Here is a 56,477-nt window from a genome sequence, read left to right on the forward strand (position 1 = left end):
TCGAGGCGGTCAGAATGGCCGGCTGGGTTTTATCGGTTTGATTGAGTTGCTCTTCCGGCCCTTGCTGGGTCAGTGCCCACAGGTCGTAACCCAGAGCATCGGAAGCTTCTTTGAATGTTTCGAGGACCACTGGATGTTGCGCGCCCAACTCGGCCAGCATGCCGAGGGACTGCGAACCCTGTCCTGGAAAGACGAATGCGAGGGAAGCAGACATGTAACAAGCCCCTAATGATCTTGTCGTCGGAGAATTGACGTCCCGTTATAGGGACACAAGAAACTGACAGTTGGATGGCCAATTGAACTGAGCGGTCACATTTAAGCATTGTCCGACGAAAACGCCTAAGGCAACAAATCCTCCAGACGACCGTGCAACCGTTGCGGAAGGTTTTCCTGGATCTCGATCAGCGCACGCTGGATAGCGCTTTGGAAGCCCTGCACACCAGCGGAGCCGTGGCTTTTCACGACAATGCCCTGCAAGCCAAGGAAACTCGCGCCATTGTGGCGCGCCGGGGCCAGATCGGCCTGCAAGCGCTTCATCAGCGGCAGCGCCAGGGCACCGACCATGCGCGAGGCGAGGTTTTTCTTGAACAAGGCTTCGATACGCCCGGCAATCATGGTCGCTAGGCCTTCGCTGGACTTGAGCAGGATATTGCCGACAAAACCATCGCACACCACCACATCCGCCTCGCCCCGGTACAAGCCATCACCTTCGACAAAACCGATGTAGTTGATGCCTCGGGCGCTCTGCAACAAGGTCGCGGCGAGCTTGACCTGCTGATTGCCCTTGATGTCTTCAGTGCCAATGTTCAGCAGCGCCACTCGCGGGCGAACTACGCCGAGGGTTTCCGCCGCCACCGAGCCCATGATCGCGAACTGCAACAAATGCTCGGCACTGCAATCGACATTGGCACCGAGGTCGAGCAACTGGCAATAGCCCTTCTGGGTCGGAATGGCCGCCACCATCGCAGGCCGATCGATGCCGGGCAAGGTTTTGAGCACAAACCGCGACAAAGCCATCAGCGCCCCGGTATTGCCGGCACTGACACAGGCCTGGACCTTGCCATCACGCAACAGCTCAAGGGCCACGCGCATCGACGAATCAGGCTTGCCGCGCAAGGCCTGGGCAGGCTTTTCGTCCATGGTGATGACTTCGGACGCCGGCGTAATCGACAGGCGCGCGCGATCCACAGCCGATTGGCCACAGAGCAGTTCTTCTAAAAGGGTAGGTTGACCGACGAGGGTCAGGTGCAGCGAGGGTGTAGCAGACAGGCAAGCAAGGCTGGCCTGAACAATGCTGCGGGGACCGAAGTCCCCGCCCATTGCGTCAATCGCGATGACTTGAGCAGACAAGTGATTACTCGTCAGCGCCCTTGTCGATCACTTTACGGCCACGGTATACGCCTTCTGGCGATACGTGGTGACGCAGGTGAATTTCACCGGTGGTTTTTTCTACAGACAGAGTGCTCGCCGTCAGGGCGTCGTGCGAACGACGCATGTCACGGGCAGAGCGGGATTTTTTGTTCTGCTGAACAGCCATAATTGATTAACTCCTAAACGTTTGGGTCACGCTTTAACTGCGCCAATACACTGAACGGGTTGGACCGCGTTACCTCGTCCTCGCTCGGTTCGGGCTCATCGAGACCCGCCGGCTGCTGGCATTCTTCCGGATGATGAGCAGGCACAATGGGCAAGGCGAGCAAAAGCTCCTCCTCGATCAGTGACTGCAGATCCAATGGATCTTCGCCCAGTTCCAGCACGTCATAACCTTTCGGCAACGACTGGGTATTCGCACCCTCCTTCACCACAGCATAACTGCATTCGCTATGGATCGGCAGGGTGACCAGCTCAAGACATCGCTGGCAAACCATTTTGACTTCGGTGTCGATAAAACTGTGGATTACCACAGACTTACGTTCATCTCGTTCAAAAACGAATTTAGCCTGCACCGTACCGACAGTGTCGGAAAGCGGGTCGCAGAGTCTCTCCAAATCGGCCAGCAGCAGTTCACCTTGAAGGGTGGTGCCACGATCAGCCAATTTGCGCGGGTCAACGTGAGGTGGAATCGGGTCATTCAACATAGGCGCAGCATTATAGGGATGCACCCGGCCATGTCAAAGGAAATTCAGCCCTGTCCGTCACTTGGAAGCCTCGCTAGAATTCGCCCCTGCCTTTTGGAGATGCCCATGCTGCCTTTATTACTCGCTTCAAGCTCGGTTTATCGCCGGGAATTGCTGGGCCGCCTGCAACTTGAATTTACCTGCAGCTCGCCGGATATCGACGAAAGCCATCGTCTCGACGAGTCCGCAATTAATCTGGTCAAGCGCCTCGCCGAAGAGAAAGCCAGGGCACTGGCCGCCAGCCACCCCGCCCACCTGATCATCGGCTCCGATCAGGTCGCGGTGCTCGGCGAGCGGATTATCGGCAAACCCCACACCTTCGAAAAGGCCCGGGAACAGCTTCTGGCCTCCAGCGGCGCCAGCGTGACGTTCCTGACCGGCCTGGCCCTGCTCAACAGCCAGACCGGCCACTGCCAGGTCGACTGCGTGCCGTTCACCGTACACATGCGCACACTCGATCAGGCGCGCATCGAACGCTACCTGCACGCAGAACAGCCCTACGACTGCGCCGGCAGCTTCAAGGCCGAAGGTTTGGGGGTGAGCCTGTTTCAAAGCACCGAAGGCCCTGACGCCACCAGCCTGATCGGCCTGCCGCTGATTCGCCTGATCGACATGCTATTGGCTGAAGGCGTGCAAATCCCCTGAACACAAAAAACCGGCCACGAAGGCCGGTTTCTTTATGCGCTCAATGGATCAGCGCAACGATGGACCGTGAAAACCCATCCACATCGCAATCTGCTCAGCCACGCTGGCGCCGAGCTTCTTCGAGAAGCGATCAAGCGGCGATTCCTGGACAGTGAAATCGACGATTTCTTTCTCGCCAACCACATCACGCGCCACCGAACTGGTATTGCCCAGGCCATCGATCAAGCCCAGTGGCAGTGCCTGCTCACCCGACCAGACCAGACCGGAGAACAGCTCCGGATGCTCCTTATCCTTGAGGCGATCGCCACGCCCCTTCTTCACACTCGCGATGAACTGCTGGTGAGTGGTGTCGAGAACGCCCTGCCAGAACTGGGTTTCTTCAGGCTTTTGCGGCTGGAACGGGTCCAGGAACGATTTGTGCTCGCCAGAGGTATAGGTGCGGCGCTCAACACCCAGCTTCTCCATGGTGCCGACGAAACCGTAACCGGCGGCGGTCACACCGATGGAACCCACCAGGCTCGCCTTGTCGGCGTAAATCTGATCCGCCGCGCTGGCAATGTAATAAGCACCCGAGGCGCCCAGGTCCGAGATCACGGCATACACCTTGATATTCGGATGCAAGGCACGCAAGCGACCAATCTCGTCATAGACATAACCCGACTGCACCGGACTGCCACCAGGACTGTTGATCCGCAAGATGATGCCCTTGACCTTCTCATCTTCGAAGGCGGCACGCAGGCTGGTGACAATGTTGTCGGCACTTGCGGTTTCTTTGTCAGCTATTACGCCCGTGACATCGATCACTGCCGTGTAATTCGAACCGCGGGTAGCGCTTTTTTCCATGCTGATCAGCGGCGACAGCAACAGCATCGCAACAAACAGATACGTAAAAGCCAGGAATTTGAAGAAGATCCCCCAGCGACGGGAGCGGCGCTGTTCCTGCACGCCGGCCAGCAAGGTCTTTTCCAACAGCTTCCAGCTCTTCTCGTCACCACCTTCAGCGCTCGACTTATCGGGTGCTTTCCATTCGTCGGTCATTCCATCTACCCCAGCAAAAATGTATTAGGTGCGCTGATTCAACCACGCGTGCAATTCAGAAAAATGATCAATGGCCAGTCGCGGCTCAAAAAGTTTCAGCGCCTCGATGGACTGAGCGCCGTAACTGACCGCAACCGAATCCATTCCGGCGTTGCGTGCCATCTGCAAGTCGAAGGACGAATCCCCGACCATCAACGCCTGCTGCGGCGCAACGCCGCAATGCGCCAGAATCTCTTCCAGCATCAACGGATGCGGCTTGCTGGCGGTCTCATCGGCGGCACGGGTGATATCGAAATAGTCTTCCCAACCATGGGCCTTGAGCACCCGATCCAGCCCGCGCCGCGCCTTGCCGGTGGCGACCGCCAAGTGATAACCGGCATCGCGAAACGCCGCCATCGACTCGACAACACCCTCGAACAACGGCGAAGGCACTGCTTCCGCAGCGATGTAGTGATCCGCGTAGTGCTGACGGAACGCTATCAGCTCGTCGTCGCCAATCTGCGGATACAACGTGCGAATCGCCTCGGGCAAGCCCAAGCCGATAATGCCTTTGACGGCAAAGTCATCCCGCAATTGAAAACCGGAGCGCTCGGACGCGACATGCATCGCCTCGACAATCCGACCAATGGAATCGGCCAAGGTGCCGTCCCAATCGAAAATCAGCAGTTTGTAATCAGAGGGGTGCACTCAGGCGCTCCACGGTCTTGGCCCACATCTCATCCACCGGCGCCTGCAACTTCAACTCGCCGCCATCAGGCAACGGCACGGTCAGCAGGTAGGCGTGGAGGAACAGGCGTTTGCCGCCCAGGTCACGAATCTCTTTACTGAAATCGTCATCGCCGTACTTGGTGTCACCGGCAATGCAATGCCCGGCGTGCAGGGTGTGGACGCGGATCTGGTGAGTCCGCCCGGTAATCGGCTTGGCTTCGATCAGGGTGGCAAAATCGCCGAAACGGCGCAGGACCTTGAACACGGTCACAGACTCTTTGCCCTCCTCCTCGTCGACCTCAACCATGCGTTCGCCTGAACGCAAGTTGCTCTTGCCCAGCGATGCACGGACTTGCTTGATCGAGGCCGCCCAGTTGCCGCGGACCAGCGCCATATAGCGCTTGTCGACGCCATCGCCGCGCAATGCCGTGTGCAAGTGGCGCAGCATGCTGCGCTTCTTGGCGATCATCAGCAGGCCGGAGGTGTCACGGTCGAGGCGGTGAACCAGTTCGAGCTCTTTGCAATCGGGACGCAACTGACGAAAGGCTTCGATCACGCCGTAGGTCAAGCCGCTGCCGCCGTGAACCGCAATGCCGCAAGGCTTGTTGATCACGATCAGCGCCTTGTCCTCGAAGATAATCGAGGCTTCGAGGCGCTGGAGCAGGCCTTGTGCCAGCGGCACCGGTTCGTCGCGCTCGGGCACGCGAACCGGCGGCACGCGCACGATATCGCCCGCCTGCAGCTTGTATTCGGGCTTGATCCGGCCTTTGTTCACTCGCACTTCGCCTTTGCGCAAAATGCGGTAAATCAAGGTCTTGGGCACGCCTTTGAGCCGAGCGAGAAGGAAGTTATCAATACGTTGGCCGGCATATTCCGGCGAGACCTCCAGCAGTTGTACGGCTGGGGTCGAGGGGGCGGTAGTCGTCATGGCGCGGATGATAACAATTTTTTATGGAATTGAAGCACTTAATCATTGCTGCTATAGTCGCGAACGCCGCCAAAAACGGCCTGGACAGCGGACTAACGGTCAAAAACCGGCCCTGACCAACGCAATTCACCAGGACGCGAGGCCGTCCTACGGGGCTTTCGCTACGTAACGGTGGAGTTTGCAGGTGTAACGAGCGCAGGTGACATGAGGCCTGAATCAAGCGGCAAAGCAGAGTTTTAACTCGCCTTGCAAGCCATATTCACGGCCAGTTCACAAAGTGCAGTCAGCTGCGAATGACCCCGAGCGAACGCTTCGGAAACAACGCCTAAATTAGCCATGATGCGTGACCTCCCCTTTCGGAGCTCACGGTAAATGCCAACCCGCTGCGGATTCTGCGCGCGGCAGCACCCGAATTATCAGGGATACGTGTAGGGTGGAGATGCACAACCGCTGGACTGTGTAGCAATAGGCTTTATCAAGACGCTTCATCTCGTCCACAGCCGCTGGTTGATTCCTCCTCCTGACTGAGTGCTTAAGTAGCCACAGCAAGCAGGACGCGTACGTCGCGACGCCGGCCCACATTGGCCGCCATCGCTAGACACTGGAGTGTCCAACCACTCCTGACGCACCTGACACCGACCGTGAGAAGTCGTGTGTGCCGAACGCCGTTTCCGGCAGCCCGGAAACCGACGGTACTACATGAAAAGAATGCTGATTAACGCAACTCAACCCGAAGAGTTGCGTGTTGCACTGGTAGATGGCCAACGCCTCTACGACCTGGACATCGAATCCGGTGCACGCGAGCAGAAGAAGGCCAACATCTATAAAGGCCGGATTACTCGCATCGAACCAAGCCTTGAGGCTGCCTTTGTCGATTTCGGCTCCGAGCGCCACGGCTTCCTGCCCCTCAAAGAAATCTCCCGCGAATACTTCAAGAAAGCCCCCGAAGGCCGCGTCAACATCAAGGACGTCCTGACCGAAGGCCAGGAAGTCATCGTTCAGGTCGAAAAAGAAGAACGTGGCAACAAGGGCGCAGCCCTGACCACCTTCATCAGCCTGGCCGGTCGTTACCTCGTTCTGATGCCGAACAACCCGCGTGCCGGCGGTATTTCCCGTCGCATCGAAGGTGAAGAGCGCAACGAACTGCGTGAAGCCCTGAATGGCCTGGTTGCCCCGGCTGACATGGGTCTGATCGTGCGCACTGCCGGCCTGGGCCGCAGCAGCGAAGAAATGCAGTGGGACCTCGACTACCTGCTGCAACTGTGGACCGCTATCAAAGAAGCCTCGCTGGATCGCTCCGCGCCATTCCTGATCTACCAGGAAAGCAACGTGATCATCCGCGCCATCCGCGATTACCTGCGCCAGGACATCGGCGAAGTGCTGATCGACAGCGTTGAAGCCCAGGACGAAGCCCTGACCTTCATCCGCCAGGTGATGCCGCAGTACGCCAGCAAGATCAAGCTGTACGAAGACAGCGTTCCGCTGTTCAACCGTTTCCAGATCGAAAGCCAGATCGAGACCGCTTTCCAGCGCGTCGTCGAACTGCCTTCCGGCGGCTCCATCGTGATCGATCCGACCGAAGCCCTGGTGTCCATCGACATCAACTCGGCCCGCGCCACCAAAGGCAGCGACATCGAAGAAACCGCCCTGCAGACCAACCTTGAAGCCGCCGAAGAAATCGCCCGTCAGTTGCGCTTGCGCGACATCGGCGGCCTGATCGTCATCGACTTCATCGACATGACCCCTGCCAAGAACCAGCGCGCCGTGGAAGAGAAAGTCCGCGAATGCCTGGAAGCCGACCGCGCTCGCGTGCAAGTCGGTCGCATCTCGCGCTTCGGCCTGCTGGAAATGTCCCGTCAGCGCCTGCGTCCGTCCCTGGGCGAGAGCAGCGGCATCGTCTGCCCGCGTTGCAACGGCACCGGCATCATCCGTGACGTTGAATCGCTGTCCCTGGCAATCCTGCGCCTGATCGAAGAAGAAGCCCTGAAAGACCGCACCGCCGAAGTTCGCGCCCAAGTGCCGATCCCGGTGGCCGCGTTCCTGCTCAACGAAAAACGCAACTCGATCACCAAGATCGAACTGCGCACCCGTGCCCGCATCGTCATTCTGCCGAACGATCACCTCGAAACGCCGCACTTCGAAGTTCAGCGTCTGCGCGATGACAGCCCGGAAGCCCACATTAACCAGTCCAGCTACGAAATCGCTGCTGCCGCTGCCGAAGTGGAAGAAGTCCAGCCTGCCGCCGCGACCCGCACCCTGGTTCGCCAGGAAGCCGCGGTCAAGACTGCCCCGGCCCGCGCCAACGCTCCGGTGCCGACCGAAGTCGTCGCTGCCGCACCTGTTGCCGCACCAGCCGCCGCGCCAGAGCCAAGCCTGTTCAAAGGCCTGGTGAAGTCGCTGGTCAGCCTGTTCGCAACCAAGGAAGAGCCAGCCGCTCCAGTCGTGGTTGAAAAACCGGCGACCTCCGAGCGTCCGGCCCGTAACGAAGAGCGTCGCAACGGTCGTCAACAGAGCCGCAACCGTAACGGTCGCCGCGATGAAGAACGCAAGCCTCGTGAGGAACGTGCACCGCGTGAAGAGCGCGCACCACGTGAGCCACGCGAAGAGCGTCAACCACGCGAAGCCCGCGAAGAGACCACCACTCCGGTAGTCGCTCGCGAAGAACGCGCACCACGCGCCCCTCGTGAAGAACGTGCACCGCGCGCTCCACGTGAAGACCGCAAGCCACGTGGCGATCGCGAAGAGCGTCCGGTACGTGAACTGCGTGAACCACTGGACGCCGCGCCTGCTGCTGCTGCGCCAGCCGCTGCCGCTGCGGTAACCGCTGAAGAGCGTCCAGCTCGTCAGCCACGTGAAGAACGCGCCCCACGCCCACCGCGTGAAGAGCGTCAACCGCGTGCCGAGCAAGCCGCCGCTGCCTCCGAAGAAAAAGTGCTGACTGGCGAAGAGCAACTGCAGGAAGACGGTCAGGAAGGCGCCGAAGGCGATCGTCCACGCCGCCGCTCCCGTGGCCAGCGTCGTCGCAGCAACCGTCGCGAGCGTCAACGCGATGCCAACGGCAATGTGATCGAAGGTTCGGAAGAATCCGAGTCCGAAGGTAACGAAGGCGCCGAAGGCCGCGAAGCCCCAAGCGCTGCCGATCTGGCCGCCGGCCTGGCTGTAACCGCAGCCGTTGCCAGCACCGTGATCAGCGCTCCGGCTGAAGCCCAGGCCCACGAGCAAGCCGAACGCGCCACTGCTGCCGTGCAGGAAACTGCGCCAGTAGAAGCGCCGGTCGTTGAAGCGACTACTCCGGTAGAAGCCACCGCCGCTCCGGAAATTGAAGTGGCACCGGTTCGCGAAGCACAGCCTGAAGTTCAAGCTGCCGCCGAGCCTGCTTTCGTCGCCGAGCCAGTGGTTGTCGCTGAATCGGTTGTCGAGACGTCGACCGAAACCGTGACCGAAGCTGTCCGCGAAGTGCGTGAAGAGCAAACCGCGTTCAACTGGGTTGCGGAGCCGGTAGCTGCTGAGCCAGTCGTCGAAGCACCCGCGCCAGTCGTTGAAGCTCCGGTTGAAGCGCCAGTCGCTGAAGCGAAGGTTTCCGAGCCAGTGGTTGTGGCTGCCGAGCCTGCTCCAGTCGTTGAAGCCCCGGTTGTTGCCGAAGCGGCTGCACCGGTGGTCGAAGCTGCTCCAGTCAGCGCCCTGACCGAAAATGGCCGTGCGCCGAACGACCCGCGTGAAGTGCGTCGCCGCAAGCGTGAAGCCGAGCGTCTGCAGAAAGAAGCCGAACTGGCTGCCGCTGCTGCACCGGCTGTTGCCGAGCCAGCACCGGTTGTGGCTGAAGTGGTCGAGGCAGCACCTGCCCCGGTTGCTGAAGTGAATGCTGAACCGGTTGAATCCGTGATCAACGAAGCTCCACGCTCCGTTCAGGACGCGGTACAGCAACACGAGCAAGCCCTGGAAAAAGAGCACGAGCCTAAACCCCTCGTCTGATTCCATCGGCCATTAAAAAGCCCCGCCTGGTGATCCAGGCGGGGCTTTTTTTTGCCTGTTGAAACCGACACTCCGATGAAACCTGGCAGCACTTTGTTGCCCAAGCGCTCACGCACCGCGCTAAATCTCGCCGGAATATCTGTAAGAAAGTATTACGAAATAGCCGTGCAACGTGCAGAATAGAGCGGTTGGAGGGCTCAAGGCAGGCCCGGCCACGGTCCGAAATCTTTCGGCTCGTTATGGAGTAAGAGTGCATGACTATGGAAATTGCTGAGCTGGACGCTTTTAAAGCGATTGTTGACTATGGCAGCGTCACGCAAGCAGCGATCAGGTTGAACCGCGCTCAATCCAGTATTTCCTTTCGGATCAAGACACTTGAATCACGACTCGATACCAAGTTGTTCGAGCGCTCCGGTCGTGGCATCACGATGACAGCGCAAGGCAAGGAGCTCTATGCCTACGCCTCACAAATCCTCGAGTTGGTGGCTCGCGCCCAAGCCAGCCTGAGCCAGGCAAAAACCGAAACACGGGTTCGCCTGGGCGTCATCGAAAACCTCACCATTACTCGCCAGAACCTGCTGCAAAGCATCGTGGCCAATCCGGAAGGCCTGGCGGTGGACGTCAGCATTGGTAACACACAGTCACTACTCAAGGACCTTGAGGCCGGCAAACTCGACGCGGTAATTGTCGGCGCTGGCTTTGCGCCTGCGCATTATCGTCGGGTGACGCTTTTCAACGATCCTTTGGCGCTGATCTACAGTGCAACTCAACCCGCCATTGAGGACCTGAAAGCATTCAGCGGCCAAGTGTTCCTGGTCAACAGTCGGCGCAGCGCCTCGCAACGTAATCTCGACGAACTGTTTCTGATGGGCAACATCACCCCGGAAAAGATCATCGAGTGCGGCTCCTATCCGCTGTTGTTTTCAAATGTGATCAACGGCGTGGGCGTTGCCCTGGTGCCCTTGTCACTGGTCGATTCGTGCTGCCGCAGCGAGCAGGTGCAAACGTATTTCCTGAAGGGTTCCTATGCTTCGTTAACGACCGAATTCGTGTTTTTCGATCACCCTGGCAAACCTGCCCCCAGGGCGTTGGCGCAATGGGTACTGGACTTCGAAAAACCGGCCCGCTCACCGCTGATGGCAACAGCGGGGTAACGGGCCGGGTCCCGTCAGCAGTTACACGATTGTCGCACCACCTCATCCTCGAACAGGTTGGACAATTGCAGTCCATCCTCCTGGCTGCTCACCCGAATGACATCACCGTGCTGCAACTCGAAGGCATCCTTGTCGGTGCTTAATGAAGCGCCGAGCAACACATAGTGAACCGTCCCGGGCTCGCAAAGTTCTTCATGCTGGAACAGAAGGGCTTCAAGTTCGCGTTTGGTAAACATCAATTGATCCAGCCCCAAGAGCGACTGTTTGTCCCGCACGATTTCCCCGCGCCGGACAATCGAACTCCTCACCGCCGTATGGCGCGGTGGTTCCGCGATCACCAGTTCGTGGCACAACGCCGTGTTGCGCAGTTTGGAAAGCCCCGCCAGCCCGGGTTGGGTGTGACGCAACACCGGATCCGAGAAATCCACCGCCAGGGTGTAGCCGATATAACGCGGATTTCGGCAGTCGTCGATGAGGTATACACAGGCATACTCGATCTCGATTGCCGCGCCGCTGGCATGACACGGCGATTTGATCGCCCGGGAGGCACCAACCAGTCCTTTGCCATTACCTTTGTAGTACCAGTCCGGCGACGACCGCTCGGGCATGGGCAGACCATTGACCGAACGGTGCGTATAACCGAAACCGCTGACCATGCACACCGCATCCAGCGCGGGCCGCAGCGGCACATTGAAGGTCATTGATGCCAGCGCTTCAACCGGTACCGCTGTCAGGGACAGGCCGCTTTTGAAGTGTTCCCAGGATTGCTTGCTGCGCATGAACCGCACGGCCAACGCCTGAGAACTCTCGGCACCTTCAACCTGCCAGGCAGTAGCCGACGCTCCCACGCCCTGCACAAGGCCCACCCATCGCACACCGTGGCGGTCGACCGCATCGATGATTCTGTCCATCAAGCGGCCTCCGTGCGCAGCGCCACCGGTGCCCGGCGTTTAATCGAGCATAGGATCACCCCAAACACGATCAACACCAGACTGACCAAGTGATAGGCATGCAGTTGCACGTTCAGGAACACGATACTGAACAACCCGCCGGACAGAGGCACCAGGTGAGTGAAGATCTCGCCACGGGTGGCACCGATTTCGCCGATGCCTTTACTCCAGAACAAGTACGACAGCCAGGATGGGAAGATCACCAGATACGCCAGCCCCAACCACGGTGCCGCCCCCTGCCCCAGGTTGAATGTCAGGTCCGGGTGCAACGCCCAAACCCCGAGGCTGAACGGAATCAGGCACAGCGCTCCCACGACCGCGCAATAGGTCACAAACGCATTGCCGGCGATGGTTTTGGGCTTGGTGCGCAAGAAGGAGCAATAGACAGCCCAACTGGCGGCCGAGGCCATGGTCCAGAAATCGCCTTTGTTGAAGCCCTCCAGGAAGCTCAAATCGGACAGATGCCCCATGGTCACCAGCCAGAACACACCCACCGTGCTGATGACCACCCCAAGCATGTTCGAGCGGGAGATGAAATCACCGAAAACGAAACGATTGAGGGCCAGTACCAGACACGGCGTGGCCGACAGATAAATCGCCGCATTCAACGAACTGGTGTATTGCAAACCGATATACAACGTCAGCGGAAAGATAACTTGCCCACAAACCGCCAGCATCACCAGGGTTAACCATGACTTGCGCGCAGCCGGCAAACTGGCGATCACGGCTTTATAGTTGATCAGTAGCAGTAATGCACTGGTAATCAACCATCGAAGTTGTGACAGCAGTACAGGATCAACATCCACCACCATTAACTTTCCGACAACATAGTTACCGCCCCAGAACACAGCGGCGAGTGAAAGTAATAAGTACGGCATTGGTGCCTCCGTCAGAGCTTCTTCATTAACATGAAAGAGGCGCCGTCAAACTCGACTTCCCCTTGCAGATGGAACAGATCCTGATACACGGACAACTGCGCCTGTAACACATCAGTGACGGGCACCAACAATAGGGCCTGCGTCGCCAGCACCCGGGCCAGTTCGTTGACGTAGACTCGGCAAGGCTCGGCTTCGACGGGCGAACTGTTGGCGACAATCAGGGAATAGCCCAATCGGCGGCGATAATGAAAGTCGCCCGCCGAGGCGAATGGCAGCCTCGAAAAGTCCAGGTCGGCGCGCAGCCTGAGCTGTTTGTGACCGAAGTCCTGAGCCCACTGCAAATGGTGCGCAAAGGGCAGACGGGAAGACGAGATGACATCCAGACTGTGCCGGGCGAATGCTTGAAGCTGCGCGTTATCGCTCGGCGCGATCAGCAACACGGATTTCTTGCCCGGCGTGTCGAGATACTCCGCCAGTGGCGCCGGCAATGGCGGTGTCTCGCGCTTCGGCGTGTCACGGTAGATCATCAACCAGTCCGAATTGATCGCAGCCCAGTCGCTGACTTGCAGCGTCTGCTCGATCGACGGCTGATAGGTTTCCATGAGGTGAGCCTTGAACGGCAGGTATTGCAGGACCTTTCCCTGATCACCCACGATGGAATAGTCGCCGACCCAGGTATTGAGGAAAGAGCGGATCCCGACGATGCTGGCCTTGCCCAGGTAATCGGCGTTCCAGCCCACAATCGCTTCACGCCCGACCCACGCGTAATCACACAGTCGCACCGGCGGCAGGCGCGTCATCGCGACGGTCCGCGAGCCGATGGAGAGTCGGCCATAAGGGTCATGGTCCTGACGCAGCAATTGACTGCCTGGCGACAGCCAGACACCGTCGCCAATATCAACATCGCCACCAGCGTTGACCGCGGCGTTACGACCAAAACGCACATACTGGCCAATCTTGATCGAAGGCAGTTCGTCCGCCGAGTGATCGAGTTGATGATCGGCGTGGGGGTGGCTGAAATACGCGCCGTTTTCAAAATGAGTGGGTGAAATCAAGTGCTCCCCGACCTGCTCCTTGACGAGCAGCGGCGAACCACTGGTGTTGACCGAAAAGTGCTGCGCAGACAAACCAAAGTCATCGCCCAGTTCTTTCAAGCGCTCACCAAACGTGACGCCGAACTTGATCTCGTCGCGATGACAGCTGATGGTTTGCGATGCTTTTCTAAGTTGCCGAAGTGTTTTGACATACCGAGGAACAGGTTGAGAAACATCTGCAGAACTTAATGCCCGCTCCAATGCTCCCAACTCCTGAATATCACTGTCCAGTTCCAAAGGACTGACACTGACCGACGCATCCATATAGTGCTTTATCATGTAGGCTCTTTTTTTCTAATAAGTGCTGACCGGATATTCACCCCAACTGTGAACACCGCACGCCACATGATCGTATGTCGGATAAAACCCGCTGAATAACGAGTTTTATATCTGGCACCCATCGATAAATACGAATGGGCGAAAAGAAGAGTCGATTATTGCGTTATTGAAAAACCAGCGCCTCAGGCACATCCACATCCCACAACACACCGGGATCATCTACCACGACTTCAACCACCCTCGCCTGCGCAAACAACGGCTTGGCCCCGCGATCACCGGACAACCCCATCAGCCCCGGGCCAAAGCGCCGACCAAAACCCACTGGATGACCGAATTCGCCCTCGTGCACCGACACGCTGATGCAATCGTCTGCAATACCTGCGACCACTTGCTCAATACTCGACGGCAGGATAAACGGCATGTCCCCCAGCACAATCAGCCAACCACCGAGTTGCGCACAGGCCGCCACTCCGGCGGCGATGCTATCGCCCATGCCGGTGGACTCAATCAACACTATTTCGTAACCGTAAGCCTGAGCCATGCGAATCACCTGGGGGCGATCCTCGGTGGTGACCAGTACGCGCTTCTCAATCGATGCCGGCAGATTTACCAACACCTGCTCGATCACCGAGCGCACCGCACCATCTCGACCGTTGCAGTCCGCCAGCAACTTGTCCTTTTCAGTCCCGGCGACCTGGCGAAACCGACTGCCCTGCCCCGCCGCCAATACGATGATGCCGATGGGTTCGCTCATACGTCCTCCAGCAACGGCTTCTTCTGCTTGAGTTCGATGCCGTTCTTGATCGCCACGATTTCGGCCAACAGCGACAAGGCGATTTCCGCGGGGGTGTGGCTGCCGATGTGCAAGCCAATCGGGCCGTGCAGTCGTTCGATGGCCGTTTGAGACAAGCCTAGCTGAGCCAGGTTGTCCCGGCGTTTCAGGCTGTTGACTCGCGACCCCAGCGCACCGACGTAAAACGCCCGGGAATCCAGAGCGGTGAGCAGCGCCATGTCATCCAGCCGTGGATCGTGGGTCAGGGCAACAATGGCGGTGCGTTCGTCGGTCTGAATCGTCAGCACGGCGTCGTCGGGCATGCCCGGCACGAAACGACCGTGTTGCTCTTCCCAGCCGTAGACGAATTCGGTGCGTGGATCGCAAATCAGCACCTCGAAGTCGAGCAACCGCGCCATTTCCGCCACATAGCGCGACAGTTGCCCGGCGCCGATCAACAACAGACGCCAGCGCGGGCCGTAGATGGCGCGCAAGGTGCTGCCGTCAAAACTCAGCACATCGGTTTTATTGGCCGGTTGCAGAACCACCTCACCGGTTGCCAGATCCAGGGACCGAGCGACGATTTCATGAGCCTCGCAACGGCTCAGCAACTCAGCGACCCACGCCGGATCACCGACCCGCTCCTCGGTCAGGCGCAAGGTGCCACCGCAGGGCAAACCAAACCGCGCCGCCTCCTCACGGGTGACGCCGTAGGTGATCAATTGCACCGGTGGCCCATCGGCCGGAATTCGGCCGTCGTGCAGCCGCGCAATCAGATCGTCCTCGACACAACCGCCCGACACCGAGCCGATCACCACGCCGTCCTCACGCAAGGCCAGCATCGCCCCAGGGGCCCGGGGCGCGGTGCCCCAGGTCTGGACCACGCTGTACAACACCACGCGCTGACCGGCGCGCCGCCATTCGAGCACGCTGCGCAGGACGTTCAGATCGACGCTGTCCATCAGGCGTCTGCCTTCTGCCAGCCTTGCAGTTGGTAACGAACCGGCAGGCTGCGGATGCGTTTGCCGGTGGCGGCGAAGATTGCGTTGCACAGCGCCGGTGCAATCGGCGGCACGCCCGGCTCACCGACTCCGCCCAACGGCACTTCGCCCGGTGGCGTAACCAGATGCACCGCGACTTCCTTCGGCGCCAGGGACATGCGCGCCACTTCGTACATGTGGAAGTTGTCCTGCTGGACCTTGCCGTCCTTGAAGCTGATTTCGCCAAGTACCGCGTTGCCCAGGCCCATGACGCAGGCGCCTTCGAACTGCGAGCGAATGCGCTCAGGGTTGATCTGCGGGCCGCAATCCACGGCGATGTCAGCCTTGTGCACGATCAGAGTGCCGTCGTCTTTGACTTCGACCTCAATCACCGCCGCCACATAGGTGACGAAGCTGTAATGCACCGCCAATCCCAAACCTCGGCCCTTGGGCAGGGTGCGCCCCCAACCGGCAGCCTTGGCGGCGGTTTCCAGCACCGTGCGCATCCGCGCGGTATCGATCGGATAGCGCTCGGGGGATTCGCCGTAGTTCCACTCTTCACTCAAGGTGCGCGGATCGATCTGACGGTCCGGGCCGAGCAATTTGATCTGATATTTGAGCGGATCCTGCTTGGCCTTGTGGGCCAATTCATCAACGAACGTCTGAATCGCGAAGCCATGGGGAATGTTCGACACCGAGCGATACCAGCCGACCCGGGTGTGAACCGCCGCTTCCGGGTTTTCCAGGCGCACATTCGGAATCGCATAAGCCATGTTGGTGAAACCCATGCCCAACTCGAACGCCGCCTCGTGGTTCATGCCCGGCGCGAACAGTGCGGTGATGCTCGGCGCCACGGTGCGGTGCAACCAACCGGAGGGCATGCCGTCCTTATCGAGGCTGGCCTTCAGGTACTCGGCGGACACGGTGTGGAAGTACGAACAATGGATGTCGTCTTCGCGGGTCCACTGCACGCGCACTGCCTGGCCGGGGAATTCCTTGGCAAGGATGGCCGCTTCAACGACGAAATCCGGTTTGGACTTACGCCCAAAACCACCACCCAGCAACGTGACGTTGAAGGTGACGTTATCGAACGGCAGGCCAAGGCGTTCGCCGATCCGTTCGCGAGTGACTTGTGGCGCCTGACTCGGCGCCCAGGCTTCGCACACGCCATCCTTGAAACGGGCGATGGCGACCATCGGTTCCATCGGCGCTTGTGCCAGGTGCGGCAGATAGTAGGACGCTTCGAGGGTGCTGCTGCCTGCATTGGCCAAGGCCTTGTCGATATCGCCGGTATTGCGCACCACTTTGCCCGGTTTGAGCGACGCTGCCTCCAGTTCCTTGCGATAGGCGACCGAGTCGTAACTGGCGTTGGGGCCATCGTCCCACTCGATGCTCAGCGCTTCGCGGCCCTTGATCGCCGCCCACGTATTTTTCGCTACCACCGCCACGCCGCCCAGTGGCTGGAATTCGGACGGCAGCGGACGGCTTTCGATCTGCAAGACCTTGATCACGCCGGGGACTTTCATCGCCGCACTGGCATCGAAGGATTTGACCTTGCCGCCGTACACCGCCGGCCGCGCAATGGTGGCGTAGAGCATCCCATCGAAATGCACATCGGCGCCGTAGACCGCACGACCATTGACGATGTCGGCACCGTCGATGGCGCGTACTCCTTCCTTGCCGATGTAGCGAAATTCCGACGGCTGCTTGAGCCGCAGGCTGTCACGGGCCGGCGCCGCCAGCGCACTCGCCGCGGCGGCCAGTTCGCCATATCCAAGTTCGCGTTTAGTGGGTTGGTGGATGACCTTGTGCAGTTGCGCACGGCATTCGCCGACCGGGACTTTCCACTGTTCAGCGGCGGCCTGCTCCAGCATGGTCCGGGCGGCGGCACCGCAACGGCGCATCGGTTCGTACCAATGGCGCATGCTGCGCGAACCATCGGTGTCCTGGTTGCCGAAGCGCACTTCATCACCCGGCGCCTGTTGCACCTTGACCAGCGCCCAATCGGCGTCCAGTTCATCGGCCACCACCATACTCAGGCTGGTGCGCACGCCCTGGCCCATTTCCGAACGGTTGCAGACCACGGTGACCGTGCCATCGGCGGCGATGCTGACGTAGACCTTCGGATCATCGATCCAGCCGTTGGGCATGCCGTCGGCGCCGAATTTCTTCGGTTTGTCTTCGGCGAAATCGTCTTGCCAGCCCCAACTGGCGGCAAGCACCAAAGCGCTGGTGGCGCCGACGCCTTTGAGGAAGCCACGACGACTGAGGTTGCTCAGGGCGAAATCATTCGGGAGCTGGCTCATGCCTTGGCCTCCTTCAGATGAGTAGAGGCTTGGCGGATGGCGGTCTTGATGCGGTTGTAGGTGCCGCAACGGCAGATGTTGCCGACCATCGCCTCTTCTATTTGCTCGTCGCTCGGATTGGGGTTGGTCTTGAGCAACGCGGTGGCGGACATGATCTGCCCGCCCTGGCAGAAACCGCACTGGGCCACGGCGGTGTCGAGCCAGGCTTGCTGGACGACTTGCCCGACCGGGTCGGCGTGCAGGTTGTCGATGGTGCGCACATCCTGGCCAACCACCGAGCCAATCGGCGTGATGCAACTTCGCGCCGGCAAACCGTCGATATGAATGGTGCAGGCACCGCACAGGCCCATGCCGCAGCCGAATTTGGTGCCGTTGTAACCGGCCACGTCACGGATCGCCCAGAGCAGCGGCATATCCTCGGTTACATCAAGCTGATGGTCTTGGCCATTGAGTTTCAGGGTAATCATGGGCACGCCCGCATAGTGGTTCGGTTATGGGGTCGAGCAATCTGCCGCCAGGGAGGTTGGCGGTGGGTTCACGCAGATCGGCTCAGGCTAGTGGGGCTCTCTTACGCAAACGGCAACGTCTGCGTCGGGCCTTTGGTGGAGCAAATGCTTGCATCGTTAGGGGGCTAAGTTAACCCAGCATTAACAAAAAAGCCCTGCTGAGACAGGGCTTTTTTAGCTGCAAGTTTTAAGCTGCAAGCTTCAAGTAGAAGCAGAGCAGCGCACTCTATAAGGATTGTAGCTTGCGGCTTGCGGCTTGAAGCTTGCCGCTACCGCTAATAACGGTTCGGCTCCATTTCCAGCTCGACGCTGAATCGTTGCGAAATGTCTTTCTGGATCCGTTGCGCCAGCGCCAGCAGTTGCAGGCCGGTGGCGCCGCCATAGTTGACCAACACCAGCGCCTGCAACTTGTGCACACCGGCATCGGCGTCACGGAAACCTTTCCAGCCAGCCTTCTCGATCAGCCAGCCCGCCGCCAGTTTCATCTGCCCGTCCGGTTGCGCGTAGGCCACCAGATCCGGGTATTCCACTTTGAGCCGGGTCACCAGCGCCGCTGGCACCAACGGGTTCTTGAAGAAGCTGCCGGCGTTGCCGAGCACCGCCGGGTCCGGGAGTTTTTCGCTGCGGATGCTGCAAATCGCCTGGCTGACGTCGGTCGGTGTCGGGTGGTCGATGCCCTGCTCGGTCAGGCGCTGGCGTACCGGGCCGTATTCCAGATGTAGATGCGCGATGCGGTTCAGGGTGAAGCGAACCCGCAGGATCAACCAGCGCCCCGGCTGCTGTTTGAACAGGCTGTCGCGGTAGGCGAAGTTGCATTCTTCCAGGCTGAAATCCCGCACCTCGCCGGTCTGGCGATCCAGCGCGGTGAGGCCGGCGAACACGTCTTTGATCTCGACGCCGTAAGCCCCGATGTTCTGCATCGGTGCCGCGCCCACGGTGCCGGGGATCAGGCTGAGGTTTTCCAGCCCCGCCAAACCCTGGGCCAAGGTGTGCTGCACGAACGGGTGCCACGGCTCACCGGCCTCGGCTTCAACCACCACCTGGCTGCCGTCATCGCTCAATACGCGAATGCCGCGAGTGGCCATGCGCAGCACCAACGCCTGGATATCGGCGGTCAGCAGCAAATTGCTGCCGCCGCCGATCACCAGCAGCGGCACCGCGTTCGAAGCGGCATAGGCCAGCGCTTCACGCACCTCGGCGTCGTTATGGGCTTCGGCAAAAAGCTGAGCCCGGACATCCACGCCAAAACTGTTGAACGGCTTGAGGGAAACCCCGGATTGGACCTGCAAACTCATAACCGTCCCTTCAGCTCGACCACCAGCAAATCACTGGCGCGTTCGATCAAATCCAATACGTGCTCGAAACCTTGATCGCCGTCGTAGTACGGGTCCGGCACTTCATCGATTTCCGATTCGTAACGACGCAGGAACAGATCCAGCTCAGCCTTGCCCTTGGCCGGTTGCAAGGCCTTGAGGTTGCGCAGGTTGCTGTTGTCCATCGCCAGGATCAGGTCATAAGTGGCGAAATCCGCGCGGCTGACTTGCTGGGCACGCTGGGCCGACAGGTCGTAACCGCGCAGTTTGGCCGCCGCCTGGCTGCGCTTATCCGGGGCCTTGCCGACGTGCCAGTCACCGGTGCCGGCGGAAGCCACTTCGACCTGATCGGCCAGCCCCGCCTCACGCAGTTTGTGCCGCAACACACCTTCAGCCGTGGGCGAACGGCAGATGTTGCCCAGGCAGACGAACAGAACCCGCATCAGGCCTCCAGCAGGCGACGAACGCGCTCAAGGTCTTCGACGGTATCGACGCCGTGGGGCGGTGCGATCAGGGCGTCGGCAACGTGAATCCGCACGCCGTGCCACAGGGCTCGCAGTTGTTCCAGGGATTCGGTGTTTTCCAGCCAGCACGGGCCCCAACTCACGAAGTCATGCAGGAAACCGGCGCGGTAGGCATAAATGCCGATGTGGCGGCGATACGGCACGCCTTGCGGCATGTGCTCGCGGGTCTTGGCGAATGCGTCACGGGCCCACGGCAAGGTGGCGCGGCTGAAGGTCAGTGCCAGGCCATTGAGGTCGCTGACCACTTTGACCACATTGGGGTTGAACAGGCTTTCCACGTCTTCAATCGGCTCGGCCAACGTGGCCATGCGCGCTTCGGTGTGGGCGGCGAGGTTGGCGGCGACCTGATCGATCACACTCGGCGGGATCAGCGGTTCGTCACCCTGGACGTTGACCACGATGGCATCAGGCGCCAGACCCAGTTTCGTCGCCACTTCAGCCAAACGATCGGTGCCGGAGTTGTGATCTTCACGGGTCAGCACCACGTCGGCGCCAAAATTCTTGCAGGCCTCGACGATGCGCGCATCGTCAGTGGCGACCACCACGCGTTCGGCACTGCTTTTTTTCGCCTGTTCCCAGACGTGCTGGATCATTGGCTTGCCGGCAATCAGCAGCAGCGGTTTGCCCGGCAGGCGGGTGGAGGCGTAACGCGAGGGAATGACAACGGTAAAGGCTGTGGTCATTTATCCAGGCGCTCGTCAGTGGTCAGGGTGCGGGCTTCGGTTTCGAGCATCACCGGGATGCCGTCGCGAATCGGGTAGGCCAGGCCGGCGCCCTTGCTGATCAGCTCGGTCTTGTCGGCGCTGAGCTTGAGTGGGCCTTTGCAGACCGGGCAAGCGAGGATGTCGAGCAATTTGGTGTCCATGAGCATTCCCTGGATAAAAACGGTTTAAGGCAAAAGACGAGCCGGCAACAGGCGCATCAGCTGCGTATCGAACCAGGCCACGAAGGCCGGCGATGGCGCAGCATCGACCGCCAGATACCACCAATCGGCGGCGGCAAAGGCACGGCACTTCACCGCATCCTTTTCGGTCATCACCAACGGCAATGACGGTGTGAAATTCAAGGCCTGCACGCTGTATTCGGCGTGGTCGGCAAACCCGTGGGGGATTGGCTGCCAGTGTAGCGTTTCGAGGGTATTGAAGAAACGCCGGGGATTGCCGATCCCGGCCACGGCGTGCAGTGCCTGACCCGGCGGAAAATGGTCGAGTGGGCGACGTTCGCCGGTTTTCAGATTGATCAGCGCAGTGGGTTGCAGTTGAAAGGCAAAACCGTCGTCGCGATCATGGGCGGCGCCGTTGAACAGCACGGCATCGACGCTTTGCAGACGCTCGATCGGTTCGCGCAACGGCCCGGCGGGCAGGCAACGTTTGTTGCCCAGGCCACGGGCGGCGTCGATCAGCACCAGTTCAAGGTCCCGGGCCAAGCGGTAATGCTGCATGCCGTCGTCGGACAGGATCAGGTCCAGGGGTTCACTGGCCAGCAAGGCTTTGACCGCACTGCTGCGATCCGGGTCGATCATCAATGGCACACCCGTGCGCTGGACGATCAGCAACGGTTCATCGCCCGCGATATCGGCGCCTTGATCGGCCTCGACCCGCCACGGAAATTGCGCTGGCTTGGCGCCGTAACCCCGGCTGACCACGCCGACCCGCAAACCGCTGCGCTGACAATGCTCGATCATCCACAAAATCATTGGCGTCTTGCCGGTGCCGCCCACGGTGATATTGCCGACGACGATCAACGGCACCGGCGGCTGGTAGATCTCGCCCTCACCCGCCAGGAAGCGCTTGCGCTTGCGCGTGACCACCCGCCGATACAGCCATTCCAGCGGCTGCAACAGTTTCAGGGCCGGATGACCGGCATACCACGCAGCGAGCAAACGATCGGACATGGCCATCAGTGCGCTGGCGCCGCCTCGACAGTGGTCATGCGCAGGTGGCTGAAACCGAGCTTGCCCGCCGCATCCATGGCGGTGATGACGGACTGATGTTGGGTCTTGCCGTCGGCGGTGATGGACAGCGGCAGATTGGTGTCGCCGCTGGATTCTTTCTGCAACGCGTCCATCAGGCTGCTCAGGTCATTCTTCGGCAACAACTGGTTGTTGACCGAAAACACGCCCTCGGCGCTGATGGCGATGTCCAATTGCTTGACCTGCTGGTCTTCGGCCGGCGAGCCGCTGACCGCTTCCGGCAGTTCGACGCGCAACTGGGTCTCGCGGGTAAAGGTGGTGGTCACCACGAAAAACAGCAGCAGGACAAACACCACGTCGATCAGCGACACGAGATTGATGTCTATGTTCTCCCGTTGCTTGCGACGAAATTTCACGCTTTTTTGCCCTCGGACAGGTCCACGTCACGGTCGCCCTGCACCACTTCAACCAGCTTGATGGCTTCCTGCTCCATCCCCACCACCAGCTCATCGATGCGCCGTTGCAGGAACCGGTGGAAGAAGACCGCGGGGATACCGACGATCAGGCCTGATGCCGTGGTGATCAAGGCTTTGGAAATACCGCCGGCCAGCACTGCGGCGTTGGTGGTCATGCCCGTGCCCATGAACGAACTGAAGATATCGATCATGCCCAGCACCGTCCCCAGCAACCCGAGCAACGGGGCCATGGCGGCGATGGTGCCCAGGGTGCTGATGTAACGCTCCAGTTCGTGGATGACCCGGGAAGCCGCCTCTTCAATGCACTCCTTCATGATCTCGCGACCATGTTTGGAATTGGCCAGGCCCGCGGCGAGGATTTCCCCCAGCGGCGAGTTGGCGCGCAGTTCCTTGAGCTTTTCTTTATTCAGTTGTTTGTCTTTGATCCAGACCCAGACCTGCCCGAGCAAATGCTCCGGGGTCACACGGCTGGCACGCAGGGTCCACAGACGTTCGGCAACGATCGCCATGGCCGCGATGGAACTCAGAATGATCGGCAGCATCATCCAGCCGCCGGATTTGACCAATTCCCACACAGTGACAGTCCCCTCGAAAAAGTGCGCCACTCTAACATAGGGGGTCGGCGCACCGAAGACCGGGATGTCGCATCCCGTCTGGCGGGTCATTTGTTCACCACCGGCGCATCGCGCCAGAAGCGCCGTTGTTGACGCATCGTCCGGGGCGGCTCAAAGCTACCCAACAGTAGACGGACGGCACCGTGCTCGGCGCTGTCGTAGATGTGCAGGCCCCGTCTGCGGTAGCGCGCCATGACCGTGGGATGGGGATGGCCGAAGGAATTGCCGTGGCCACGGGAGATCAGCACGGACTTGGGTTGCAGCGCGGTGAGCAGCGCCATTGACGAAGAACTGCGGCTGCCGTGGTGGGGCGCCGTCAGCCAATCGGTGGGCACCGCCAAGGGACTGTCCAGCAGTGCGCGTTCGGCGTGGGTGTCGATATCGCCGGTCAGCAGCAGGCGCTCGCCATTGGCTTCAATCTGCAGGACGCAGGATTTTTGATTGCTTTCACGGGCCGACGGCCATTGCCAGAGCTGGAAGGTCACGCCGTCCCATGTCCATTGCTGGCCGCTTTCGCAATCTTCGGCATTTAACTCGACGGGCAGCGCCAGTGGATCGCCACTGATGACTTGCGTGACCGGCAGCCCTTCCTTGATTGCGCGAGCCCCGCCAGCATGGTCGGCGTCGGCATGGCTGAGCAGCATCAGGTCGAGGCCGTTCACGCCGAGTTTGCGCAGTGACGGCAGCACCACCCGCTCGCCGAGATCGAAATCACCGAAGCGCGGACCGGCGTCATACAACAACGTGTGATCGCGAGTGCGCACCAGAATGGCCAAGCCCTGGCCCACATCCAGTTGCCAGACCTCGGCCCGGCCTTCAGGCACCTCGTCGCGTGGCGGGAAAACCAGCAGCAGCAACATCGGCCAACCCAGCGGACGCATTGGCACGCCTCGCGGCATTAATAGTAGAAAGGCGCCCAACGCGCCGATGGCCCCGATCCATAACGGCACCGCCACCGGCACCCAGGCGGGTAGTTGATTCGCCATCACGGTCAGGCCCTTGAACAGCAGATCGATCAGACCGCCCGCCAACCACAGCAGCCCTTCCCCCACGTACGGCACTGGCAACAGCAAGGTCCCAAGCAACGCCGGCGGCAGCACCACCAGACTGATCCACGGCACCGCCAGCAGATTGACCAACGGCCCGCTGACACTGATCGGTAATCCCAGCATCAGCAGCAGCGGGCACAGGCCGATTGCGATCAGCCATTGGGCGCGGGTCCAGGTTTGCCACCAGCGCCAGGGGCCAAGGCGACCGCCGAAGGTGAAAATCAGCACCGCCACCGCGGCGAAGGACAACCAGAAACCCGGTTGCAGACTCGCCAGCGGATCCAGCACCAAGACCCCATTGAGCGCCAGCAATAGCGGCCACCAGGCACCGAGATGGCGAAAACGCAGGCGCCACAACAGCACCAGGCCGATCATCACGCAGGCCCGACGCACCGGCACCTCAAAACCGGCCAATAGCCCATAACCGAGAGCCGCCGCGAACGCCAGACCGCAGGCCCACGGCAACCACGGCCAACGCCCCGGCCACAGGCCATAACGGGCCAACCCGGCGATCAGCAAATACACTGATCCCGCGAGCAAACCGATGTGCTGCCCGGAAATCACCAACAGATGCACGGTGCCGGTGTCTTGCAGCACCTGCCAGTCCTCGCGGCTCAACCCGGCGCCATCCCCCAGCACCAACGCCGCCAGCGCGCCTGTTCGCCCCTGGGCATCGACACTGAGCAAACGCTGGCGGATACCGTCACGCCAGGCCCAACGGGCCGGTGCCAAACGCTGACCATCCTTGACCGTACCGGTGGCCCCGATGCCCTGGGCCAGCAGCCAGGCGTCGTAATCGAAGGCATGGGGGTTGAGCAACCCGGTCGGCCGCTTCAACTTCACCGCCAGGCGCCAGCGCTCGCCGCTGTTGAGCGCTGGCCCGTCGTACCAGGCCAGGCGCATCAGCGAGGGCATTGTGCCGTGTCGCGAGCGCGCATCCGCCAGTTCGAAACGCACCACCGCTTCATTGTTCTGCGGCAGGCCGACGACTCGACCTTCCACCCAGCGGGTTTCGCCGTCGAGATGTGCCGACAACCGATCATCCAGCGCCAACTGCGCCTGCCCGCACGCCCAACTGAAGCCGAACAGGAAAAACGCCAGCGGGTAGGTGCGAAACGGCAACTGCATCAAACCCAAGACCGGTAGCAACAGCCATAACCCGACCGGCGGTAAACCCGGCAAAAAACGCAGCGCCAACAATCCGAGCGCCAGCGCCACCATCCCTGTGCGCATAAGCCCGTCCTTGAGAGTTCCCTCATTAGGCATAGCCGACCTGACGCACGGGCACGGTTATCAATTGTCACAAAGTCTGAATGGGCGGCTAATAGAATCCAGACATACTTGCCGCCTGAACCGACCGAGAAGCCTTATGCCCCGGCGCTTATTCAAACGCTACATGCCAGACCCGACCAGCATCAGGGAACACAAATCCTTACGCTTTCTCGGCACCCTGCTGCATGACCCCAACCTCTGGCACCTCAACCGCCATTCGGTGGCCCGGGCGATGGCCGTCGGTTTGTTCGCAGCGTTTCTGCCGATTCCGCTGCAAATGCTGGTGGCAGCCGTCCTCGCGATCATGGTTCGCGGCAACATGCCGATTGCGGTGAGCCTGGTCTGGCTGACCAATCCGATCACCATGCCCGCCGTGTTCTTCTGTACGTATCAAACTGGCGCCTGGCTGATGGACGTGCCTGCTCGGCATCTGCCCGATGAGCTGACCTGGGAATGGATCAGCGGACAACTCTCGACGTTGTGGCAGCCATTTTTGCTTGGGTCGGTAGTGGTTGGGTTGGTGCTGGGTGCTCTCGCCTATTGCCTGACGATGATGTATTGGCGTTGGTGGGTGGGGCGGCAGTGGGCGCGGCGCAAGAAAAACCGGATGTAGAAATGCAAAACGGCCTCCATTTTTGGAGGCCGTTCTTTTTTGTGGTGTCTGGACGGGCGCCTTCGCGGGCAAGCCTCGCTCCTACAGGTTTTGTGTCGTTTGCCAAAACGCGAAGGCAGCGACCCTGTAGGAGCGAGGCTTGCCCGCGAAGGCCGCGACGCGGTCCCGAATCAGGTGCGCATCCCGCGCCCACTCACCAGCAACCGTGCGCAACCGATGTACAAGGCCACGGTCGCCACCAGCATGAAGGTAATCGCCACGCTGATCTTGATGTCCGAAACGCCAAGGATGCCGTAGCGGAAGGCGTTGACCATGTGCAGCACCGGGTTGGCCAGGGACACGGTCTGCCAGAACGGCGGCAGCAACGAGATCGAGTAGAACACCCCGCCCAGGTACGTCAGCGGTGTCAGGACGAAGGTCGGGATGATCGAGATGTCATCGAAGTTGCGCGCAAACACTGCGTTGATAAAGCCCAGCAACGAGAAGATCGTTGCCGTCAGCACCACCACGAGGATGGTCACGCCCAGGTGATGCACCTGCAAATCGGTGAAGAACAGTGACAGGATCGTCACGATGATCCCGACCATCAACCCGCGCAGCACGCCGCCCAGGGTGTAGCCGATCAGGATCGTGTGCGGCGATACCGGCGACACCATCAACTCTTCGATGGAACGCTGGAACTTGCTGCCGAAGAAACTCGACACCACGTTGCCGTAGGAGTTGGTGATCACCGACATCATGATCAGCCCCGGCACGATGTACTCCATATAAGTGAAGCCACCCATGCCGCCAATTTGCTTGCCGATCAGGTTGCCGAAGATCACGAAGTACAGAACCATGGTGATCGCAGGCGGCAGCAGGGTTTGCGGCCAGATGCGGGTAAAGCGCTTTACCTCGCGGTAAACGATGGTGTTGAGGGCAACGAGGTTGGGTTGCAGCTCGGAACTCATACCGCCACCTTCGACAGATTTTTCTCCACCAGGGACACGAACAACTCCTCGAGGCGATTGGTTTTGTTACGCAGGCTCAGCACTTCGATGTTCTGCTGCGCCAACTGGGTGAACAGCGCGGTGATGCCCATGGCCTTGTCCACCTGGACTTCCAGGGTGTGGCCGTCGAGCAGTTTGGTCGGGTAACCGAGCAATTGCGGCACCACGTTCAGGGTGTTCTTGGTATCGAGCAGAAAGGTTTCAACATGCAGTTGGCTGAGCAACTGCTTCATGCTGGTGTTCTCGACGATGGTGCCGTGGTCGATGATCCCGATGTTGCGGCACAACTGCTCAGCCTCTTCCAGGTAATGGGTGGTGAGGATGATGGTGATGCCTTTCTGGTTCAGTTCGGTGAGGAAAGTCCACATCGAGCGGCGCAATTCGATGTCCACCCCCGCCGTCGGTTCGTCGAGGATCAACAGGCGCGGTTCGTGAACCAGGGCGCGGGCGATCATCAGGCGCCGCTTCATTCCGCCGGACAGCGAGCGGGACGGCACATCGCGTTTGTCCCACAGGCCCAGTTGCGTCAGGTACTGCTCGGCGCGCTCCTTGGCGATTTTCGGCGGAATGCCGTAGTAACCGGCCTGGGTCACGACGATGTCGAACGTCTTTTCGAACTGGTTGAAGTTGAATTCCTGGGGCACCACGCCGATGGAGCGCTTGAGCTGCGCAGGATTCTTGTCCAGGTCGTGGCCAAAGATATTCACCGTGCCTGTGGTCTTGTTCACCAGGGTCGAGAGAATGCCGATGGTCGTGGATTTGCCGGCGCCGTTAGGGCCGAGCAAGGCGAAAAAGTCACCTTCGGCGACATCCAGATCGATACCACTCAAGGCCTGGAAACCGTTGCCGTAGGTTTTGGTTAGCTGCCGGATGGACAGAGCGGAACTCATATCGGATTACGCACCAAGAAGGGAGGAAAGGAATAAATAAGGGCGGGCGGCGATCAATACAACCACGGCACACGAGCGCAATGGTGCTTGTCGCCGCCACACAAGTACAGTCAAGTGTGTCGATAGTGAGTATTAAGTCAACGCGGTCATGACGGCTTTCTGATACGCCGGGCGCTGTTTCAAGCGCGCATACCAGGCTTCCAGATGCGGCTGCGGCGCGCGCTCGATCGGCATCTCGAACCAGGCATAAATGAAACTGCCCAGGGGAATATCGCCCATGCCGATTTCATCGCCGGACAGGTACGGCTGGGCGGCCAACGTTTGATCGGCCATCGTCAGCAAATCGTTGCATTCCTTGATCGCGGCATTGATGGCAGACCAGTCCTGCTGCTCTTTCGGGGTGCGCAACACGCCCCAGAACACGGTACGGAACGGGCCGGCGAAGCTGGAAGTGGTCCAGTCCATCCATTTATCGGCGGATGCCCGGGCCTGCAGATCTTGCGGATACCAGTTTGTTTCGTTGGCATGTCGCGCCAACAGGTAGCGCACGATGGCATTGGATTCCCACAGTACGAAGCCGTCGTCCTGAATCACCGGCACCCGGCCATTGGGATTCATCGCCCGGTACTCCGGCGTGTCCACCACACCGAAGGCGCCACCGGCATCGATGGCTTCATAGGCCAGGCCAAGTTCCTCGGCGGCCCACAGTGGTTTCCTGACATTCGACGAGTTTTTCCGACCCCAGATCTTCAGCATGACCGCCTCTTTATGGATGAATGCGCAGGCAGCATACGCCGGATCAAGCGCGACTCAAATCACTCTGCATGTCCCCCAGCAGCACCGGCAGTTGTTCGCCGAACAGGTGCGGATAGCACTTTTCCAAATGCTCGAAAAAGAACGCTTCGGGCACATCGGGGAACTGGCCATGGTCCACCAGGTATTCCATCAACGGCGCGCCGTCGCGGTTGAAGGGATGGAAAATGCTGTCGTTGATGCCGTCGAACTCCAGCGCCGCGACATTGAACAACTCGCACAAGCCTTGATTGAACGCGGGTGTGGCTTTGACCCAACGCCCATCCAGATACAACTCGGTGTAGCCGTGCATGGCGAACACGTCGCTCTTGAGCAGTTCAAGCAGGCGCGGGGTCGACAGGTGATTGCGCACGTCCGCCAGGCCAATGCGCGCCGGGATCCCGCAATGCCGGGCGCACCCGGCCAGCAAGGTGGCTTTGGGCACGCAATAACTTTCGCCGGTGGCCAGGGCGTAGCTGCCGCGCAAGGTGTCTGGGTCGCGGCTGAAGGTGTAGGGGTTGTAGCGCACCGCCTCGCGCACGGCGTAATACAGACTGATTGCCTGCTCCCGCGGATCGCGACCGGCACCGCGATGTTTTTCAGCGAACTCCACCACCGCCGGGTGGTCACTATCGATGAAGCGGCCGGGACTCAGATACTCGTGCATGAGGGCGATCTCCTGGGGGAGCTTCGAGTCTAACGACACCTTCAGCACAGAGATAACGACGATTCGGCCAAACATGGGCGCTTTGCCGCTCACCTTGCGAACGATTTCCCAGGCCTGATGCCCACAGGTCTTACAAAACCCATCCAAGGTTTCCCACGATTTCTGTCCATGGCTCTGACCACCCGATTTTGCGGATGCCGTCTAAGCTCTGAAAGTTGGTTTTGCCCTGGCTTCACGGAGGATTAAATATGCTGTTGTTGTGGATACTGGTTCTGATCGTCGGAATTGCTTATCTGGCCCACCGTCGCATCGCCCCGCTGCCTGCCCTGAGCATCGTGGCTGTCTATGTGGTGGCGATGGGCGCCTTCAGCCATGCACCGGGCTGGCTGCTGCTGATTCTCTGGGTGCTGATCGCAGCCGTTGCGGCACCGCTATTGCTGCCTGACCTGCGTCGTAAATATTTCAGCGCGCCGCTGTTCAACTGGTTCCAGAAAACCCTGCCGCCGATGTCGCAAACCGAACGCGACGCCATCGATGCCGGCACAGTCTGGTGGGACGGCGAGCTGTTCAGCGGCCGTCCGGACTGGGACAAATTGCTGTCCTATCCCAAAGTGCAACTGAGCGAAGAGGAACAGGCCTTTATCGACGGCCCGACCGAAGAACTCTGCGCCATGGTCAGCGATTGGCAGATCGGCCAGGACATGGACCTGCCGCCCGAAGCCTGGGCCCATATCAAGGAAAACGGCTTCTTCGCCCTGATCATTACCAAGGAATTCGGTGGCAAGGGCTTCTCCGCCTACGCCCACTCCCAGGTGGCGATGAAACTGGCGACTCGCAGCGGTGACCTCGCCTCCACGGTGATGGTGCCCAACTCCCTCGGCCCCGCCGAGCTGTTGCTGCATTACGGCACCGACGAACAACGCAACCATTACCTGCCACGGCTGGCTCGCGGCGATGACATTCCGTGCTTTGCCTTGACCGGGCCACTGGCCGGTTCCGATGCCGGCGCCATGCCGGACACCGGCGTCATCTGCAAAGGTGAATGGGAAGGCCAGGAAACCCTCGGCCTGCGCCTGAACTGGGAAAAGCGCTACATCACCCTCGGTCCGGTGGCGACCCTGCTCGGCCTGGCCTTCAAGGCCTATGACCCGGATCACTTGCTGGGCGACAAGGAAGACCTGGGCATCAGCCTGGCGCTGATCCCCACCGACACCGCTGGCGTTGAAATCGGCCGTCGTCACCTGCCCCTCGGCGCCGCGTTCATGAACGGCCCGAACTCCGGCAAAGACGTGTTTATTCCCCTGGACTTCCTGATCGGCGGCCAGGAAATGCTCGGCAAGGGCTGGATGATGCTGATGAACTGCCTGTCGGTAGGCCGTTCAATTTCCCTGCCGGCGGTGGGCACGGGCGCGGCGAAGTTCACCAGCCTGGTGACCGGCCAGTACGCTCAAGTGCGTGAGCAGTTCAACGTGCCGCTGTCGGCATTCGAAGGGATTCAGGAAGCCATGGCCCGCATCGGCGGTAACGCCTGGATGATGGACGCCGCGCGCATGTTGACCGCCAACGCGGTGGACCTCGGCGAGAAACCGTCGGTACTGTCGGCGATTCTCAAGTATCACCTGACCGAACGCGGCCGCGAATGCATCAGCCACGCGATGGACGTGCATGGCGGCAAAGCGATCATCATGGGCCCGAACAACTACTTGGGCCGCAGTTGGAATGGCGCGCCGATCTTCATCACCGTGGAAGGCGCGAACATTCTTTCGCGCAACCTGATGATCTTCGGCCAGGGTGCGATTCGATGCCATCCGTTCGTGCTCAAGGAAATGGCCCTCGCCGGCCGCGAAGACAAGGACCAGGCCCTCACCGAGTTCGATGGTTTGCTGCTCAAGCACATCGGGTTTGCCGTGAGCAACGCCGCCAGCACGCTGGTGCTGAACCTCGGTTTCGGTCATTTCGAACGGGCACCGGGCAATTCACTGAGCCAGGGTTACTTCCGCGCCCTCAACCGTCAGGCCGCGGCCTTCGCCATGCTCGCCGACCTGAGCATGATGCTGCTCGGTGGTGAACTGAAACGTCGCGAACGCCTGTCGGCACGCCTGGGGGATGTGCTCAGCAACATGTACCTCGCCTCCGCTGCACTCAAGCGTTACCACGACCTCGATTCGCCAGACCATATGGCGCCGCTGTTTATCTGGGCAATGGAAGAAAGCCTGGGCCAGTCGGAACGGGCACTGGATGAATTGTTGAGCAACTTCCCGAACAAGGTGCTGGGTTGCCTGCTGCGGGTGATCGTGTTCCCGTTCGGTCGTCGACACAAAGGGCCGTCGGACAAACTCGGTGCCGAAGTGGCGGCGGTGATTGGCCGGGCCAAGGGCGATCCGACTCTCGAAGAGTTGCTTGGCGGTTGCTACCGTCCGCAATCGGCCGATGATGCCGTAGGCGCTCTGCAACATGCCTGCAACCTGCTGAATGCGGCGCAACCTTTGCAGAAAAAGCTGCACGTGGCGCTCAAAAGCGGCCAGGTCAAACCGGCCGCCGGCGAACACGCCATCGATGCCGCATTGGAAGCCGGGGTGTTGCAACCGGTCGAGGCGCAGACCCTGCGCGACGCCGAAGTGGCGCGGCGCAAGGTGATTGATGTCGATGATTTCGACAAGGAAGAGCTGGCGCTGGCCGACGGAAAGGTCCGCTGATCCTGTAAAAATGGGCGTGGGAGCTTTATACTCCCGCGCCCGTTTTGCTCTTGAGGACTTATCTCGTGTCCAATGTCGTTGCCGATCATCTCGTCTTGCTGGACCACTTGCGCAGCATCCTGGTCGCCGTAGGTGAGGCCGAACAGGTTCCCGAAGAAAGCCATGCCTTGTTCCTGGAGCGCTTCGACGAATTGCGTGCGTTGCTGCCGGTCGATCCGATCGAAAGCCAGTATCTGGGCCAGGATATTCTCTGCCAGGTCATCACCCGCTACCCGCAAATTGCCCACTTGGTGCCGCGCGACCTGCTGTGGTACTTCGCCGGGGACTGCCTGCACTACATGCCCGATAATGAAATCGACTTGTACCAGGCGCTGGAAGAACGTCGTTTCGAAGCTGAACAGAACGACGAACCGTTCGACTGGAACCAGGAGAAGCAACTGCTGGCGATGTCCCAGGACGACAGCAAGCACTGATCCCGGAACAGGAATGCAAAAGGCCCGCATGGTGATTCATGCGGGCCTTTTTTTGTGGCGTTAATGAGGGCCTCTTCGCGGGCAAGCCTCGCTCCTACGGGGTTCGGTCATGCGGAAATGGTGCGATCGACACAACCTGTAGGAGCGAGGCTTGCCCGCGAAGAGGCCCGTCAAAGCAACCCATCACTCTCCGGCAACTCATACTCAGCCGCGACCTTGCCCAATGCACTCGGCTTCCCCGGCTTGCTCAGCGTCGGCTCCTTCTCCAGGCACTCCACCAGATAATCAATAAACACCCGAAGCTTGGGCGGCAAATAACGCGTCGGCGAATGCAGCAACCACGCCCCGCCATGGTACGAGGCCAGAAAGGTCCAGTCCGGCAACACCTGCACAATCAGCCCCTGCTCCAGCGCATACCGGGCGGTGAAATACGGCAGGCTGCCAATACCGATGTGCTGCAACACCGCGCCCAACCGCACGCCGGTGTGATTGGCTGCATAACGTCCGCGCACGCCGACGGTTACGGCTTTGGTGCCTTTCTTGAATTTCCAGCGAGCATCGCTCGGGGTTTCGCCCAGGTAGATGCAACTGTGATTGAGCAAGTCGTGGGGATGGGTCGGAGTGCCGTGTTCGGCGAGGTATTGCGGTGTCGCGCAGAGTAAATGGTCGATGGTCAGCAACTGCCGTCCGACCAGGCCTGCGGGTGGCCGATCCGTAATGCGGATCGCCAGATCAACATTGTCATCGATCAAATCCACCTGCCGATCTTCCAGCAACAACTCCACATCCACTTTGGGATAACGCCGCAGAAATTCCGGCATATGCGGGTGAATCACAAATCGCCCCACTGCTTTGGGCACGCTGACCCGCACCAGGCCTTCGGCCTCATGGGTGAACTGGCCGCTGATTTCCATCACTGACTTGGCTGCGCTGACCATCTCCTGGCAACGTTTGAACACTTCTTCACCGCCATCGCTCAAACGCAACTTGCGCGTGGTGCGCTGCAACAAACGGGTAGCCAGGGCCTTTTCCAGACGCGAGATGCTGCGGCTGACCGCCGAAGGCGATGAGCCCAACTGACGGGCCGCTTCGGAGAAGCTGCCGGTTTCGACGACCTTGACGAAAATCGCCATTTCACCCAACAACGGCAGCGGTAGATTTATGCTCACAGCGCAACAGTCCTTTGAGGTTTGAACGGATTATCACGCAATTCCACCCTTCATATAATAAAAATAGAATCTTTATAAGGGCATGGAATATGACGCTTCGCCTCTTTTTCCATAGTGATGACCTCAAGGCCAATGTGGAAGTCCTGGATTGCACGCCCCACGAGAATGAATTCGCGGTCGTTTTGCGCGCCACACTGTTCCACCCTCAGGGCGGCGGCCAGCCCTTCGATACCGGCTGGATCGGTGAAAGCCAGGTACTGCGAGTGGTGCAGGATCCAGACCGGATCATCCATTACGTCGATCGACCGGTAAAACTGGGCATGACCCAGATCCGCGTCGATGAACCACGCCGACAACTCAATGCCCGCTTGCATTCGGCCGGCCATCTGATCGGCCACTTTGTCCAGGCCATGGGCTGGATGCCGATCAAGGCCCACCACTGGCCGGGAGAAGCCCGGGTGCAATTCAAACCGGCGGAATCGGCGCAAGAGGTGGATATCCAGACCGTCCAGAACGGTATCGAGCAGTGGATCGCCCAAGACCTGCCGCGCCTGACCTCTTTGCGCGAAGGCGCCCGGGAAATCGGTTTCGGCGAACTGCCCGCTTACGGCTGTGGCGGCACCCATGTACGTAGCCTGAAGGATCTGGGCACGGTCACGATCGACTCCCTTTCAATGAAAAAGGGCACGTTGTCCGTCCACTACCACGTGGATTGAGTTTTTCGGCGATGCCGACACCGTCATCGCCTGACGCCGGGGGAGCCTGCATTCGCGGGCTCCGTTGACTACTCGATAGATGGACCTAAACCATGATGCTTGACGTCGAGCGTCTCGATGAGACGTGCATAAAAAAACTGGCCAACGAAGAAGTCCTCGCCATCCGCGTCAAAGGCTTTTTGCCTCAGCCGCTGGCGGTGCAGATCGGCGACAAGATCCTTGCGCCCGGTTTCGAGGGCTACATCAACGCGCCGAGTATCGGTCGCATCGGCATGGCGTTCTACGAGGCGGAAAACCAGCCGCTGCTGATCGAGGACTATTTCGAGCGCGCTACCAGCAACATTGAGGAACTGCGCAACCGTTGTGCGCCCTACTCGTCTCCGGTCGACACCCTGCGCTGCATGCTCGACGAGTCCTGGCCGGCGGGTGCGCACCTGGAGAATCTCTACGGTCGCAAGATGTATGTCGGGCTGTCCCGCGTGGTGAAACCGGGGGTGTGCTTCCTCGCCCACCACGACATTTTCGCCAAGGACGCCCCGGACAGTTTCCAGGCCCGCAGCCTGGAGGCGCAGTTCGCCTGCAACGTTTACCTGAACATGCCCACCGAGGGCGGCGCGTTGCAGATGTGGGACGCCGACATTTCTCCCGATCAGTTCGACGAAATGCGTGGCGACAGTTACGGCATCGACCCGGTCCTGCTTGGCCCTCCGACCCTGGAGGTGCGCCCTGATCCAGGGGATTTCATCATGTTCAATTCGCGCTGCATGCACTCGGTGACCCCGGGCGTGGCGGATCCGCGACTGAGCCTTTCGTTCTTTGTCGGCTATCGCGGCAATGCTTCACCCCTTACTTTCTGGAGTTGAGATGCTTTCGAATTACCTGGGCGAGTTTCTGGCGCTGGCAACCATTCACTTTCTGGCGGTGGTCGCACCCGGACCGGACTTTGCCGTCACCATCCGCCAAAGTGTGCGCTTCGGTCGACTCGTGGGCATCTGCACCGCGCTGGGCATCGGTGCGGGGATTTCCGTGCACGTGCTTTACACCTTGCTCGGCGTTGGCGCCTTGATGCACACCCTGCCGTGGTTGCTGACGGTGGCCAAGGTCGTGGGCGGCGCCTACATTCTGTACCTCGGCGTCAGCCTGTTGCGCAGCAAGCCCAAGACCGCGCTGGAAGGCGACAAGCCTGCTGACGAGCCGGTGGTGGAGCAAACGTTGTTGAAAGCCTTCACCACCGGTTTCCTGACCAACGCGACCAACCCGAAAGCCACACTGTTTTTCCTGGCGATCTTCACCACCATCATCAGCGCCACGACGCCACTGCAGATCCAGGCGCTGTATGGCCTGTGGATGTGCTTCGTCAACGCACTATGGTTTGTGATCGTCGCGCTGTTCTTTTCCAGCGCCCGGGTGCGCTTGCTGTTTATGCGCATGGGGCATTGGTTCGAACGGACCATGGGGGTGATTCTGATCCTGTTTGCCGGGCGCCTGATTCTGTCGATGTAAAACTGCGCCCACACAAAAGGCCCGCTCAGTCAGACTGGCGGGCCTTTTTTCTGTCACCGATACAAATCGCGCACAAACAAAAACGCCGCTCAATGAGCGGCGTTTTCGTTAAATATGGAGCGGGAAACGAGACTCGAACTCGCGACCCCGACCTTGGCAAGGTCGTGCTCTACCAACTGAGCTATTCCCGCAAATGGCGTCCCCTAGGGGACTCGAACCCCTGTTACCGCCGTGAAAGGGCGGTGTCCTAGGCCACTAGACGAAGGGGACACGCTAACTGAAACACATGGTGTGTATTTCAGTGCCCAAATCCGCATCCGAAGATGTCGGTTCTGGTTTCACTCAGCCCTGCCCGAAAGCAACGCTGTTTAAAATTGGAGCGGGAAACGAGACTCGAACTCGCGACCCCGACCTTGGCAAGGTCGTGCTCTACCAACTGAGCTATTCCCGCATATGGCGTCCCCTAGGGGACTCGAACCCCTGTTACCGCCGTGAAAGGGCGGTGTCCTAGGCCACTAGACGAAGGGGACACACGTACAACATTCACTCCCTACCGCGTTTCGCTGTGTGCTTTACGCTGTAAGTGGCGCGCATTCTATGGATGGATTGAGGGGTCGTCAACCCCCTGATATAAATTTATTTAAATCAATGACTTCGCCCTGCTTTTGCCAGCGAATCGGGGTTTTCCGTCGCCCAGTGTTTGGCGCCTATATTCTGGCACCCGCCAAGGCGCTATAGTCCACCCACGCCACAAGTGATGGCAATGTGCACAGCACACGCTGTTACTTATATAAGCAGCGTCGCGGCCGATATAAGTAGAGTCGTGGCCGATTCAACTCGTCGAGCGGCCCTATGCGCCCCCAGGCCAAGCCACTACACTCGCACGCGAACCCTATAAAGAGGTCTTACCGGTGACACCACTCATGATCACCCTGCTAGTCGTAGCCGGGATCGCACTATTGATCGCCATTGGCTACATGAACCATGTGGTGGAAAACAACAAGCTGGAAAAGGCCCGTACCAAGGTTGAACTCAACGACCGCCTGCGTCGCTGCGGCGAAATCACCGAGACCTTCCCCGGTCAACTGATGACACCGGCCCTCAAGCTGCTGTTGACCCGTCTGGAACTGAACGTTTGCCAGCGCCTGCTGAACCTTGAAAAAACCAGCTCCTCGGTCAAGGCCCGCATCGCAGAACTGAGCGCACTCGTCGCCCAGGGCGAATCGATCCCGGTGAACAACCCGCCGGCACCGATCCAGACCGAAGCCAAGGCCAAGGACGTGCGCTTCCTGCTCGAAGCCTTGCATGGCCAGATCACCCGCGCCGCCCAGGACGGCTTCTTGCCGACCAACGAAGCCAAGCGCTGGATCCGCGAAGTTCGCCACATTCTGGTGTTGCTGCACATCGAATTCTTCAACAACCTCGGTCAACACTCCCTGCAACAGAACCAACCTGGCCAGGCGCGCCTGGCGTTCGAACGTGGCGTGCAATACCTGCGCAAGCAGCAGGAACCGCAGGTTTACGCTGAACAACTGGAATACCTGGAAAAACTCCTGGCCCGGGCCAATGCCCAAGTGATGGACAAAATTGCGCCGACTGAAGGCGAGGTCAACCAACTGACCGAAGGGCTGAAAGACGTCGAGGCTGATGCCGACTGGAAAAAGAAAGCGATTTACGACTGATCAGAGCACGCAAAGAAGCCACCGGGGGGTGGCTTTTTTTTGCTTTGGAATTGTTGGGGCTAGATCGACAGTACATTCGGGAGAGGTTGGTTGGCTGTCAGGCCGCCTTCGCGAGCAAGCCCGCTCCCACAGTTTTGATTGAGTACATTCGGGAGAGGTTGGTCGGCTGTCAGGCCGCCTTCGCGGGCAAGCCTCGCTCCTACGAAAAGCAGAAGCGGAGCGGCATACACCTACCGGCTCTTCACCACTCATTAGGCCGAGCGTTAGCTCGCCTGCTCTTAATCTTGATCTTGATCTTGCTCTGCCCGCCCCTTCGGGAGGCTGAGTGGAGGTGTTCATCTGGGGGTGGGCGCGCAGCGCCGTGCGGCGAAGCCGCACACATCGAGAGGAGGTCGAAGCGAAGCCGACCGGAGGCGATGCCCCCAGATGGACACCGGAGCGAAGGAACGCCGAGCCTAAGCGAGGGGCCGGACGCCGGGGCGAGCCTTTTTGGGTACTTTTTTGGCGTTTGAAAAAAGTGCCTCGCCGTAAGGGCGAAACCGCCAGCCGCCATTACCGCAGGAATGGATATGTACACAGACCACCAAGAACCTGGTCGACCCTAAGGTCGCCAAGGTCAAAGCCGAAAATGCCCAACCATCCCCTTAAGCTCAACCCCCAACTGCGCCAACTCAATACTGGAAGCCGCATTCCCCTGCATGGCCAACGAAGACTGATCCGCACTCGCCCGAATACTCGTCACACTGCGATTAATCTCCTCAGCCACCGAACTCTGCTCCTCAGCCGCCGCCGCAATCTGCTGATTCATCTGCTGAATCAACGACACCGCCGCCGCAATACTCCCCAACGCACTCTCAGTCTGCAACGCATCACTCACCGCCAGCTTCACCAGCTCACCACTGTTCTGGATCTGCTGCACCGACGACTGCGCCGCCGAACGCAAGGCACTGACCAGCCGCTCAATCTCTTCAGTCGATTGCTGGGTACGCTTGGCCAGAGCCCGCACCTCATCAGCCACCACCGCAAAGCCCCTGCCCTGCTCCCCCGCCCGCGCCGCCTCGATGGCTGCGTTGAGCGCCAACAAGTTAGTCTGTTCGGCCACGCTTTTAATCACGCTGAGCACCGTGCCGATGTTCTGGATCTCCGCGCTCAGGCTCTCGATGCTGGAACTGGCCGAAGTCGCCGAATCCGCCAGTTGCTCGATCCGCGCCATGCTCTGGCGCACCACTTGCTGGCCACTCTCGACCTTATCGTCGGCAGTCTGCGCCGCCGTAGCAGCCTCTTCGGCATTGCGGGCAACGTCATGCACAGTGGCAGTCATCTGGTTCATCGCCGTAGCGACTTGCTCGGTTTCTTCCTTCTGGCTGCTGACTTCGAGGTTGGTCTGCTCAGTCACCGCCGACAGCGATTGCGCGGAGTTGGCCAGTTGCTCAATACCCGCCTGCAAACCACTGACAATGCTGCTGAGCCCGGCGCCCATCTGTTGCATCGCCAGCATCAACTGGCCGATTTCGTCGCGGCGGGTCACTTCAACCGTCGCGCTCAAATCCCCGGCGGCAATTTGCTGGGCGACACGGATCACACTGCGCAGCGGCGCCACGATCAACCGGGTAATCACCCACGCCGCGATCAGCCCCACCAGCAGCGCCAGGGCCGATGAGCCGATGATCAACAGCGAATTCTTTTTCAGTTCGGCCTGCATCGCCCCGTCTTCGGCGACGTAGGCCTGGTCCACCCGCTCCACCACCTGGCCGGCGCGCTGGTGCAGTTGCTCGTAGACGGTTTTTTCCTGGGCCAGCAGGCCGGTGTATTCGGTGAGCTTGTCGCTGAAACTGGCGATATGGCCGGTCACTTCGTTGAGGACAGTCTGATAGCCCTCATCCTTGACCGTGGTTTTGAGTTGTTCAGCCTGGGTCAGCGCCTGGTCAGCCTGCTCGATCTTGCCCTTGCCGGCGCTGTCATCGTCACCCTTGCGGCTCTGGTCGAGGCGCACCCGCGCTTCGTTCATCGCCTGCAACATCAGCCGCGAGACCTGGCTGACCTGATTGGCCTGTTCGATGAATTGCGCGCCGTCCTTGCCTTCGGATTGCTTCAAGCCATAGGCGCCGTCGTCGGCGAGACCGGCCTGCAATACATCCAGGTTGTTGGCCACGCTGGAAACCGACCAACTGGCCATTTCCAGGGCCAGGTCCTTGGCCTGGGTGATCGAGACAAATTCGTCGAACGCCTTGCGGTAGGCCCCCAGCGACTGCTCGACATCGTTCATCACCGGCACATTGGCCGCCGACTGCGCTTTCAACTGGGTGGACAGGGCAATCAGCTCATCAACCCCTTGATGCAAGGCATCGACCGTCTTCGGATTGCTGTGCAGCGCGTATTCCTGTTCCAGCAAGCGAACTTTGAGCAAGCCGCTGTTGAGCGTCGACATCTGCTTCAGCCCGTCGAAGCGGTGACTGATGGTTTGCAGGGACCATACGCCAATGGCCGCCACCAAGGCTGTCAACAACAGCACCAGGACAAACCCGATACCCAGTTTCTTTGCCATACCGAGGTTGGCAAAACGTCCTTGCACGGCCGAAATCATTGCTCGTAGTCCCCTGCCATAGTCTGTAGATGGAGATTCGCAACGGGCCTGTGCAAGCACAAGTCTCTGGCGTCGGAATAATGGCAAAAAGCTACGCCCACGTCGTTTTCAGAACGTTTTAGGTCGATCCGAAGCGGTGGCCTGGAAAAACCGACGGGCACGGGGATCGCAGGCATAGGCCACATTGATACGCTGCCAGGCACTGGCCTCACCGCTCGGGCTGAAAGCCGTCGAGGAAGACAACAGGACGCCGAAACGCCGCGCCTGGGTGCGCAACTGAGCGTAGTCGGACATCGGCGATCGTGCCCAGATGAACAAGCCGCCACAGGGCTTACCGAACACCTCCCATTCAGCGTCTTCCAGCACCTGCAAGGCCGCCGCCCGGTCGATGTTCAGGCGCTGGCGCTGGCGCTGTACCAATTTGCGATAGGCACCGCTGGCCAACAGGCTGGCCAGCACCGATTCGCAAAACCGCGACCCACCCATGCTGCTGATCATCTTGACCTCGGCCAGCCGCCTGATCAGCCCGGCATCGGCCACCACAAACCCGACCCGCAATGAACTGCTGAGGGTTTTCGAGAAGCTGCCGACGTAGATCACCCGTGCCTCGTCATCCAGCGCGGCGAGACGAGTGCCGGGGGTATGGTGCAAATCCGCATAGACATCGTCTTCAATCACCTGCACGCCGTGGATTTTGCTCAGTTCCAGGACGCGCTGCGCCACCAGCGGCGTCACGCAACTGCCCGTGGGGTTGTGGTGAAAGCTATTGATGAACAGCGCACGCGGTTGATGCTCGATCAACACACGTTCGAGCACCTGCGTGTCTGGGCCGTGGCGGGTTCGCGGCACCTCAAGCATGCGCACCCCGTGCAGCCTGAGCAGGTCGAACAGATGGGAGAAACCAGGGTTTTCCACTACCACGCAGTCTCCCGGTTGGAGCAGCGTGCGCACAATCAGGTCGAGCCCCTGGCTGGCGCCGGCCGTGGTCAGTACCTGACTTTCGCCCGCCTCGATATTGAGTGGTTTCAGGCGCTTGAGAATCTGCTGGCGCAACGGCAGCAAGCCCAGTGGCGTGCCATAGCTGAACAGACCGGCCATATCAGTGCGGGCCACCTCGCGGATCGCGTAACTGAGGTCGTCGGTCTCGCGCCAGCTCTCGGGCAAGCCGCCACAGCCCAGCATCAGCTCACCGGACAAGTTGTCGGTAAGCCCCGTCTGCATCACTTCTACACCTTCGAACCGGGGCAGATCCCACGCCTGCGGCACCACCGGTGCCGAGGCGGCGACCGAAAACCCCGAACCGGGACGCGTCGCCAGGACACCTTGGGCGACCAGGCGCTCGCAGGCTTCGACGACGCTGGATTGACTGAGCAAATTGAGTCGCGCGATGTGTCGCACGGAGGGCAAGCGAGTCGCGGGCGGCACTTCGCTTTGGCGGATCCAGCTCGCCAGTCCGTCGACGATCTGCTGTACGACCGGCACCATTGCCTGTCGATCAATTCTCAATTCCATGAGCAAGCAAACTCCTGTCCATTTTGCTGGCAGCAGTTAATCACACGAGAACAGATTCGGCTGTGCGACAACGCCGTCAAAAACGGCGGTTCTAACCATTTGAAACACATTCCCTGAGGCTCGCCCCCCCCTGTGGGAGCGGGCTTGCTCGCGAAGAGGGCGTGTCAGTCGACATTAATGCTGACTGATACACCGCCTTCGCGAGCAAGCCCGCTCCCACAGGGGATGATGTTTGTACCCTTAGAACGCGGTAACGCCACCATCCACGGCCAGGGAATGGCCAGTGGTGAAGGCCGCACCGTCGCTGCACAGGTACAGCACGGCGCTGGCGATTTCCTCGACCTTGCCGATGCGCCCGACCGGGTGCATGGCGTTGGCGAATTCGGCTTTCTTCGGGTCGGCTTCATAGGCGCGACGGAACATGTCGGTGTCGATCACCGCCGGGCACACGGCGTTGACGCGGATCTTTTTCTTTGCGTATTCGATGGCGGCGGATTTGGTCAGGCCGATCACCGCGTGCTTGGAGGCGGCGTAAATGCTCATCTTCGGCGCCGCGCCCAGGCCAGCCACCGACGCGGTGTTGACGATCGCGCCACCGCCCTGGGCCAGCAGCAACGGCAATTGATACTTCATGCACAGCCACACGCCTTTGACGTTGACGCCCATGATCGCGTCGAACTCATCCATTGTGCCGTCGGGCAGTTTGCCTTTTTCGATTTCGATGCCCGCGTTGTTGAAGGCATAGTCGAGACGGCCGTAGGTATTGATCACCTCGTCCATCAGATGTTTTACCTCGCTCTCCACGGTGACATTGCAACGCACGAAGGTCGCTTCGCCACCCGCCGTACGAATCAGCGCCACGGTGCCCTCGCCCCCCGCCGTGTCCAGATCGGCGACCACCACCTTCAAGCCTTCAGCCGCAAAAGCCTGGGCGGTGGCGCGGCCAATACCATTGGCTGCGCCGGTCACAACGGCTACCTGGCCGGAAAACGTCATGCTCATTGTTCTGTCCTCGAAGAGAAGGTCGCGGGGGATCGCGTGCTGGCAGTCTATCCACGGGACATTGCGCGCGGCAGCACTATCAGAAGGCCAGTTGAGTGCCCATGCGTCGCAGTGATAGAGGCGCCGGTCTGACTATCACTGCACTGGATCGGCGTGCATTCGCCGCATCAGCCAACCTTGCGGCATTCGCCCCGAAGGTCTATCAACAAAGCTTCCATTCATCTTGAGTGCCTGTCATGACTTCCCAGACCAATCGCCAGTTCCTGCTCGCCAAACGCCCGGTGGGGCCGGCAACCCGTGAAACGTTCACCTATCAAGAAGTACCGGTCGGCGAGCCGGCGGCGGGTCAGATCCTGGTCAAGAACGAATTCCTGTCCCTGGACCCGGCCATGCGTGGCTGGATGAATGAGGGCAAGTCCTACATCCCGCCGGTCGGCCTCGGTGAAGTCATGCGCGCCTTGGGCGTAGGAAAAGTCGTGGCCTCGAACAATCCGGGCTTTGCGGTCGGGGACTACGTCAACGGTGCCGTGGGCGTGCAGGATTATTTCCTCGGCGAACCGCGAGGTTTCTACAAGGTCGACCCGAAACTGGCGCCACTGCCGCGCTACTTATCCGCGCTGGGCATGACCGGCATGACCGCCTACTTCGCCCTGCTGGATGTCGGCGCACCGAAGGCTGGCGAAACCGTTGTGCTCTCAGGGGCGGCAGGCGCGGTGGGCAGCATTGCCGGGCAGATCGCCAAGATCAAAGGCTGCCGCGTGATCGGCATCGCCGGCGGTGCGGACAAGTGCAAGTTCCTGATCGATGAACTGGGTTTTGACGGCGTCATCGACTACAAGAACGAAGACGTCCTCGCCGGGCTCAAGCGCGAATGCCCGAAAGGCGTGGACGTTTATTTCGATAACGTTGGCGGCGACATCCTCGATGCCGTGCTGAGTCGCCTGGCCCTGAAAGCTCGGGTGGTGATTTGCGGCGCCATCAGCCAGTACAACAACAAGGAAGCGGTCAAAGGCCCGGCCAACTACCTGTCGCTGCTGGTCAACCGCGCACGGATGGAAGGCTTTGTGGTGATGGACTACGCCGCGCAATTCGCCAGCGCCGGGCAGGAAATGGCCGGCTGGATGGCCAAAGGGCAGTTGCAGAGTCGCGAAGATATCGTCGAAGGACTGGAAACATTCCCCGAGACGCTGATGAAACTGTTCAGCGGCGAGAATTTCGGGAAGTTGGTGTTGAAGGTTTAACCCGGTATCTGAAGACGCCCCAAAACCAATTGTGGGAGCGGGCTTGCTCGCGAAAGCGGTGTATCAGTCAACAATGATGTCGACTGACACTCCCTCTTCGCGAGCAAGCCCGCTCCCACATTTGGATCTTCAGTGTTTCTGGTTAAGCGATCTCGGCCACTACATCAGCCAACGCTTTGGCCGGATCCGCCGCCTGGCTGATCGGACGACCAATCACCAGATAATCAGAACCGGCATCCAGTGCCTGACGCGGGGTCAGGATACGGCGCTGGTCGTCCTGGGCGCTGCCCGCCGGACGAATCCCCGGGGTCACCAGTTGCAGCGACGGGTGGGCCGTTTTCAGGGCCTGGGCTTCCAGGGCCGAGCACACCAGACCGTCCATCCCGGCTTTTTCCGCCAGTGCCGCCAGGCGCAGCACTTGCTCCTGTGGCTCGATGTCCAGGCCGATGCCTGCCAGATCTTCACGTTCCATGCTGGTCAGCACGGTCACGCCGATCAACAGCGGCTTGGGGCCGGTGCGCTGGTCGAGCACTTCACGGCACGCCGCCATCATGCGCAGGCCACCGGAGCAGTGCACGTTGACCATCCACACGCCCATTTCCGCCGCGGCTTTCACGGCCATGGCGGTGGTGTTCGGGATGTCGTGGAACTTGAGGTCCAGGAACACTTCGAAACCCTTGTCACGCAGGGTGCCGACGATTTCCGCGGCGCAACTGGTGAACAGTTCCTTGCCGACTTTGACCCGGCACAGTTTCGGGTCCAACTGGTCGGCCAGCTTCAGTGCGGCGTCACGGGTGGGGAAATCCAGGGCGACGATGATAGGAGTCTGGCAGACGGACATGTGCGGGCTCTCAGGCAGGACGAAATCGGCGCGCATTGTAGCGGAACCAGCGCCGCTGCGGGACCCGATGATCGGTAAATCGTCCCGCAACCTCCAGCAAGCCTAGACGCTGCGCCAATTGTGTCGAGCCCGATACACACAGGACACGCCCCCAACAAAGGGCGTCGCTACCCTCGGCAGCCGCAACACGTCCTTACAGCACTTCCCGCCTTCGGGCTGGACGCCTATGCTGAAGCCACAACCTCGCAGCCCATCTTTGTGGTTGGCAGCCTACTTGGCAGATGAACCCACGCATGCACAGCACTCAAGCCACTGTGAACGACGATCAAAAAGCGCCCGGCGATGACAAACGCTGGAGCATTCGCGCCCTGATCGTCGACGATGACGTCCCGATCCGCGAACTGATGATCGACTACCTGGCCCGGTTCAATATCCACGCCAGCGGCGTCACCGATGGCGCGGCCATGCGCCTGGCGCTGCAAGCGGAACATTTCGACGTGGTGGTGCTCGACCTGATGCTGCCCGGCGAAGACGGTTTGTCCCTGTGCCGCTGGCTGCGCGCCGAATCGGACATCCCGATCCTGATGCTCACCGCCCGTTGCGAACCCACCGACCGGATCATCGGCCTGGAACTGGGCGCCGACGACTACATGGCCAAGCCGTTCGAGCCACGGGAATTGGTAGCGCGGATTCAGACGATTCTGCGGCGGGTGCGCGACGATCGCACCGAACAACGTGCGAACATTCGCTTCGATAACTGGCGCCTGAACAGCGTGCTGCGCCAGTTGATCGCCGCCGATGGCCTGGTGGTGCCGTTGTCCAACGCGGAATTCCGCTTGCTCTGGGTGTTTATCGAACGTCCGCGCCGGGTGCTCAGCCGCGAACAATTGCTCGATGCCGCCCGGGGTCGCTCGATCGAAGCCTTTGATCGCAGCATCGATTTGTTGGTGTCGCGCCTGCGCCAGAAACTCGGGGATGACCCGAAAAACCCACAGTTGATCAAGACCGTTCGCGGCGAGGGTTACCTGTTCGACGCCAGAGACATCGGCTGATGCGGGCGCGCTTCGATACGCTGTTCGGCCGCCTGTTTGGCGTGCTGCTGATCGCGATCATCCTGGCGCACCTGCTGGCGTTTTTCTGGTTTCACCATTACGGCCCGCCTCCCCCGCCACCGCCGCCGGGGTTTTCCGAGGACTTCGACGGGCGGCGTCCGCCGATAGACCCGCGCTTCGCCAATCGCCCGCCGCGGCCATGGTTCGGCGGGCCGTTGGTGCCGCTGACGTTTCAGTTTGTCTCACTGATCATCGCCGCCTGGTACGGCGCCAAACTGCTGAGCCGGCCGATCCAGCGCCTGAGCGATGCCGCTGAACGCTTGAGCGAAAACCTCGACAGCCCACCACTGGAAGAATCCGGCCCACGGGAAGCGCGGCAAGCGGCCCACACCTTCAACAAGATGCAGCGCCGGATTATCGAACAAGTGCAGCAGCGCTCGCGGATGCTCGGCGCGGTGTCCCACGACCTGCGCACGCCGTTGTCGCGCCTCAAGCTGCGCCTGGAACAGATCGACGACGACAAGCTGCAAGGCCAGATGCGCCAGGATCTGGACGACATGATCGGCATGCTCGACGCCACCCTCACCTACCTGCACGAACAACGCACCAGCGAGGCCCGGCAGTGGATGGACGTGCAGGCACTCGTGGAATCCCTGAGCGAAAACGCCCAGGACCAGGGCGCCGACGTCCAGGCCAGCGGGCATTGCGCGCCATTGCAAGTGCAGCCGATGGCCCTGCGCTCGTGCATCAATAACCTGATGGACAATGCCCTGCGTTATGCCGGGGAGGCGTTGATTACCCTGGAAGACAGTCGCGGGCGCCTGCTGATCAGGGTGATCGATCACGGACCGGGGATTGCGCCGGACAAGCGTGAAGCGGTGTTCGAACCGTTCTTTCGGCTGGAGGGTTCGCGTAATCGCAACTCCGGTGGTGTCGGCCTGGGCATGACCATCGCCCGAGAGGCGGCGGAGCGCCTCGGCGGGCAGTTGAGCCTGGAAGAAACACCGGGCGGTGGTCTTACTGCTGTCATCAACCTGCCTCGCACCTGAGTCCTACATAAATCCCCTCTCAGATATAGACCCCCTGTGGGAGCGGGCTTGCTCGCGAATGCGGTGTATCAGTCAGCATTAATGTCGACTGACACTCCCTCTTCGCGAGCAAGCCCGCTCCCACAGGGGATCTTGGTATGGCCTGCCGACTCTGTGTACCAACCGGTACAATCGCCACATACCCACGACAACTTACCCCTTGAGGCTGCATAAGCCGGTGCACTCACCGGTTTTCCGTCCAAAGGAGTGAGCCCAATGATCGGTAGCGTCAGCAGTAACTACACGAGCTATACCAGCACGAGCACCAGCAGCACGACGGCCAACGCCGCCCGCCGTGCGCAGTTCCAGAAAGAACTGTTCACCAAGCTCGACAGCAATGGCGATGGTTCGGTGAGCCAGGACGAGCTGAAAACCGCCCAGTCGGATAAACCCGACAATCGCCTGTTGGCGGACCTGAGCAAGAACTTCACCGACCTCGACAGCGATGACAGCGGCAGCCTGAGCAGCGAGGAAATGGCGGCGATGGCCCCGCCTGCACCGCCTCAAGACCAGGCACCGAACACCGACTTGGCCGACGCACTCTTGGGTGCCCTGGACGCCGACGGCGATGGCAACCTCAGCAGCGACGAATTGAGCCACGGCCTGACCGCCGCTGGCAGCAGCGCCGACAGCAAGGAAATCTTCTCGGCCCTGGACAAAAACCAGGACGGCAGCGTCAGCAGCGACGAACTCAAAGCTGCCCTGCAGGCGGGCCGCGAGCAAAACAGCGACAGCGCCACCGTCCATTCGAACGTCAGCGAAGCCATTAACAAAATGATCGCCAACCTGACCAAACAATATTCGCTTGATAACGTTGCGAGCGCGGGCAAGTACCTGAACGTCTCGACCTGACCAAAAAGCTTCGCGGGCAAGCCTCGCTCCTACAGGTTTTATGTCGTCCGCGAATGTTCCGAACGACACAAAACCTGTAGGAGCGAGGCTTGCCCGCGAAGAGTCCATCACAGACACAAAAAAACCCACTGAGCGCTATGGATTCAGTAGGTTTTTTGTTGTCCGTCAGGACGCTATCGCGAGCAAGCTTTGCCCCTACAGAGCAAGATCAGCGTCGATCTTCGACCCGCGCCTGGCTCTTGCTCCAATCCGTCAACAGGCTATACGCCACCGCCAACAACGTCGGCCCGATGAACAACCCGATAAACCCGAACGCAATCAGCCCGCCAAACACCCCCAGCAGCACAATCACCAACGGCAGATTCCCGCCGCGGCTGATCAGGTACGGCTTCAGCACATTGTCCACGCCGCTGATGATGAACGTGCCCCAGATCCCGAGGAACACCGCCATCCCGTATTCGCCCTTCCACGCCAGCCAGGCCGTGGCCGGAATCCAGATCAGTGGCGGCCCCATCGGGATCAGGCTCAACATGAACGTCACGATCCCGAGCACCAAGGCTCCGGGAACCCCGGCGATCAGGAAACCAATCAACGCCAGCACTGCCTGGGCCGCCGCGGTGCCGATCACCCCGTTCACCACCCGTTGCACGGTGCCGGCCACCAGTTCGATGTAATACCCGGCGCGATCACCGATCAGGCGTGACAGCAAGCTATGGACAAACGCCGCCAGACGCGGCCCGTCCCGGTAGAAAAAGAACACGAAGACGATGCTCAAGGTCAGCTCAAGAATGCCGCCGCCAATCTGCGCGCTGCGTGCCAGCAGCCAGTTGCCCACCTGCCCCAGGTAAGGCTTGACCGCCAGCATCAGCGCAGCGCCTTGTTCGTCGATGCTGTTCCAGATGCCCACCAGCCGCTCGCCAACCAGGGGAATGGTGCCCAGCCACGCCGGCGCTTCTGGCAGGCCATCGACCTGCACATCCTTGATAAACACCGTGGCGTCGCGCACGTGGTCCGCCAGGTTGAACCCCAGCCACACCAATGGCACCGCCACCAGCAACATCCAGCCCAGGGTCAGCAAGGCCGCCGCCAGGGATTCGCGGCCATTGAGCCATCGGGTCAGCAAACGCATCAGCGGCCAACTGGCAAACGCCAGCACCGCGCCCCAGAACAATGCCGACCAGAACGGCGCCATCACCCAGAAGCTCGCGCCAAACAGCACCAGGAGCAGAATCTGCACCAACAGCCGGTCGTTATTGATCATGCAAATCTCGAAAAAAGTCAGTCAGCCAAAGAGTAGGCGAACGTGCGGGACACGTTCGCCGAATGCAACTTATCGCAACAGTTCGATGTGCAGGCCAGAGCCTTCGACGCTGCCGGTTTCCATGCGCGCCGCCCGAACGCCCTGGACGATCAGCGCCTGACGCCAGGCTTCGGCCTTGGCCCCGGAAACACTGACCCGCAACGTGGTGTCGAGGTTCAAGCCACGGGAGATCAAACGCAGCCAGGTGTCGTCGGGATCGCCACTGAGTTTCGGGAAGTCCAGCACGCCGGTGCTTTTGAGCTGGCGCAGCAGGGTCGCCGAAGTCGGCAGCAAATCCCCCAGGGGCGCGGCCGACTCGAACTGTTCGACATGCAGGTAAGCTTTTCGATTACCGCGAGTGATGCTGTAGAGCGCCACCAGGGAATTGTCCTTGGGCGCTGCCAGACGCAGCAACAAATACGCCTGTTGCTCGTCCGCGCCGTAGAGCTTGGAATTGCCGAACACTTCATTGGCCCACAGGCTGCTTTCGCCGCAATCCCGGGCCTGGCACCAGAACAGCAACTCCGCGCCCTGCTTCTGCAAGGCTTCGCGAGCGGCGGTAAAGGCTTCGGTGGAGGAATGTTCCGGCGGCAGCTCGTAGGTCACCGAGGTGGTTTGGCCACGGGCGCTGACCTGGCCGTCGAACCGCAACTGGCCGCTGATCTTGCGGATCGAGCCCAGCGGATAGATCCGCTCAAGCTCCACCGGCGGGCGATAGTCGACGATCTGCGCATCGGCCAGGCGCGGCACAATCGGCAGGTCCTGGCTGCCCGGAACATCGGCAGCGAACAGTAAAGGGCTGAAACAACACAACGCCAACAGGCTGAGTGAACGCTTAGGCTGGCTCATTGGATAAGCATGGCCTGGGCGACCGCGAGGCCATTCGGGGTCGCAGCGGTGTAGAGATTTATCATGGTTGTCTCCCTTTTCAACCCGCCCAGCCTCGACAGTTGCCCGACGCAAGTCAAGGAACGGCGAAGAACCGATTGAAACAGTCTGCGACAAGGTCGGCACCGTGCTCGTCATTCAGGTGCAAATGGTGGCCGCCAGGCAGTTGTTCACGGCTAAAGGGTAGACGTTCCAGTAACTCGGGGTGCTTGGCGAGCATGCCGTCAGCCGCCACCACCAGTTGTGTAGGACAAGTGATGCGCTGGACGAAGGCCATCGCCTGTTCCTGGGTCAGACGCAGCGGCGATGGCAGCGTCAGGCGACTGTCGGTGCGCCAGGTGTAGCCGCCCGGCACCGGCATCAGGCCCCGTTGCGCCAACAGTTCGGCAGCTTCGCGACTGACCGCCACCAGGCCTTTCATCCGCGCTTCGATGGCACGGTCGAGGGTGTTGTAGACCGGTTTGCGCTTCTCTCGCAGATCCAGTTGCGCTTGCAGGGCCATGCCCATGCGTTCGGCCGCATTTTCGCCTTTGTCTGTAGGAGGAATCACTCCGTCGATCAAAGCCAAATGGGTGACCCGCTCCGGCATCGACCCGGCGATGATCATCGACGCAATCGCGCCCATGGAGTGCCCCAACAGAGCAAAGCGCTTCAAGCCCAACTGTTCGGCGACTTGCAGCACGTCGTGGGCGTAATCCCACATCGCGTAGCCCGCGCCGATCGGCCGATGCCCGGAATGACCGTGGCCGGCCATGTCCAGGGCAATAACCCGCACACCTTTGAGCTTGGGCGCCAACCGGGCAAAGCTGTTGGCGTTGTCCAGCCAGCCGTGAAGCGCAATGACCGGCAAGCCGTCCTCGGGCCCCGAAAGGTGCGCCGCCAGTTCGATATGCGGCAGGCTCAGGCGGACTTCTTCGACGACACGACTCATGCGCAATCCTGCTGACGGCGGCCTTCCCAGCGGCTGAACAGGTTCTTCAGCAGCGTGGCAGTGTCCTGGGGGCGTTCAAGGGGAAACATGTGGCCGCCGGGCATGGTCAGGGACTCACCCCGTGGCATACGCCCGACGGAGCTGGCGTGATGGCGCATGACCACGCGGCTGTTATTTCCGCGCACCACCGCCAGCGGCACTTTCAGTTGGCGAGCACGGCCGGGGCTGGTGTGGGGCACGCCGCGATAAATGCTGATTTCCGTGGCCGGGTCGAACCGCAGCCGCAGCTTATCGCCGACCTGGTGCAAGCCGTGTTGCAGGTAGGCGTCAAAGCATTCCGGGTCGAAGCTGCGAAACAGGGTTTTGCCGGCGAAATAGCGGCGGGCGCTCTCCAGATCGGCGAACTCTTCACGCCGGCCCAAGGTGCGGCCGGCCGGCGTCAGGCGATCGATGAAACCGAAACGCTTGGCGGCGAGGATCACCCATTGATCGGCGCGGGTCAGCACCGGTGAATCGAGCATCACCACCCCGCGATAGAGCTCGGGGCAACGCAGTGCCGCGTGCAGGTGCAGCACGCCGCCAAAAGAATGGCCGACGCCCCACACCGGTTCCGATTGCTGCTTGAGGTGATGGATCAGTTCGTCCACCAGGTTGTGCCAGTTGTCATCCGCCGGGAAACGCGGGTCGTGGGCGTGCTGCTCCAGATGCGTCACCTGATATTCAGGTGCCAACGCCGCGAACAACTTGCCGTAGGTCCCCGAAGGAAAACCATTGGCGTGGGCGAAAAAGATCTGCTGCGACATACCGGTCAATCCATGGGCGAGAAACGTGCGTTGATTGTCCGTAAGACCGCGGCCTACAGCAATGACCGTAACTGACAGGAATGATGACAGTCCGGCCATGCCTATGGGCAATCCGGCATTGCCCCCCTGTGGCGAGGGAGCTTGCTCCCGCTGGGCTGCGAAGCGGTCCCAAAAGAATGGGACTGCTGCGCAGTCCAGCGGGAGCAAGCTCCCTCGCCACAGGTATTGGTCGGCCGATAAAACGTCGTTTAACGGGAAGGAGGACTCTCCCCCAACGGCACCACCGCCATGGTCAACCGCGACACGCAACTGGCCTTGCCTTCATCACTGGTCAAGCGGATATCCCACACGTGGGTGCTGCGGCCAATATGAATCGCCTTGGCCACCGCCGTCACCCGTCCGCTGCGCAAGCCGCGCAGGTGGTTGGCGTTGATTTCCAGGCCCACGCAGTAGAACTTGCTGGCATCGATGCACAGGTAGCTGGCCATCGAACCAACGGTTTCGGCCAGTACCACCGAGGCGCCGCCGTGCAGCAGGCCGTAAGGCTGGTGGGTGCGATGGTCGACCACCATGCTCGCGGTGAGGGACTCGTCGTCGAAGGCTTCGAAGCGGATATCCAGCACTTCGCCGATGGTGTTTTTCTGGATGGCATTCAATTGTTCAATGTTCGGAGCGGTACGCCACAGACTCATCGCTGACTTCCTTTATTGAGATTATTCGTCGCTCAATCCTGCCACAGCACCGCTTCGTTGCGCTCGCTCCATTCTTCGAAGCGGGCACCGTACGCGGCTTCGATCACGTTGCGCTTGATCTTCAGGGTCGGCGTCAGAAAGCCATTTTCCACCGCCCAACTGTCCTTGACCACCACCAGCCGGCGCAGGCGTTCATGCTTGTCGAGGGCGCCGTTGACCTCCTCCAGGAGTTTTTCCAGGCTCGAATGCAAACCCGCGCGCGCGGTGCCAATCGCATCTTGCTGGCCAACCGCCGAGAGCACGCACAATCCCATCGGCGCGCTCAAACCATCGCCCACCACGCACACCTGCTCGATCCGCGAATGCACCGCCAGCCGATTCTCGATAGGCGCCGGGGCCACGTATTTGCCTTTGCTGGTCTTGAAGATTTCCTTCAAACGTCCGGTCAGGCGCAAGTTGCCTTCGGCATCCTGCTCGCCCTTGTCACCGGTGCGCAGGAAGCCGTCCTCGGTGATCGTGTCGGCGGTTTTCTCCGGTTCCTTGAAATAGCCGAGCATGGTCGCGCCGCTGCGCACCATCACCTCCCCCGTCTCGGCAATGCGCACCTCAACGTCCGGACAAGGCTTGCCGATCCAGCCCGGTTTGTTCTCCCCCGCCCGGCCGATGTGCGAGTAGCCGCAGCTTTCAGTCATGCCGTACACCTCCAGCACGTCCAGCCCGAGCTTGCGATACCACAGCAACAAGGTCTGCGGCACCGGCGCAGCGCCGGACAGGGCCACGCGCAACGCGTCCAGCCCCAGACCGGCGAGGACTTTGTGCCCCACCCGTTTGCCGATAAAGGGCAGGCCCAGCAGGAAATCCAGGCGTTTTGCCGGGATCTTGCTGTACACGCCCATCTGGAATTTGGTCCAGATGCGCGGTACGCCGAACATCGCGGTGGGCCGGGCGCGCTGCAGATCGGTGAGGAAGGTGTCGAGGCTTTCGGCAAAAAATACCGTTTGCCCGGTGTAGATCGACGCCAGCTCAACGAACATGCGTTCGGCCACATGACACAACGGCAGATACGACAGCAGCCGATCCGACTCATTAAGGCCAAACAACTGCGTGCCGTGAGTGGTCGCAAAACCGAGGTTGCCAAAACTGTGCATCACGCCTTTGGGCAGGCCGGTGGTGCCGGAGGTGTAGATGATGGTCGCCAACTGCTCGGCGGCGGGTTTCGGGTCGTCCTGGATCGGCGAACTCTTTTGCACATCGTCCCAGCTGAAATCGAAGGTGCCAGCCGGGTGCAGTGGCAGGCTGATGGTCGGCAGGTCGGCGCTGACGCCACGGGACATGCCGGGCCAGTCATCCAGTTTGCCGATAAACGCCAGCGCGGCTTCGGAGTGTTCCAGCACTTGGGCCACGGACTCAGCGGTGAGGTTGGGGTACAGCGGCACCGACACATGCCCGGCCATCCAGATGGCCAGGTCGGCGATGATCCAGTGGGCGCAGTTTTTCGAGATCAGGGCGATGTGGCTGCCCTGTGGCAATTCCCGGGCGCGCAACCAATGGGCGGCACAACGGGCCTGATGGCCGACGTCGGCCCAGGTCAGGGTTTCGACCTGGCCACCGCCCAGGGGCTGGACCAGAAAGCGCTGGCGAGGATGGCGGGCTTCACGCTCGTAGAACACGTCCAGCGGCAAACGAAAGGCAGCAGACATGCGGCTTGCTCCTGTGTTTTTGGTCTGGAGCAAGCGTAGTCAACCAAGCAAGTGCTTGGTTAACTATTTCACATGGACCTGTAGGAGCGAGGCTTGCCCGCGAAGGCGTCGTGTCATTCAACAACGATGTCGACTGATGCGACGCCTTCGCGGGCAAGCCTCGCTCCTACAAAAGCAAAACGCAGCGCAGCCACTACGGGTGTTTGATGCCCTTGAGCTTCATACCCCCGGCCAGCGGCAAGTCGCCTTCCAGCTCGGCCAACCCGGCGGTTTTCACCGCTTCCGGGTCTTGCACATGACCGTGCTGCAAGTAGCCCAGCAAATTGCCCACCAGCGGGTTATGGCTGACCAGCAAGGCGTGGTCCACCGAAACCAATTGCTCGGCCACCGCTTGCGGGCGATTGTCCGGGGTCAGCCACTCGACGGTGCGGATCTCGGGAGCGAACCCCAGGGTCGTGCGCACGATTTCCGCCGTTTCCTGCGCGCGCAGGTAGGGGCTGGCATAAATGGCCGTGATTGGATGGCCCATTAACGCGGCGGCACTACGCAGGACTTCTTCACGCCCGTGGGCGGTCAGTGCCCGCTCGGAGTCTGGACGCGTGCCGTGTGGCTCGGCTTCACCATGACGCAATACCCAGAGTTTCATAGCTTAGGCTCCTCATCTCGCGCCGGATGTGGCGCAGGCGCTACAGCGTGCGGCGCTTCACCTTCCGGTGTACGCGGCGTCGGCCAGTCGGCGAACGGCCAGGGCTTCTGGTCGCTGTGGAACGTGCCGAAACGACCGATCTGCGCCAGGAACTGGCTCAGGCTGTCGCCGAAGTTCATCAGGCTGGCGCTCGGGGCGCCATAGATCAAACGATAGATCAACTGCACCAGCACCACCGCGCCGAGGATGAATTGCGCGACTTGCCAGACCAGCAAGAACACGATCATCCACAGCACTCGCAGCAGGATGGACTCGTACTTGGCTTCTGTTTTCGGATCGTTCATGTGTCGCTCCCTGCCCCTGTTGTTGGCGTGCTCAATTGAAACCACTGGTGGAAATGAAATCGACGTCGGTTTTCGGCTCGCCACGCATCAATAGACCGATCACCTGCTCCAGCGTGCGACCTTCGAACAGGATGGCGTGCAACCCGGCGACCAGCGGCATGTACACCCCCGCTTCCTGGGACTTGGCCTTGAGCACTTTGAGGGTATTCACGCCTTCGGCGACTTCACCCAGGCGCGTGACGGCGTCTTCCAGGCTCAAGCCCTGGCCGAGGGCGAACCCGACCTGGTAGTTGCGGCTTTTCGGCGACGAACAGGTGACGATCAAGTCGCCCACACCCGCCAGACCAAGGAAGGTCATCGGGTTGGCGCCCTGATTCACCGCAAAGCGAGTCATCTCCGCCAGTGCCCGGGTGATCAGCATGCTTTTGGTGTTCTCGCCCATGCCCAGCGCCACCGCCATGCCGGCGATGATCGCGTAGACGTTTTTCAGCGCCCCGCCCAACTCCACGCCAAAACGGTCGTTGCTGGCGTAAACGCGGAAGGTGCGGCCGTGCAGCGCTTCCTGGACCCGGGAGCACAGTTCGTCGTCTTCGCTGGCGACCACCGTGGCGGTCAGGGCGTGTTCGGCGATTTCCCGGGCCAGGTTCGGCCCGGACAACACGCCGATGCGTGCCTGCGGCGCGATCTCTTCAAGAATCTCGCTCATCAGCTTGAACGTGTGGGCTTCGATGCCTTTGGTCAGGCTGACCAGCAACTTGCCGGTCAAGCGTTCGGCGTAAGGCACCAGCACCGAGCGCAACGCACTGGACGGCAGCGCGACGAAACACAGGTCGCAGGCGTCCAGGGTGGCGGGCAGGTCAGTCACGGCTTCCACGCTGGGCAGAATCTTGATGCCTTTGAGGTAACGCGGGTTCTCGCGATTGACCCGGATGGCCTCGGCCTGTTCGGGGTCACGCATCCACTGCAGGACCTGATGACCGTTCTCGGCCAGCAGATTAGCCACGGCGGTCCCAAAACTACCGCCTCCCAGGACCGCAATCGGGCGCTGTTCAGTCATATGCAATCCGTTAATCCATACCAGTGGCGATGCCGGCATTATACGGTGCGGCCCAGTGGCGGCCAGCCCCGACATTAATTACCGGTACTTGTAGGAAGAAGACCGATAAAACCGAGGAAAATGCCCGTAACGTGACTGGAAAAGTCGCCGAGCTCGGTTAACATGCGCGCCACTTAATCGCTATCAAGGCTGCGTTGTGTCTTTTGGCCCTTCTTCACCTCGCTCGTCGCTGCTGCTGGCGCTGCTCTTCAGCCCGGTTTTGCTGGC

Annotated in this window: 55 protein-coding genes, 4 tRNA genes and 1 pseudogene (2 of these 60 only partly in view); 15 read left to right on the plus strand and 45 right to left on the minus strand. The window is 60.5% G+C overall.

What is annotated here, in order from left to right:
• The 4 genes from fabD to BK665_RS15640 all read right to left on the minus strand — a co-directional run.
• Nucleotides 1-214, minus strand: partial view of an ACP S-malonyltransferase gene (gene fabD, locus BK665_RS15625; RefSeq protein WP_123406961.1) — the 5' portion only. It extends 725 nt beyond the left edge of the window; the window shows 214 of its 939 coding nt (coding positions 1-214); it begins with the start codon at nt 212-214; its stop codon lies beyond the left edge, outside the window.
• Nucleotides 215-339: 125 nt separating this feature from the next.
• Nucleotides 340-1,350 (minus strand): phosphate acyltransferase PlsX, encoded by a 1,011-nt coding sequence (plsX, locus tag BK665_RS15630; protein WP_123406963.1) that lies wholly within the window; start codon nt 1,348-1,350, stop codon nt 340-342.
• Nucleotides 1,351-1,354: 4 nt separating this feature from the next.
• Nucleotides 1,355-1,537 carry a 50S ribosomal protein L32 gene (rpmF, locus tag BK665_RS15635; protein ID WP_008152339.1) on the minus strand — a complete coding sequence of 61 codons (183 nt, stop codon included), beginning with the start codon at nt 1,535-1,537 and terminating at the stop codon, nt 1,355-1,357.
• A 13-nt stretch (nt 1,538-1,550) separates the two neighbouring features.
• On the minus strand, nt 1,551-2,078 hold the full coding sequence (locus BK665_RS15640) for a YceD family protein (protein ID WP_004371317.1): 528 nt from the start codon (nt 2,076-2,078) through the stop codon (nt 1,551-1,553).
• Between the two features lie 105 nt (nt 2,079-2,183).
• Here BK665_RS15640 and BK665_RS15645 point away from each other — a divergent pair, with 105 nt between their 5' ends.
• A complete protein-coding gene (locus BK665_RS15645) occupies nt 2,184-2,762 on the plus strand; it encodes a Maf family protein (RefSeq protein ID WP_123406965.1) in 579 nt (192 codons plus the stop codon).
• A gap of 48 nt (nt 2,763-2,810) precedes the next feature.
• Here BK665_RS15645 and sppA read toward each other — a convergent pair whose 3' ends face one another.
• Genes sppA through rluC form a run of 3 tightly spaced genes read right to left on the minus strand, consistent with a single transcriptional unit; the run spans nt 2,811 to nt 5,436 of the window.
• Nucleotides 2,811-3,800 carry a signal peptide peptidase SppA gene (gene sppA / locus BK665_RS15650; RefSeq protein ID WP_123406967.1) on the minus strand — a complete coding sequence of 330 codons (990 nt, stop codon included), beginning with the start codon at nt 3,798-3,800 and terminating at the stop codon, nt 2,811-2,813.
• A gap of 24 nt (nt 3,801-3,824) precedes the next feature.
• Entirely contained in the window at nt 3,825-4,487 is a 663-nt protein-coding gene (locus BK665_RS15655; RefSeq protein WP_123406968.1) for an HAD-IA family hydrolase, read from the minus strand.
• On the minus strand, nt 4,474-5,436 hold the full coding sequence (gene rluC, locus BK665_RS15660; RefSeq protein ID WP_123406970.1) for a 23S rRNA pseudouridine(955/2504/2580) synthase RluC: 963 nt from the start codon (nt 5,434-5,436) through the stop codon (nt 4,474-4,476). The genes BK665_RS15655 and rluC overlap by 14 nt, the downstream gene beginning before the upstream one ends.
• A 699-nt stretch (nt 5,437-6,135) precedes the next feature.
• On the opposite strand from rluC, the gene rne reads away from it, so the two are divergent.
• The gene (gene rne / locus BK665_RS15670) at nt 6,136-9,408 is read left to right on the plus strand and encodes a ribonuclease E (RefSeq protein WP_123406972.1); all 3,273 of its coding nucleotides are present in this window, start codon (nt 6,136-6,138) and stop codon (nt 9,406-9,408) included.
• A gap of 254 nt (nt 9,409-9,662) precedes the next feature.
• On the plus strand, nt 9,663-10,562 hold the full coding sequence (locus BK665_RS15675) for a LysR family transcriptional regulator (RefSeq protein ID WP_123406975.1): 900 nt from the start codon (nt 9,663-9,665) through the stop codon (nt 10,560-10,562).
• Between the two features lie 14 nt (nt 10,563-10,576).
• Here BK665_RS15675 and BK665_RS15680 read toward each other — a convergent pair whose 3' ends face one another.
• The 15 genes from BK665_RS15680 to BK665_RS15750 all read right to left on the minus strand — a co-directional run bounded on the left by BK665_RS15680 (nt 10,577) and on the right by BK665_RS15750 (nt 25,448).
• Nucleotides 10,577-11,473, minus strand: coding sequence for a hypothetical protein (locus tag BK665_RS15680; RefSeq protein WP_123406977.1), 897 nt, complete (start codon nt 11,471-11,473; stop codon nt 10,577-10,579).
• A complete protein-coding gene (locus BK665_RS15685) occupies nt 11,473-12,390 on the minus strand; it encodes a DMT family transporter (RefSeq protein ID WP_123406979.1) in 918 nt (305 codons plus the stop codon). The genes BK665_RS15680 and BK665_RS15685 overlap by 1 nt, the downstream gene beginning before the upstream one ends.
• 11 nt (nt 12,391-12,401) lie before the next feature.
• Nucleotides 12,402-13,763, minus strand: coding sequence for an acyltransferase (locus BK665_RS15690; RefSeq protein ID WP_123406981.1), 1,362 nt, complete (start codon nt 13,761-13,763; stop codon nt 12,402-12,404).
• Nucleotides 13,764-13,926: 163 nt separating this feature from the next.
• Entirely contained in the window at nt 13,927-14,517 is a 591-nt protein-coding gene (locus BK665_RS15695; RefSeq protein ID WP_123406983.1) for a nucleotidyltransferase family protein, read from the minus strand.
• Nucleotides 14,514-15,497, minus strand: coding sequence for an XdhC family protein (locus BK665_RS15700; RefSeq protein WP_123406985.1), 984 nt, complete (start codon nt 15,495-15,497; stop codon nt 14,514-14,516). The genes BK665_RS15695 and BK665_RS15700 overlap by 4 nt, the downstream gene beginning before the upstream one ends.
• Nucleotides 15,497-17,821: a xanthine dehydrogenase family protein molybdopterin-binding subunit gene (locus tag BK665_RS15705; RefSeq protein WP_123406987.1), complete on the minus strand. Its 2,325-nt coding sequence runs from the start codon at nt 17,819-17,821 to the stop codon at nt 15,497-15,499. The genes BK665_RS15700 and BK665_RS15705 overlap by 1 nt, the downstream gene beginning before the upstream one ends.
• Nucleotides 17,818-18,288 carry a (2Fe-2S)-binding protein gene (locus tag BK665_RS15710; RefSeq protein ID WP_092279244.1) on the minus strand — a complete coding sequence of 157 codons (471 nt, stop codon included), beginning with the start codon at nt 18,286-18,288 and terminating at the stop codon, nt 17,818-17,820. The genes BK665_RS15705 and BK665_RS15710 overlap by 4 nt, the downstream gene beginning before the upstream one ends.
• A gap of 314 nt (nt 18,289-18,602) precedes the next feature.
• Complete coding sequence (gene murB / locus BK665_RS15715) at nt 18,603-19,622, minus strand: UDP-N-acetylmuramate dehydrogenase (RefSeq protein ID WP_123406989.1); 1,020 nt, start codon at nt 19,620-19,622, stop codon at nt 18,603-18,605.
• Entirely contained in the window at nt 19,619-20,083 is a 465-nt protein-coding gene (locus BK665_RS15720; protein ID WP_123406990.1) for a low molecular weight protein-tyrosine-phosphatase, read from the minus strand. Before BK665_RS15720 ends, murB begins: the two co-directional genes overlap by 4 nt.
• The gene (gene kdsB / locus BK665_RS15725) at nt 20,083-20,847 is read right to left on the minus strand and encodes a 3-deoxy-manno-octulosonate cytidylyltransferase (protein WP_123406993.1); all 765 of its coding nucleotides are present in this window, start codon (nt 20,845-20,847) and stop codon (nt 20,083-20,085) included. The genes BK665_RS15720 and kdsB overlap by 1 nt, the downstream gene beginning before the upstream one ends.
• Nucleotides 20,844-21,029: a Trm112 family protein gene (locus BK665_RS15730; RefSeq protein ID WP_007945752.1), complete on the minus strand. Its 186-nt coding sequence runs from the start codon at nt 21,027-21,029 to the stop codon at nt 20,844-20,846. The genes kdsB and BK665_RS15730 overlap by 4 nt, the downstream gene beginning before the upstream one ends.
• Nucleotides 21,030-21,053: 24 nt before the next feature.
• Nucleotides 21,054-22,064 (minus strand): tetraacyldisaccharide 4'-kinase, encoded by a 1,011-nt coding sequence (gene lpxK / locus BK665_RS15735; RefSeq protein ID WP_123406995.1) that lies wholly within the window; start codon nt 22,062-22,064, stop codon nt 21,054-21,056.
• Complete coding sequence (gene pocB / locus BK665_RS15740) at nt 22,064-22,492, minus strand: flagellar polar localization protein PocB (RefSeq protein ID WP_123406997.1); 429 nt, start codon at nt 22,490-22,492, stop codon at nt 22,064-22,066. The genes lpxK and pocB overlap by 1 nt, the downstream gene beginning before the upstream one ends.
• The gene (gene pocA, locus BK665_RS15745) at nt 22,489-23,127 is read right to left on the minus strand and encodes a flagellar polar localization protein PocA (RefSeq protein WP_185076536.1); all 639 of its coding nucleotides are present in this window, start codon (nt 23,125-23,127) and stop codon (nt 22,489-22,491) included. Before pocA ends, pocB begins: the two co-directional genes overlap by 4 nt.
• A gap of 86 nt (nt 23,128-23,213) precedes the next feature.
• Nucleotides 23,214-25,448, minus strand: a complete 2,235-nt coding sequence (locus BK665_RS15750; RefSeq protein ID WP_123406999.1) for a DNA internalization-related competence protein ComEC/Rec2 — start codon at nt 25,446-25,448, stop codon at nt 23,214-23,216.
• A 136-nt stretch (nt 25,449-25,584) separates the two neighbouring features.
• Here BK665_RS15750 and BK665_RS15755 point away from each other — a divergent pair, with 136 nt between their 5' ends.
• Nucleotides 25,585-26,100 carry a DUF2062 domain-containing protein gene (locus BK665_RS15755; RefSeq protein WP_123407001.1) on the plus strand — a complete coding sequence of 172 codons (516 nt, stop codon included), beginning with the start codon at nt 25,585-25,587 and terminating at the stop codon, nt 26,098-26,100.
• Nucleotides 26,101-26,270: 170 nt separating this feature from the next.
• Here BK665_RS15755 and BK665_RS15760 read toward each other — a convergent pair whose 3' ends face one another.
• From BK665_RS15760 to BK665_RS15775, 4 genes are all read right to left on the minus strand, one after another.
• Nucleotides 26,271-27,050 (minus strand): ABC transporter permease, encoded by a 780-nt coding sequence (locus BK665_RS15760; protein WP_123407003.1) that lies wholly within the window; start codon nt 27,048-27,050, stop codon nt 26,271-26,273.
• Complete coding sequence (locus BK665_RS15765; protein WP_123407006.1) at nt 27,047-27,979, minus strand: ABC transporter ATP-binding protein; 933 nt, start codon at nt 27,977-27,979, stop codon at nt 27,047-27,049. The genes BK665_RS15760 and BK665_RS15765 overlap by 4 nt, the downstream gene beginning before the upstream one ends.
• A gap of 132 nt (nt 27,980-28,111) precedes the next feature.
• On the minus strand, nt 28,112-28,735 hold the full coding sequence (locus tag BK665_RS15770) for a glutathione S-transferase family protein (protein WP_123407008.1): 624 nt from the start codon (nt 28,733-28,735) through the stop codon (nt 28,112-28,114).
• A gap of 43 nt (nt 28,736-28,778) precedes the next feature.
• Entirely contained in the window at nt 28,779-29,438 is a 660-nt protein-coding gene (locus BK665_RS15775) for a transglutaminase-like domain-containing protein (RefSeq protein ID WP_123407010.1), read from the minus strand.
• A 248-nt stretch (nt 29,439-29,686) separates the two neighbouring features.
• Here BK665_RS15775 and BK665_RS15780 point away from each other — a divergent pair, with 248 nt between their 5' ends.
• Both BK665_RS15780 and BK665_RS15785 read left to right on the plus strand, forming a co-directional pair.
• Nucleotides 29,687-32,134 (plus strand): acyl-CoA dehydrogenase, encoded by a 2,448-nt coding sequence (locus tag BK665_RS15780; RefSeq protein ID WP_123407012.1) that lies wholly within the window; start codon nt 29,687-29,689, stop codon nt 32,132-32,134.
• A gap of 65 nt (nt 32,135-32,199) precedes the next feature.
• Nucleotides 32,200-32,607 carry a PA2817 family protein gene (locus BK665_RS15785; RefSeq protein ID WP_123407014.1) on the plus strand — a complete coding sequence of 136 codons (408 nt, stop codon included), beginning with the start codon at nt 32,200-32,202 and terminating at the stop codon, nt 32,605-32,607.
• A gap of 170 nt (nt 32,608-32,777) precedes the next feature.
• On the opposite strand, the gene BK665_RS15790 is transcribed toward BK665_RS15785, so the two are convergent.
• Complete coding sequence (locus BK665_RS15790) at nt 32,778-33,776, minus strand: LysR family transcriptional regulator (protein ID WP_054051724.1); 999 nt, start codon at nt 33,774-33,776, stop codon at nt 32,778-32,780.
• A gap of 89 nt (nt 33,777-33,865) precedes the next feature.
• Here BK665_RS15790 and BK665_RS15795 point away from each other — a divergent pair, with 89 nt between their 5' ends.
• The 3 genes from BK665_RS15795 (at nt 33,866) to BK665_RS15805 (ending at nt 35,995) form a co-directional block, all read left to right on the plus strand.
• Nucleotides 33,866-34,492, plus strand: a complete 627-nt coding sequence (locus BK665_RS15795) for an alanyl-tRNA editing protein (protein ID WP_123407016.1) — start codon at nt 33,866-33,868, stop codon at nt 34,490-34,492.
• A 92-nt stretch (nt 34,493-34,584) separates the two neighbouring features.
• Nucleotides 34,585-35,355, plus strand: coding sequence for a 2OG-Fe(II) oxygenase (locus BK665_RS15800; RefSeq protein WP_123407018.1), 771 nt, complete (start codon nt 34,585-34,587; stop codon nt 35,353-35,355).
• A 1-nt stretch (nt 35,356) separates the two neighbouring features.
• Entirely contained in the window at nt 35,357-35,995 is a 639-nt protein-coding gene (locus BK665_RS15805) for a LysE family translocator (protein ID WP_123407020.1), read from the plus strand.
• Nucleotides 35,996-36,110: 115 nt separating this feature from the next.
• Here the strand turns inward: BK665_RS15805 and BK665_RS15810 are convergent.
• The 4 genes from BK665_RS15810 to BK665_RS15825 form a co-directional block, all read right to left on the minus strand.
• Nucleotides 36,111-36,186, minus strand: a tRNA-Gly gene (locus tag BK665_RS15810).
• A 3-nt stretch (nt 36,187-36,189) separates the two neighbouring features.
• Nucleotides 36,190-36,265: transfer RNA gene (locus BK665_RS15815), tRNA-Glu, on the minus strand.
• Between the two features lie 105 nt (nt 36,266-36,370).
• Nucleotides 36,371-36,446, minus strand: a tRNA-Gly gene (locus BK665_RS15820).
• Nucleotides 36,447-36,449: 3 nt separating this feature from the next.
• Nucleotides 36,450-36,525 (minus strand) — tRNA-Glu (locus BK665_RS15825).
• Between the two features lie 393 nt (nt 36,526-36,918).
• Between BK665_RS15825 and BK665_RS15830 the strand changes: the two genes are divergently transcribed.
• The gene (locus BK665_RS15830; protein WP_185076530.1) at nt 36,919-37,677 is read left to right on the plus strand and encodes a hypothetical protein; all 759 of its coding nucleotides are present in this window, start codon (nt 36,919-36,921) and stop codon (nt 37,675-37,677) included.
• Nucleotides 37,678-38,293: 616 nt separating this feature from the next.
• Here the strand turns inward: BK665_RS15830 and BK665_RS35350 are convergent.
• From BK665_RS35350 to BK665_RS15850, 4 genes and pseudogenes are all read right to left on the minus strand, one after another.
• Nucleotides 38,294-39,175 (minus strand): methyl-accepting chemotaxis protein, encoded by an 882-nt coding sequence (locus tag BK665_RS35350; RefSeq protein WP_375538935.1) that lies wholly within the window; start codon nt 39,173-39,175, stop codon nt 38,294-38,296.
• Nucleotides 39,155-40,261, minus strand: a pseudogene (locus tag BK665_RS35355) (HAMP domain-containing protein); the annotation flags it as partial. The pseudogene BK665_RS35355 and the gene BK665_RS35350, both read right to left, overlap by 21 nt.
• A 108-nt stretch (nt 40,262-40,369) precedes the next feature.
• On the minus strand, nt 40,370-41,773 hold the full coding sequence (locus BK665_RS15840) for an aminotransferase-like domain-containing protein (protein WP_123407026.1): 1,404 nt from the start codon (nt 41,771-41,773) through the stop codon (nt 40,370-40,372).
• Nucleotides 41,774-42,013: 240 nt separating this feature from the next.
• On the minus strand, nt 42,014-42,775 hold the full coding sequence (locus tag BK665_RS15850) for an SDR family oxidoreductase (protein ID WP_123407028.1): 762 nt from the start codon (nt 42,773-42,775) through the stop codon (nt 42,014-42,016).
• A gap of 236 nt (nt 42,776-43,011) precedes the next feature.
• On the opposite strand from BK665_RS15850, the gene BK665_RS15855 reads away from it, so the two are divergent.
• A complete protein-coding gene (locus BK665_RS15855) occupies nt 43,012-44,016 on the plus strand; it encodes an NADP-dependent oxidoreductase (protein WP_123407030.1) in 1,005 nt (334 codons plus the stop codon).
• A gap of 142 nt (nt 44,017-44,158) precedes the next feature.
• Here BK665_RS15855 and pyrF read toward each other — a convergent pair whose 3' ends face one another.
• Complete coding sequence (pyrF, locus tag BK665_RS15865) at nt 44,159-44,857, minus strand: orotidine-5'-phosphate decarboxylase (protein ID WP_185066885.1); 699 nt, start codon at nt 44,855-44,857, stop codon at nt 44,159-44,161.
• A gap of 293 nt (nt 44,858-45,150) precedes the next feature.
• Here pyrF and BK665_RS15870 point away from each other — a divergent pair, with 293 nt between their 5' ends.
• From BK665_RS15870 to xopAW, 3 genes are all read left to right on the plus strand, one after another.
• Entirely contained in the window at nt 45,151-45,909 is a 759-nt protein-coding gene (locus BK665_RS15870) for a response regulator (protein ID WP_123407034.1), read from the plus strand.
• Entirely contained in the window at nt 45,909-46,958 is a 1,050-nt protein-coding gene (locus BK665_RS15875; RefSeq protein ID WP_123407036.1) for a sensor histidine kinase, read from the plus strand. The genes BK665_RS15870 and BK665_RS15875 overlap by 1 nt, the downstream gene beginning before the upstream one ends.
• Before the next feature lie 255 nt (nt 46,959-47,213).
• Nucleotides 47,214-47,849, plus strand: a complete 636-nt coding sequence (xopAW, locus tag BK665_RS15885; RefSeq protein ID WP_123407038.1) for an EF-hand domain-containing protein — start codon at nt 47,214-47,216, stop codon at nt 47,847-47,849.
• 208 nt (nt 47,850-48,057) lie between these two features.
• On the opposite strand, the gene BK665_RS15890 is transcribed toward xopAW, so the two are convergent.
• The 9 genes from BK665_RS15890 to BK665_RS15935 all read right to left on the minus strand — a co-directional run bounded on the left by BK665_RS15890 (nt 48,058) and on the right by BK665_RS15935 (nt 56,210).
• On the minus strand, nt 48,058-49,110 hold the full coding sequence (locus BK665_RS15890) for an AI-2E family transporter (RefSeq protein WP_123407040.1): 1,053 nt from the start codon (nt 49,108-49,110) through the stop codon (nt 48,058-48,060).
• Between the two features lie 69 nt (nt 49,111-49,179).
• A complete protein-coding gene (locus tag BK665_RS15895; RefSeq protein ID WP_123407042.1) occupies nt 49,180-49,998 on the minus strand; it encodes a DUF4892 domain-containing protein in 819 nt (272 codons plus the stop codon).
• Nucleotides 49,999-50,113: 115 nt separating this feature from the next.
• The gene (locus BK665_RS15900) at nt 50,114-50,968 is read right to left on the minus strand and encodes an alpha/beta hydrolase (protein ID WP_123407044.1); all 855 of its coding nucleotides are present in this window, start codon (nt 50,966-50,968) and stop codon (nt 50,114-50,116) included.
• Nucleotides 50,965-51,771 carry an alpha/beta fold hydrolase gene (locus BK665_RS15905; RefSeq protein ID WP_123407046.1) on the minus strand — a complete coding sequence of 269 codons (807 nt, stop codon included), beginning with the start codon at nt 51,769-51,771 and terminating at the stop codon, nt 50,965-50,967. The genes BK665_RS15900 and BK665_RS15905 overlap by 4 nt, the downstream gene beginning before the upstream one ends.
• 248 nt (nt 51,772-52,019) lie before the next feature.
• The gene (locus BK665_RS15915; RefSeq protein ID WP_123407048.1) at nt 52,020-52,463 is read right to left on the minus strand and encodes a hotdog fold thioesterase; all 444 of its coding nucleotides are present in this window, start codon (nt 52,461-52,463) and stop codon (nt 52,020-52,022) included.
• 32 nt (nt 52,464-52,495) lie between these two features.
• Nucleotides 52,496-54,163 carry an AMP-binding protein gene (locus BK665_RS15920; RefSeq protein ID WP_123407050.1) on the minus strand — a complete coding sequence of 556 codons (1,668 nt, stop codon included), beginning with the start codon at nt 54,161-54,163 and terminating at the stop codon, nt 52,496-52,498.
• A 193-nt stretch (nt 54,164-54,356) separates the two neighbouring features.
• On the minus strand, nt 54,357-54,809 hold the full coding sequence (gene sixA / locus BK665_RS15925; protein WP_123407052.1) for a phosphohistidine phosphatase SixA: 453 nt from the start codon (nt 54,807-54,809) through the stop codon (nt 54,357-54,359).
• A complete protein-coding gene (locus BK665_RS15930; protein WP_123407054.1) occupies nt 54,806-55,153 on the minus strand; it encodes a DUF4389 domain-containing protein in 348 nt (115 codons plus the stop codon). The genes sixA and BK665_RS15930 overlap by 4 nt, the downstream gene beginning before the upstream one ends.
• A 31-nt stretch (nt 55,154-55,184) precedes the next feature.
• Nucleotides 55,185-56,210, minus strand: coding sequence for an NAD(P)H-dependent glycerol-3-phosphate dehydrogenase (locus BK665_RS15935; RefSeq protein WP_123407056.1), 1,026 nt, complete (start codon nt 56,208-56,210; stop codon nt 55,185-55,187).
• A gap of 196 nt (nt 56,211-56,406) precedes the next feature.
• On the opposite strand from BK665_RS15935, the gene BK665_RS15940 reads away from it, so the two are divergent.
• On the plus strand, nt 56,407-56,477 hold the beginning of the coding sequence (locus tag BK665_RS15940; RefSeq protein WP_123407058.1) for a TonB-dependent receptor plug domain-containing protein. It continues 2,053 nt past the right edge of the window; 71 of the gene's 2,124 nt are visible here — the first part of the coding sequence; the start codon lies at nt 56,407-56,409; its stop codon lies off the right edge, out of view.

The organism is Pseudomonas frederiksbergensis, assembly GCF_003732665.1.
Taxonomy (GTDB): Bacteria; Pseudomonadota; Gammaproteobacteria; order Pseudomonadales; family Pseudomonadaceae; genus Aquipseudomonas; species Aquipseudomonas frederiksbergensis_G.

Bases quoted from the DNA above. Each gene is read 5' to 3' on its own strand.
- BK665_RS15800 (WP_123407018.1), top strand. From the start codon at position 34,585: ATGATGCTTGACGTCGAGCGTCTCGATGAGACGTGCATAAAAAAACTG.
- murB (WP_123406989.1), bottom strand. From the start codon at position 19,622: ATGAGTTTGCAGGTCCAATCCGGGGTTTCCCTCAAGCCGTTCAACAGT.
- BK665_RS15875 (WP_123407036.1), top strand. From the start codon at position 45,909: ATGCGGGCGCGCTTCGATACGCTGTTCGGCCGCCTGTTTGGCGTGCTG.
- BK665_RS15730 (WP_007945752.1), bottom strand. From the start codon at position 21,029: ATGGACACCAAATTGCTCGACATCCTCGCTTGCCCGGTCTGCAAAGGC.
- sixA (WP_123407052.1), bottom strand. From the start codon at position 54,809: ATGAAACTCTGGGTATTGCGTCATGGTGAAGCCGAGCCACACGGCACG.
- rluC (WP_123406970.1), bottom strand. From the start codon at position 5,436: ATGACGACTACCGCCCCCTCGACCCCAGCCGTACAACTGCTGGAGGTC.
- BK665_RS15780 (WP_123407012.1), top strand. From the start codon at position 29,687: ATGCTGTTGTTGTGGATACTGGTTCTGATCGTCGGAATTGCTTATCTG.
- BK665_RS15750 (WP_123406999.1), bottom strand. From the start codon at position 25,448: ATGCGCACAGGGATGGTGGCGCTGGCGCTCGGATTGTTGGCGCTGCGT.
- pyrF (WP_185066885.1), bottom strand. From the start codon at position 44,857: ATGTCCGTCTGCCAGACTCCTATCATCGTCGCCCTGGATTTCCCCACC.
- BK665_RS15920 (WP_123407050.1), bottom strand. From the start codon at position 54,163: ATGTCTGCTGCCTTTCGTTTGCCGCTGGACGTGTTCTACGAGCGTGAA.
- BK665_RS15700 (WP_123406985.1), bottom strand. From the start codon at position 15,497: ATGGACAGCGTCGATCTGAACGTCCTGCGCAGCGTGCTCGAATGGCGG.
- rpmF (WP_008152339.1), bottom strand. From the start codon at position 1,537: ATGGCTGTTCAGCAGAACAAAAAATCCCGCTCTGCCCGTGACATGCGT.
- BK665_RS15775 (WP_123407010.1), bottom strand. From the start codon at position 29,438: ATGCACGAGTATCTGAGTCCCGGCCGCTTCATCGATAGTGACCACCCG.
- BK665_RS15830 (WP_185076530.1), top strand. From the start codon at position 36,919: ATGATCACCCTGCTAGTCGTAGCCGGGATCGCACTATTGATCGCCATT.
- BK665_RS15685 (WP_123406979.1), bottom strand. From the start codon at position 12,390: ATGCCGTACTTATTACTTTCACTCGCCGCTGTGTTCTGGGGCGGTAAC.
- BK665_RS15915 (WP_123407048.1), bottom strand. From the start codon at position 52,463: ATGAGTCTGTGGCGTACCGCTCCGAACATTGAACAATTGAATGCCATC.
- BK665_RS15645 (WP_123406965.1), top strand. From the start codon at position 2,184: ATGCTGCCTTTATTACTCGCTTCAAGCTCGGTTTATCGCCGGGAATTG.
- BK665_RS15855 (WP_123407030.1), top strand. From the start codon at position 43,012: ATGACTTCCCAGACCAATCGCCAGTTCCTGCTCGCCAAACGCCCGGTG.
- BK665_RS15680 (WP_123406977.1), bottom strand. From the start codon at position 11,473: ATGGACAGAATCATCGATGCGGTCGACCGCCACGGTGTGCGATGGGTG.
- BK665_RS15720 (WP_123406990.1), bottom strand. From the start codon at position 20,083: ATGCGGGTTCTGTTCGTCTGCCTGGGCAACATCTGCCGTTCGCCCACG.
- BK665_RS15755 (WP_123407001.1), top strand. From the start codon at position 25,585: ATGCCCCGGCGCTTATTCAAACGCTACATGCCAGACCCGACCAGCATC.
- BK665_RS15805 (WP_123407020.1), top strand. From the start codon at position 35,357: ATGCTTTCGAATTACCTGGGCGAGTTTCTGGCGCTGGCAACCATTCAC.
- BK665_RS15930 (WP_123407054.1), bottom strand. From the start codon at position 55,153: ATGAACGATCCGAAAACAGAAGCCAAGTACGAGTCCATCCTGCTGCGA.
- BK665_RS15710 (WP_092279244.1), bottom strand. From the start codon at position 18,288: ATGATTACCCTGAAACTCAATGGCCAAGACCATCAGCTTGATGTAACC.
- BK665_RS15890 (WP_123407040.1), bottom strand. From the start codon at position 49,110: ATGATCAATAACGACCGGCTGTTGGTGCAGATTCTGCTCCTGGTGCTG.
- BK665_RS15900 (WP_123407044.1), bottom strand. From the start codon at position 50,968: ATGAGTCGTGTCGTCGAAGAAGTCCGCCTGAGCCTGCCGCATATCGAA.
- BK665_RS15935 (WP_123407056.1), bottom strand. From the start codon at position 56,210: ATGACTGAACAGCGCCCGATTGCGGTCCTGGGAGGCGGTAGTTTTGGG.
- BK665_RS15770 (WP_123407008.1), bottom strand. From the start codon at position 28,735: ATGCTGAAGATCTGGGGTCGGAAAAACTCGTCGAATGTCAGGAAACCA.
- xopAW (WP_123407038.1), top strand. From the start codon at position 47,214: ATGATCGGTAGCGTCAGCAGTAACTACACGAGCTATACCAGCACGAGC.
- rne (WP_123406972.1), top strand. From the start codon at position 6,136: ATGAAAAGAATGCTGATTAACGCAACTCAACCCGAAGAGTTGCGTGTT.
- BK665_RS15895 (WP_123407042.1), bottom strand. From the start codon at position 49,998: ATGAGCCAGCCTAAGCGTTCACTCAGCCTGTTGGCGTTGTGTTGTTTC.
- lpxK (WP_123406995.1), bottom strand. From the start codon at position 22,064: ATGGCCATGTCCGATCGTTTGCTCGCTGCGTGGTATGCCGGTCATCCG.
- kdsB (WP_123406993.1), bottom strand. From the start codon at position 20,847: ATGACCACAGCCTTTACCGTTGTCATTCCCTCGCGTTACGCCTCCACC.
- BK665_RS15695 (WP_123406983.1), bottom strand. From the start codon at position 14,517: ATGAGCGAACCCATCGGCATCATCGTATTGGCGGCGGGGCAGGGCAGT.
- BK665_RS15675 (WP_123406975.1), top strand. From the start codon at position 9,663: ATGACTATGGAAATTGCTGAGCTGGACGCTTTTAAAGCGATTGTTGAC.
- BK665_RS15705 (WP_123406987.1), bottom strand. From the start codon at position 17,821: ATGAGCCAGCTCCCGAATGATTTCGCCCTGAGCAACCTCAGTCGTCGT.
- BK665_RS15870 (WP_123407034.1), top strand. From the start codon at position 45,151: ATGCACAGCACTCAAGCCACTGTGAACGACGATCAAAAAGCGCCCGGC.
- BK665_RS15795 (WP_123407016.1), top strand. From the start codon at position 33,866: ATGACGCTTCGCCTCTTTTTCCATAGTGATGACCTCAAGGCCAATGTG.
- BK665_RS15690 (WP_123406981.1), bottom strand. From the start codon at position 13,763: ATGATAAAGCACTATATGGATGCGTCGGTCAGTGTCAGTCCTTTGGAA.
- BK665_RS15840 (WP_123407026.1), bottom strand. From the start codon at position 41,773: ATGGAATTGAGAATTGATCGACAGGCAATGGTGCCGGTCGTACAGCAG.
- BK665_RS15850 (WP_123407028.1), bottom strand. From the start codon at position 42,775: ATGAGCATGACGTTTTCCGGCCAGGTAGCCGTTGTGACCGGCGCAGCC.
- BK665_RS35350 (WP_375538935.1), bottom strand. From the start codon at position 39,175: ATGCTGGCGATGCAACAGATGGGCGCCGGGCTCAGCAGCATTGTCAGT.
- BK665_RS15640 (WP_004371317.1), bottom strand. From the start codon at position 2,078: ATGTTGAATGACCCGATTCCACCTCACGTTGACCCGCGCAAATTGGCT.
- BK665_RS15905 (WP_123407046.1), bottom strand. From the start codon at position 51,771: ATGTCGCAGCAGATCTTTTTCGCCCACGCCAATGGTTTTCCTTCGGGG.
- BK665_RS15765 (WP_123407006.1), bottom strand. From the start codon at position 27,979: ATGAGTTCCGCTCTGTCCATCCGGCAGCTAACCAAAACCTACGGCAAC.
- BK665_RS15760 (WP_123407003.1), bottom strand. From the start codon at position 27,050: ATGAGTTCCGAGCTGCAACCCAACCTCGTTGCCCTCAACACCATCGTT.
- sppA (WP_123406967.1), bottom strand. From the start codon at position 3,800: ATGACCGACGAATGGAAAGCACCCGATAAGTCGAGCGCTGAAGGTGGT.